53 protein-coding genes, 2 pseudogenes and 1 riboswitch (1 of these 56 only partly in view) are annotated in these 53,945 nt (G+C 64.5%); of the genes and pseudogenes, 18 read left to right on the top strand and 37 right to left on the bottom strand.

From position 1 onward, the window contains the following. From ACLKOZ_RS19575 to ACLKOZ_RS19550, 6 genes are all read left to right on the top strand, one after another. Positions 1 to 1,770: transketolase-like TK C-terminal-containing protein (locus ACLKOZ_RS19575; protein ID WP_436477554.1), on the top strand; the 1,770-nt coding region annotated here is incomplete at its 5' end. Positions 1,771 to 1,958: 188 nt separating this feature from the next. Then, positions 1,959 to 3,203 (top strand): PucR family transcriptional regulator, encoded by a 1,245-nt coding sequence (locus tag ACLKOZ_RS19570; protein ID WP_436477552.1) that lies wholly within the window; start codon positions 1,959 to 1,961, stop codon positions 3,201 to 3,203. Positions 3,204 to 3,291: 88 nt separating this feature from the next. Beyond that, the gene (locus ACLKOZ_RS19565) at positions 3,292 to 4,221 is read left to right on the top strand and encodes an ACP S-malonyltransferase (protein ID WP_436477550.1); all 930 of its coding nucleotides are present in this window, start codon (positions 3,292 to 3,294) and stop codon (positions 4,219 to 4,221) included. Continuing rightward, a complete protein-coding gene (locus tag ACLKOZ_RS19560) occupies positions 4,218 to 5,279 on the top strand; it encodes a beta-ketoacyl-ACP synthase III (protein WP_337348887.1) in 1,062 nt (353 codons plus the stop codon). The genes ACLKOZ_RS19565 and ACLKOZ_RS19560 overlap by 4 nt, the downstream gene beginning before the upstream one ends. A gap of 81 nt (positions 5,280 to 5,360) precedes the next feature. Further along, positions 5,361 to 5,606, top strand: coding sequence for an acyl carrier protein (locus ACLKOZ_RS19555; protein WP_009359314.1), 246 nt, complete (start codon positions 5,361 to 5,363; stop codon positions 5,604 to 5,606). A gap of 161 nt (positions 5,607 to 5,767) precedes the next feature. Next, positions 5,768 to 7,003: a beta-ketoacyl-[acyl-carrier-protein] synthase family protein gene (locus tag ACLKOZ_RS19550; protein ID WP_436477547.1), complete on the top strand. Its 1,236-nt coding sequence runs from the start codon at positions 5,768 to 5,770 to the stop codon at positions 7,001 to 7,003. 101 nt (positions 7,004 to 7,104) lie between these two features. Here the strand turns inward: ACLKOZ_RS19550 and ACLKOZ_RS19545 are convergent, their stop codons facing one another. The 17 genes from ACLKOZ_RS19545 to ACLKOZ_RS19465 all read right to left on the bottom strand — a co-directional run bounded on the left by ACLKOZ_RS19545 (position 7,105) and on the right by ACLKOZ_RS19465 (position 20,403). After that, positions 7,105 to 7,608, bottom strand: coding sequence for a DUF3145 domain-containing protein (locus ACLKOZ_RS19545; protein ID WP_436477545.1), 504 nt, complete (start codon positions 7,606 to 7,608; stop codon positions 7,105 to 7,107). A 282-nt stretch (positions 7,609 to 7,890) separates the two neighbouring features. Then, positions 7,891 to 8,817, bottom strand: a complete 927-nt coding sequence (locus ACLKOZ_RS19540; RefSeq protein ID WP_436477543.1) for a tyrosine recombinase XerC — start codon at positions 8,815 to 8,817, stop codon at positions 7,891 to 7,893. Positions 8,818 to 8,867: 50 nt separating this feature from the next. Further along, complete coding sequence (dprA, locus tag ACLKOZ_RS19535; protein WP_436477541.1) at positions 8,868 to 10,052, bottom strand: DNA-processing protein DprA; 1,185 nt, start codon at positions 10,050 to 10,052, stop codon at positions 8,868 to 8,870. 10 nt (positions 10,053 to 10,062) lie between these two features. After that, positions 10,063 to 11,607: a YifB family Mg chelatase-like AAA ATPase gene (locus tag ACLKOZ_RS19530; RefSeq protein WP_436477539.1), complete on the bottom strand. Its 1,545-nt coding sequence runs from the start codon at positions 11,605 to 11,607 to the stop codon at positions 10,063 to 10,065. Next, a complete protein-coding gene (locus tag ACLKOZ_RS19525) occupies positions 11,608 to 11,964 on the bottom strand; it encodes a YraN family protein (RefSeq protein WP_436477537.1) in 357 nt (118 codons plus the stop codon). A 146-nt stretch (positions 11,965 to 12,110) separates the two neighbouring features. Then, positions 12,111 to 12,437, bottom strand: coding sequence for a DUF2469 domain-containing protein (locus ACLKOZ_RS19520; RefSeq protein WP_056335405.1), 327 nt, complete (start codon positions 12,435 to 12,437; stop codon positions 12,111 to 12,113). Positions 12,438 to 12,491: 54 nt separating this feature from the next. Next, the gene (locus tag ACLKOZ_RS19515) at positions 12,492 to 13,229 is read right to left on the bottom strand and encodes a ribonuclease HII (protein ID WP_436477535.1); all 738 of its coding nucleotides are present in this window, start codon (positions 13,227 to 13,229) and stop codon (positions 12,492 to 12,494) included. 2 nt (positions 13,230 to 13,231) lie between these two features. After that, positions 13,232 to 14,095: a signal peptidase I gene (gene lepB / locus ACLKOZ_RS19510; RefSeq protein WP_436477533.1), complete on the bottom strand. Its 864-nt coding sequence runs from the start codon at positions 14,093 to 14,095 to the stop codon at positions 13,232 to 13,234. Beyond that, positions 14,096 to 14,773 carry a signal peptidase I gene (lepB, locus tag ACLKOZ_RS19505; protein ID WP_436477531.1) on the bottom strand — a complete coding sequence of 226 codons (678 nt, stop codon included), beginning with the start codon at positions 14,771 to 14,773 and terminating at the stop codon, positions 14,096 to 14,098. Between the two features lie 84 nt (positions 14,774 to 14,857). Then, the gene (gene rplS, locus ACLKOZ_RS19500) at positions 14,858 to 15,217 is read right to left on the bottom strand and encodes a 50S ribosomal protein L19 (RefSeq protein WP_337348897.1); all 360 of its coding nucleotides are present in this window, start codon (positions 15,215 to 15,217) and stop codon (positions 14,858 to 14,860) included. A gap of 249 nt (positions 15,218 to 15,466) precedes the next feature. Beyond that, entirely contained in the window at positions 15,467 to 16,267 is an 801-nt protein-coding gene (gene trmD / locus ACLKOZ_RS19495; protein ID WP_436477528.1) for a tRNA (guanosine(37)-N1)-methyltransferase TrmD, read from the bottom strand. Beyond that, positions 16,268 to 16,813, bottom strand: a complete 546-nt coding sequence (rimM, locus tag ACLKOZ_RS19490) for a ribosome maturation factor RimM (protein WP_337348899.1) — start codon at positions 16,811 to 16,813, stop codon at positions 16,268 to 16,270. It abuts the gene before it with no gap. Between the two features lie 108 nt (positions 16,814 to 16,921). Then, positions 16,922 to 17,164, bottom strand: coding sequence for an RNA-binding protein (locus ACLKOZ_RS19485; RefSeq protein WP_066292169.1), 243 nt, complete (start codon positions 17,162 to 17,164; stop codon positions 16,922 to 16,924). A 1-nt stretch (position 17,165) separates the two neighbouring features. Beyond that, a complete protein-coding gene (gene rpsP / locus ACLKOZ_RS19480) occupies positions 17,166 to 17,579 on the bottom strand; it encodes a 30S ribosomal protein S16 (RefSeq protein WP_337348900.1) in 414 nt (137 codons plus the stop codon). 204 nt (positions 17,580 to 17,783) lie between these two features. After that, entirely contained in the window at positions 17,784 to 18,221 is a 438-nt protein-coding gene (locus ACLKOZ_RS19475; protein ID WP_436477564.1) for a hypothetical protein, read from the bottom strand. A gap of 117 nt (positions 18,222 to 18,338) precedes the next feature. Continuing rightward, positions 18,339 to 19,214 (bottom strand): VOC family protein, encoded by an 876-nt coding sequence (locus ACLKOZ_RS19470; RefSeq protein ID WP_337352115.1) that lies wholly within the window; start codon positions 19,212 to 19,214, stop codon positions 18,339 to 18,341. Positions 19,215 to 19,320: 106 nt separating this feature from the next. Then, positions 19,321 to 20,403, bottom strand: coding sequence for an amidohydrolase family protein (locus ACLKOZ_RS19465; RefSeq protein ID WP_436477525.1), 1,083 nt, complete (start codon positions 20,401 to 20,403; stop codon positions 19,321 to 19,323). A gap of 75 nt (positions 20,404 to 20,478) precedes the next feature. After that, positions 20,479 to 20,586: riboswitch (TPP riboswitch) on the top strand. On the opposite strand from ACLKOZ_RS19465, the gene thiC reads away from it, so the two are divergent. Then, a complete protein-coding gene (thiC, locus tag ACLKOZ_RS19460) occupies positions 20,581 to 22,392 on the top strand; it encodes a phosphomethylpyrimidine synthase ThiC (protein ID WP_436477523.1) in 1,812 nt (603 codons plus the stop codon). It overlaps the preceding riboswitch by 6 nt. 4 nt (positions 22,393 to 22,396) lie before the next feature. Here the strand turns inward: thiC and ACLKOZ_RS19455 are convergent, their stop codons facing one another. Together ACLKOZ_RS19455 and ffh are read right to left on the bottom strand one after the other, a co-directional pair. Next, positions 22,397 to 23,131, bottom strand: a complete 735-nt coding sequence (locus ACLKOZ_RS19455) for an alpha/beta fold hydrolase (protein ID WP_436477521.1) — start codon at positions 23,129 to 23,131, stop codon at positions 22,397 to 22,399. A 103-nt stretch (positions 23,132 to 23,234) separates the two neighbouring features. Then, positions 23,235 to 24,818, bottom strand: a complete 1,584-nt coding sequence (gene ffh / locus ACLKOZ_RS19450) for a signal recognition particle protein (RefSeq protein ID WP_337348904.1) — start codon at positions 24,816 to 24,818, stop codon at positions 23,235 to 23,237. 143 nt (positions 24,819 to 24,961) lie between these two features. Between ffh and ACLKOZ_RS19445 the strand changes: the two genes are divergently transcribed. Further along, positions 24,962 to 26,365, top strand: a complete 1,404-nt coding sequence (locus ACLKOZ_RS19445; protein ID WP_436477518.1) for a glucose-6-phosphate dehydrogenase — start codon at positions 24,962 to 24,964, stop codon at positions 26,363 to 26,365. An 88-nt stretch (positions 26,366 to 26,453) separates the two neighbouring features. Here the strand turns inward: ACLKOZ_RS19445 and ACLKOZ_RS19440 are convergent, their stop codons facing one another. Both ACLKOZ_RS19440 and ACLKOZ_RS19435 read right to left on the bottom strand, forming a co-directional pair. Continuing rightward, positions 26,454 to 26,792, bottom strand: coding sequence for a P-II family nitrogen regulator (locus ACLKOZ_RS19440; RefSeq protein ID WP_015937412.1), 339 nt, complete (start codon positions 26,790 to 26,792; stop codon positions 26,454 to 26,456). Beyond that, positions 26,789 to 28,147, bottom strand: coding sequence for an ammonium transporter (locus tag ACLKOZ_RS19435; RefSeq protein WP_337352120.1), 1,359 nt, complete (start codon positions 28,145 to 28,147; stop codon positions 26,789 to 26,791). Before ACLKOZ_RS19435 ends, ACLKOZ_RS19440 begins: the two co-directional genes overlap by 4 nt. 319 nt (positions 28,148 to 28,466) lie before the next feature. On the opposite strand from ACLKOZ_RS19435, the gene ACLKOZ_RS19430 reads away from it, so the two are divergent. Then, positions 28,467 to 29,615, top strand: coding sequence for an MFS transporter (locus ACLKOZ_RS19430; RefSeq protein WP_436477562.1), 1,149 nt, complete (start codon positions 28,467 to 28,469; stop codon positions 29,613 to 29,615). A gap of 60 nt (positions 29,616 to 29,675) precedes the next feature. Here the strand turns inward: ACLKOZ_RS19430 and ftsY are convergent, their stop codons facing one another. The 7 genes and pseudogenes from ftsY to ACLKOZ_RS19395 all read right to left on the bottom strand — a co-directional run bounded on the left by ftsY (position 29,676) and on the right by ACLKOZ_RS19395 (position 37,555). Beyond that, complete coding sequence (gene ftsY / locus ACLKOZ_RS19425; protein ID WP_337352121.1) at positions 29,676 to 30,887, bottom strand: signal recognition particle-docking protein FtsY; 1,212 nt, start codon at positions 30,885 to 30,887, stop codon at positions 29,676 to 29,678. A gap of 64 nt (positions 30,888 to 30,951) precedes the next feature. Then, the gene (gene smc, locus ACLKOZ_RS19420; protein ID WP_436477515.1) at positions 30,952 to 34,542 is read right to left on the bottom strand and encodes a chromosome segregation protein SMC; all 3,591 of its coding nucleotides are present in this window, start codon (positions 34,540 to 34,542) and stop codon (positions 30,952 to 30,954) included. 140 nt (positions 34,543 to 34,682) lie between these two features. Beyond that, positions 34,683 to 34,850 (bottom strand): annotated as a pseudogene (locus ACLKOZ_RS19415) (bifunctional DNA-formamidopyrimidine glycosylase/DNA-(apurinic or apyrimidinic site) lyase); the annotation flags it as partial. 386 nt (positions 34,851 to 35,236) lie between these two features. Then, entirely contained in the window at positions 35,237 to 35,554 is a 318-nt protein-coding gene (locus ACLKOZ_RS19410) for a DUF3040 domain-containing protein (RefSeq protein WP_436477513.1), read from the bottom strand. After that, complete coding sequence (locus ACLKOZ_RS19405) at positions 35,538 to 35,849, bottom strand: hypothetical protein (protein ID WP_436477511.1); 312 nt, start codon at positions 35,847 to 35,849, stop codon at positions 35,538 to 35,540. The genes ACLKOZ_RS19410 and ACLKOZ_RS19405 overlap by 17 nt, the downstream gene beginning before the upstream one ends. A 28-nt stretch (positions 35,850 to 35,877) precedes the next feature. Beyond that, on the bottom strand, positions 35,878 to 36,531 hold the full coding sequence (locus ACLKOZ_RS19400; protein ID WP_436477510.1) for a response regulator: 654 nt from the start codon (positions 36,529 to 36,531) through the stop codon (positions 35,878 to 35,880). A 4-nt stretch (positions 36,532 to 36,535) separates the two neighbouring features. Continuing rightward, on the bottom strand, positions 36,536 to 37,555 hold the full coding sequence (locus ACLKOZ_RS19395) for a HAMP domain-containing sensor histidine kinase (RefSeq protein ID WP_347894638.1): 1,020 nt from the start codon (positions 37,553 to 37,555) through the stop codon (positions 36,536 to 36,538). Positions 37,556 to 37,725: 170 nt separating this feature from the next. Between ACLKOZ_RS19395 and ACLKOZ_RS19390 the strand changes: the two genes are divergently transcribed. The 7 genes from ACLKOZ_RS19390 to ACLKOZ_RS19360 all read left to right on the top strand — a co-directional run bounded on the left by ACLKOZ_RS19390 (position 37,726) and on the right by ACLKOZ_RS19360 (position 44,834). Further along, complete coding sequence (locus ACLKOZ_RS19390) at positions 37,726 to 37,998, top strand: hypothetical protein (protein ID WP_347894640.1); 273 nt, start codon at positions 37,726 to 37,728, stop codon at positions 37,996 to 37,998. Positions 37,999 to 38,118: 120 nt separating this feature from the next. Next, positions 38,119 to 39,600 (top strand): DUF1538 domain-containing protein, encoded by a 1,482-nt coding sequence (locus tag ACLKOZ_RS19385; RefSeq protein ID WP_347894642.1) that lies wholly within the window; start codon positions 38,119 to 38,121, stop codon positions 39,598 to 39,600. Then, positions 39,597 to 39,947, top strand: coding sequence for a P-II family nitrogen regulator (locus ACLKOZ_RS19380; protein ID WP_436477507.1), 351 nt, complete (start codon positions 39,597 to 39,599; stop codon positions 39,945 to 39,947). The genes ACLKOZ_RS19385 and ACLKOZ_RS19380 overlap by 4 nt, the downstream gene beginning before the upstream one ends. 33 nt (positions 39,948 to 39,980) lie before the next feature. Beyond that, positions 39,981 to 40,370, top strand: a complete 390-nt coding sequence (locus ACLKOZ_RS19375) for a CBS domain-containing protein (protein ID WP_214861468.1) — start codon at positions 39,981 to 39,983, stop codon at positions 40,368 to 40,370. Between the two features lie 74 nt (positions 40,371 to 40,444). Next, entirely contained in the window at positions 40,445 to 41,776 is a 1,332-nt protein-coding gene (gene nhaA, locus ACLKOZ_RS19370) for a Na+/H+ antiporter NhaA (protein ID WP_436477504.1), read from the top strand. A gap of 350 nt (positions 41,777 to 42,126) precedes the next feature. After that, positions 42,127 to 43,386, top strand: coding sequence for a hypothetical protein (locus ACLKOZ_RS19365; protein WP_436477503.1), 1,260 nt, complete (start codon positions 42,127 to 42,129; stop codon positions 43,384 to 43,386). 830 nt (positions 43,387 to 44,216) lie between these two features. Further along, positions 44,217 to 44,834, top strand: a complete 618-nt coding sequence (locus ACLKOZ_RS19360) for a phospholipase D-like domain-containing protein (protein ID WP_436477501.1) — start codon at positions 44,217 to 44,219, stop codon at positions 44,832 to 44,834. Positions 44,835 to 44,891: 57 nt separating this feature from the next. Here ACLKOZ_RS19360 and ACLKOZ_RS19355 read toward each other — a convergent pair whose 3' ends face one another. The 4 genes and pseudogenes from ACLKOZ_RS19355 to ACLKOZ_RS19340 all read right to left on the bottom strand — a co-directional run bounded on the left by ACLKOZ_RS19355 (position 44,892) and on the right by ACLKOZ_RS19340 (position 48,372). Continuing rightward, the gene (locus ACLKOZ_RS19355) at positions 44,892 to 46,544 is read right to left on the bottom strand and encodes a DUF6119 family protein (protein WP_436477500.1); all 1,653 of its coding nucleotides are present in this window, start codon (positions 46,542 to 46,544) and stop codon (positions 44,892 to 44,894) included. 27 nt (positions 46,545 to 46,571) lie between these two features. After that, positions 46,572 to 47,360 carry an ImmA/IrrE family metallo-endopeptidase gene (locus tag ACLKOZ_RS19350; protein WP_436477560.1) on the bottom strand — a complete coding sequence of 263 codons (789 nt, stop codon included), beginning with the start codon at positions 47,358 to 47,360 and terminating at the stop codon, positions 46,572 to 46,574. Between the two features lie 99 nt (positions 47,361 to 47,459). After that, positions 47,460 to 47,684, bottom strand: a pseudogene (locus tag ACLKOZ_RS19345) (helix-turn-helix domain-containing protein); the annotation flags it as partial. Beyond that, positions 47,677 to 48,372 (bottom strand): hypothetical protein, encoded by a 696-nt coding sequence (locus ACLKOZ_RS19340; protein WP_436477498.1) that lies wholly within the window; start codon positions 48,370 to 48,372, stop codon positions 47,677 to 47,679. The pseudogene ACLKOZ_RS19345 and the gene ACLKOZ_RS19340, both read right to left, overlap by 8 nt. Before the next feature lie 325 nt (positions 48,373 to 48,697). Here ACLKOZ_RS19340 and ACLKOZ_RS19335 point away from each other — a divergent pair, with 325 nt between their 5' ends. Further along, a complete protein-coding gene (locus ACLKOZ_RS19335) occupies positions 48,698 to 49,435 on the top strand; it encodes a hypothetical protein (RefSeq protein ID WP_436477496.1) in 738 nt (245 codons plus the stop codon). Between the two features lie 634 nt (positions 49,436 to 50,069). Here ACLKOZ_RS19335 and mutM read toward each other — a convergent pair. From mutM to coaD, 5 genes are all read right to left on the bottom strand, one after another. Next, positions 50,070 to 50,996, bottom strand: coding sequence for a bifunctional DNA-formamidopyrimidine glycosylase/DNA-(apurinic or apyrimidinic site) lyase (mutM, locus tag ACLKOZ_RS19330; RefSeq protein ID WP_436477494.1), 927 nt, complete (start codon positions 50,994 to 50,996; stop codon positions 50,070 to 50,072). Between the two features lie 8 nt (positions 50,997 to 51,004). Further along, the gene (gene rnc, locus ACLKOZ_RS19325; RefSeq protein WP_337348910.1) at positions 51,005 to 51,733 is read right to left on the bottom strand and encodes a ribonuclease III; all 729 of its coding nucleotides are present in this window, start codon (positions 51,731 to 51,733) and stop codon (positions 51,005 to 51,007) included. Positions 51,734 to 51,754: 21 nt separating this feature from the next. Beyond that, the gene (rpmF, locus tag ACLKOZ_RS19320; RefSeq protein ID WP_009356569.1) at positions 51,755 to 51,958 is read right to left on the bottom strand and encodes a 50S ribosomal protein L32; all 204 of its coding nucleotides are present in this window, start codon (positions 51,956 to 51,958) and stop codon (positions 51,755 to 51,757) included. A 36-nt stretch (positions 51,959 to 51,994) separates the two neighbouring features. Beyond that, positions 51,995 to 52,519, bottom strand: coding sequence for a YceD family protein (locus tag ACLKOZ_RS19315; RefSeq protein WP_337348911.1), 525 nt, complete (start codon positions 52,517 to 52,519; stop codon positions 51,995 to 51,997). A 123-nt stretch (positions 52,520 to 52,642) separates the two neighbouring features. Beyond that, positions 52,643 to 53,143, bottom strand: coding sequence for a pantetheine-phosphate adenylyltransferase (gene coaD / locus ACLKOZ_RS19310; protein WP_337348912.1), 501 nt, complete (start codon positions 53,141 to 53,143; stop codon positions 52,643 to 52,645). Positions 53,144 to 53,186: 43 nt separating this feature from the next. Here coaD and ACLKOZ_RS19305 point away from each other — a divergent pair, with 43 nt between their 5' ends. Beyond that, positions 53,187 to 53,945, top strand: partial view of an aminotransferase class I/II-fold pyridoxal phosphate-dependent enzyme gene (locus ACLKOZ_RS19305; RefSeq protein WP_436477490.1) — the 5' portion only. 471 nt of this gene lie beyond the right edge of the window; only the first 759 of its 1,230 coding nucleotides appear in the window; its start codon is at positions 53,187 to 53,189; the stop codon falls past the right edge of the window.

Genomic DNA, 53,945 nt, shown 5'->3' with positions numbered 1-53,945 from the left:
GTGAAAATCATGAACGAAACCCCCGACGGGGACTACCAGACCTACAAGGCCGAATCCGGCGGGTTCGTCCGCGAACACTTCTTCGGCAAAGACCCGGCCACCAAGGACCTCGTCGCGGACCTCACCGATGACCAGATCTGGAACCTCAAACGCGGCGGCCACGACTACCGCAAGGTCTACGCCGCCTACAAGGCAGCCACCGAATTCAAGGGCAAACCCACCGTCATCCTCGCCAAAACCGTCAAGGGCTACGGACTCGGACCCCACTTCGAAGGACGCAACGCCACCCACCAGATGAAAAAACTCACCCTCGACGACTTGAAGAAGTTCAGGGATCATCTGCGGATTCCGGTCACGGACGAACAGCTCGAAAAGGACCCGTACCAGCCGCCGTATTTCCACCCGGGCACGGACGCGCCGGAAATCCAGTACATGATGGAACGCCGCGCCGCACTGGGCGGGTCTGTTCCGGAGCGCCGCTCCAAGCACGCTGACATCGCCCTTCCGGACGCCAAGTCCTACGACGTGGCAAAGCGCGGTTCGGGCAAGCAGCAGGCGGCCACCACCATGGCGTTTGTCCGGCTGCTCAAGGACCTCATGCGGGACAAGAACTTCGGCAAGCACATCGCCCCGATCATTCCCGATGAGGCACGGACCTTCGGCATGGACGCCTTCTTCCCGACGGCGAAGATCTACAACCCCAAGGGCCAGAACTACCTGTCCGTGGACCGGGACCTCGTCCTGGCCTACAAGGAATCCGCCCAGGGCCAGCTGATCCACCCCGGCATCAACGAAGCCGGCGCCGTCGCAGCCTTCACCGCCGCCGGCACCGCCTACGCCACCCACGGCGTGCCCCTGATCCCGGTCTATGTGTTCTACTCCATGTTCGGCTTCCAGCGCACCGGCGACGCCTTCTGGGCAGCAGCGGACCAAATGACCCGCGGCTTCATCATCGGCGCCACCGCAGGACGGACCACCCTCACCGGCGAAGGACTCCAGCACGCCGACGGCCACTCCCCCATCCTCGCCGCCACCAACCCCGCGGTGGTCACCTACGACCCCGCCTATGGCTACGAAATGGGCCACATCATCCGAGACGGCATCGAACGGATGTACGGACCGGACTCCACTGACCGGAACCTGATGTACTACCTGACGGTGTACAACGAACCGATCACCCAGCCGGCCGAACCCGAAGAGCTCGACGTCGAAGGTGTCCTCAAAGGCATCTACCTGCTGGCTCCGGCAAAGATCGACGGTCCCCGGACCCAGATCCTGGCCTCCGGTGTCTCGGTGCCGTGGGCGCTGGAAGCCCAGCGGCTCCTGGCCGAGGACTGGGGCGTTTCCGCCGACGTCTGGTCCGTCACGTCCTGGAACGAACTGCGCCGCGACGGCATGGCCGCCGAGGAAGAAGCGTTCCTGAACCCGGGCCAGCCCGCTCGCGTCCCGTTTGTCACCCAGCAGCTCGCTGGTGCCACCGGACCGATCGTGGCCGTTTCGGACTACATGAAGGCCGTCCCGGACCAGATCCGCCAGTTCCTGCCGAACGAGTTTGCCTCGCTCGGCGCGGACGGCTTCGGCTTCTCCGACACCCGCGCAGCAGCACGCCGCTTCTTCAAGAACGACATCCACTCCATCGTGGTCCGTTCCCTGGAGATGCTGGCGCGCCGCGGCGAAGTGGACGCACAGGCACCGGCGAAGGCAATCGAAAAGTACCGCCTGCACAACGTCAACGCCGGTTCCACAGGCAACGCGGGGGGCGACTCCTGATCCGCCCGCAGCTGACCCACAGCCAGCTGCAATGAACGACGACGGCGACCCTCACCGCAAGGCGAGGGTCGCCGTCGTCGTTCCCGGGCCAGCCGTTTACCCGACGGACAAACCTGTGACGCACCACCACGTCGGTTGTAGCCTTTGCACAAATGGAGCTTGCGGGGCAGGCACCGTATGCTCAAAGGATGCCAGAGCCAACTCCCCCGCCCGTGAAGCGCAAGCCGACCTCGCGCAGCATGACTCCGGAGAAATCCGAAACCCTGAAAAAGCTCCGGGCGAGCGTGGGCCAACTGTCCACCACCACCCTGCGGCAGCTCGAAAAGTCACTGCCGTGGTACAGCCGGCTCAGCTCTGACGAACGGTCCGCGCTGGGCATGGTGGCCCAAAACGGCATCGCTGCCTTTGTCACCTGGTACGAGCGACCCAGTTCGCCGTCCTGGATCCTCTCCGACGTCTTTGGTACCGCCCCGACCGAACTCACGCGCTCCATCAGCCTCCAGAAGGCGCTCCAACTCATCCGGATCGTGGTTGAAGTAGTTGAGGACCAGGTCCCCGTGATTGCGCCCGAGGCCGACCAGCCATCGCTCCGCGAGGCCGTGCTCCGGTATTCGCGCGAAGTTGCCTTCGCCGCCGCTGATGTCTACGCACGGGCGGCTGAATCCCGCGGATCGTGGGACACCCGGCTTGAGGCGCTGATCGTGGACGCCATCCTGCGCGGCGAAAACACCGACGCACTGCGCTCACGCATCGCTGCCCTGGGCTGGAAGGCCCAGGAACGGTTTACGGTGATGGTGGGCAATTCTCCGTCAGAACCGAGTGCCAGCTATGTCAGCGAACTGCGACGGCTGGCTGGCCGCTACGCCGAGGACGCCTTGGTGGGAATCCAGGGCGACCGCCTGATTTTGATTCTTGGCGGCGTACAGGACCGCGAAACGGCCTACCTCAAGCTCAGCGAGATGTTTGCCCCGGGACCCGTGGTCTACGGCCCGGAGGCGAGTTCGCTCCTGGAAGCCAGCGGGTCCGCGCAGTCCGCCTTTGCCGGCCTCACGGCAGCCAAGGCGTGGCCTTCGGCTCCGCGGCCCGTAGCCGCCGACGATCTGCTGCCTGAACGCGTCATCTCCGGCGACGACGCGGCGCGCCGGTCACTGGTCAAGAATATCTACCGCCCCCTCGTGGCGGCCTCCAATGGCCTGGTGGAGACGCTGGGTACGTACCTGGAGCTGGGCCACTCGCTTGAGGCGACCGCCCGGGAACTGTTTGTCCATGCGAACACGGTCAGGTACCGGCTGAAGCGCGTCTGTGATGTCACAGGCTGGGATCCACTCCTTCCCCGCGAGGCGTTTGTGCTTCAGGCTGCGTTGGTTGTGGGCCGCCTCGCGGCGCCCCCCAAAGCACCGACCGAGCGTCATCCGGCGCGGAATCAGACCTGAGGCGTTGTAGACTTCCTACAACCTGACCCCGTGAGCTTGGTGCAGAGAAACACCGCTGAATCACACAGTAATTTGGAAAGCTGGATACGTGCTTGCAATAGTCTGCCCTGGACAGGGCTCACAGACCCCGGGTTTTCTGGCCCCCTGGCTGGAACTGCCTTCGGTAGCAGGCCAGCTGGCCTCCCTAAGCGAAATCGCAGGCATCGACCTGACAGCCCACGGGACTACCTCGGATGAGGAAACCATCAAGGACACCGCCGTAGCGCAGCCGCTTATTGTTGCGGCCGGCCTGGTGGCGGCGAAGTCCCTCTTCGACGTCGAACTCAGCTCCCTCCCGGTGATCCTCGCCGGCCACTCGGTCGGCGAAATCACCGCATCCGCCCTGGCCGGAATCCTCACCGAACAGGAAGCCATGACTTTCGTCCGGGAGCGCGCCAACAGCATGGCCGCCGCCGCGGCAGTCACTCCCACCGGCATGAGCGCTGTGATAGGCGGGGACCCTGCAGAGGTCCGGGCCGCGATTGAAGCGTCCGGCGCCACTGCAGCCAACGTCAACGGCGCGGGCCAGACTGTGGCCGCCGGGACCTTCGACCAGCTCAAGGCGCTGGCAGAGAACCCACCCGCCAAGACCCGCATTATTCCCCTCAAGGTGGCCGGGGCGTTCCACACCTCGCACATGGCCCCCGCGGTAAGCGCCCTTGAGGCGCTCAAACCGACCCTGAAGCCGCAGGATCCCCGGGTTCCGTTGCTCTCCAACTTCGACGGCAAGGACGTAACCGGCGGCGTGGCCGGCGTCGACAGCCTGATTGCCCAAGTCTCCCGTCCGGTCCGCTGGGACCTTTGCATGGATACGATGGTGCAGCGGGGCGTCACCGGAGTCATTGAACTGGCTCCTGCAGGCACGCTTGCGGGCCTCGCCAAACGCGGCATGCCCGGAGTCAAGACGGTTGCCGTCAAGACGCCGGATGACCTCTCAGCCGCACTGGCACTCTTCGCAGAATTGGAGGGCAACGCATGAGCGTTCCCACGCTTAAGCAGGCGCCCGTCCAGGAGAACACGCGCATCCTGGGAATCGGCGCTTACCGACCGGACATCATTGTCACCAACGACGACGTCTGCCAGTGGATTGATTCCTCGGACGAATGGATCCGGCAGCGCACCGGCATCGTCACGCGCCACCGCGCTCCGGCCGATGTCAGCGTCATCGACATGGCTGAAGGGGCGGCGCAGGAGGCCCTCAAGCAGGCCGGTATCGAAGCCTCCCAGCTCGGCGCAGTCATCGTCTCCACCGTGACCCACCCCTACGCCACTCCGTCGGCGGCTGCCAGCCTGGCTGACCGGCTGGGCGCCACGCCGGCTCCGGCCTTTGATATCTCAGCAGCCTGCGCCGGCTACTGCTACGGCATTGCCCAGGGCGATGCCCTGGTGCGGTCCGGCGCCGCCAAATACGTCCTGGTCGTGGGTGCGGAGAAGCTCTCCGACGTCATCGACAACCACGAGCGCACTATTTCTTTCCTGCTCGGCGACGGTGCCGGCGCGGTAGTGATCGGTCCGTCCGACACACCCGGGATTGGTCCGTCCGTCTGGGGTTCAGATGGCAGCAAGTGGGACGCCATTGGCATGACGCGGTCCATGCTCGATGTCCGGGCCCTGAGCCAGGCAGCCCGCCAGTCGGACGAGTCCGGTGACTTCGCGCTGCTGGAAGAGGCCCAGGACCTGTGGCCGACGTTGCGCCAGGATGGGCAGACCGTGTTCCGCTGGGCTGTGTGGGAAATGGCGAAGGTGGCGCAGCAGGCCCTGGAGGCTGCCGGTGTGCAGGCCGAGGACCTCGTGGCGTTCATCCCGCACCAGGCAAACATGCGGATCATCGACGAAATGGTCAAAAAGCTCAAGCTTCCCGAAACCGTCACCGTGGCCCGGGACATTGCCGACGCCGGCAACACCTCGGCTGCGTCCATCCCCTTGGCCACGCACCGGTTGCTCCAGGAAAACCCAGGGCTCAGCGGCGGTCTTGCGCTGCAGATTGGCTTCGGAGCCGGGCTCGTCTTCGGCGCCCAGGTAATCGTCCTTCCGTAGGAACGCCCCACCCAGGCAGCATCCGCTGTCTGAACCGTTTCCGGCAGCCCCTGCCGGCAATAACAAGAAAAGGAGCCATCAATGGCTAGCAACGAAGAGATCCTGGCCGGCTTGGCTGAAATCGTCAACGAAGAGACCGGCCTCGCGCCCGAGGCTGTGGAGCTGGACAAGTCCTTCACCGAGGACCTGGACATCGACTCCATCTCCATGATGACCATTGTGGTCAACGCCGAAGAGAAGTTCGGCGTGCGCATCCCGGACGAAGAGGTCAAGAACCTCAAGACCGTCGGCGACGCCGTCAGCTTCATCGCCGGCGCGCAGGCCTAGCCACAACGCCAGCCGCTTGCGGCTTGGCTGGACTGCCGGACCGGGAACTCCGGACCGGCAGTCCAGCCGCATCAAACCGGCAGCCACCTGCCCTACATCCCACACGCGGGACCCCGCCGGAGAAACCGGAGCCGGGCTGCCCACCGACAGAGAGTGATCCCATGACACGCAAAGTAGTCATTACCGGTCTGGGTGCCACCACGCCCATCGGCGGCGACGTACCCACTATGTGGAACAACGCGCTTAAGGGGGTCTCTGGTGCCCGCACCCTGGAGGACGACTGGGTTGCCAAGTATGAACTTCCCGTCCACTTCGCTGCCCGCTGCAGTACCCCTGCCCTCAACGTCCTCAGCCGCGTCGAAGCAAAGCGCATGGACCCTTCCACCCAGTTCGGCGTCATCGCCTCCCGGGAGGCCTGGGCCGACTCCGGTATCACCGAAATCGACCACGACCGCCTTGCCGTTGCCTTCGCTACAGGGATCGGCGGCGTCTGGACCCTGCTCGACGCCTGGGACACCCTGAAGGAAAAAGGCCCGCGACGGGTCCTTCCGATGACCGTTCCCATGCTGATGCCCAACGGTGTCGCGGCAGCCGTCAGCCTTGACCTTGGTGCCCGTGCTGGTGCCCACACCCCTGTTTCTGCTTGTGCTTCGGGCACAGAAGCCCTCCACCTTGGCCTTGACCTGATCCGGTCCGGCAAGGCTGATGTGGTGATGTGTGGCGGCGCCGAGGCTGCCATCCACCCCATGCCGCTGGCGGCGTTCGCCTCCATGCAGGCACTGTCCCGCCGGAATGAGGACCCCCAGGGCGCCTCCCGTCCGTATGACCTCGGCCGCGACGGCTTTGTGATGGGCGAAGGCGCCGGCGCGCTGGTCCTCGAAGCCGAAGAGCACGCTTTGGCACGTGGCGCACGCATCTACGGCGAGCTCGCAGGCACGTCGGTAACCGCCGACGCGTACCACATCACGGCTCCGGACCCCGAGGGCCTGGGCGCTACCCGCGCGCTGAAGGCAGCCATGTTTGACGGCCGCATCCAGGCCGAGGATGTTGTGCATGTCAACGCCCACGCGACGTCGACGCCCGTGGGCGACAAGCCGGAGTACACGGCTCTCCGTGCCGCCCTGGGCAACCACATCGACAATGTGGCAGTCTCAGCGACCAAGTCGCAGATGGGCCACCTCCTGGGAGCCTCCGGCGCCGTGGAGGCTGTCCTGACCGTGCTCGCCGTCTACGAACGCAAGGCACCGGTGACCATCAACCTCGAAAACCAGGACCCGGAAATCCCGCTCGACGTAGTCACGTCCGCGCGTGACCTCCCGGCCGGGAACATTGTGGCATTGAGCAACTCCTTTGGCTTCGGCGGCCACAATGCCGTGATCGCAGTACGCAGCGTCTAGCATCTCCCTAGTGAAAAACAAGGGCCCCGCCGGTTGGCGGGGCCCTTGTTTTGCTATGGAAACGGTTTTGATGCCCGACGGCGGTAACACCTTTCGGGGCGTCAGCCCACTTGGTGGAGCCAGCGCACAGGGGCGCCTTCGGCGGCGTGCCTGAAGGGCTCCAACTCTTCGTCCCATGCCTCGCCAAGGGCCAAGGACAGCTCGTGGTAAACCGCGGAGGGATCACCCGCGCCTGACTCGTAGGCGTACCGGATCCGGTCCTCTGAGACCATGATGTTGCCGTGAACATCGGTCGTGGCGTGGAAGATCCCCAGTTCGGGCGTATGTGACCAGCGGCCACCGTCGACACCTTGGCTTGGCTCCTCGGTGACCTCATAACGGAGATGGGCCCAGCCGCGCAGTGAGGAGGCCAGCTTCGATCCGGTCCCGGGAGTGCCGGTCCAGGAGAGCTCGGCCCGAAACATTCCGGGCGCAGCAGGCTGAGGGGTCCACTCAAGATCCGTTCGCTTGTCCACGACGGATCCAATGGCCCACTCCACGTGCGGGCACAGAGCGGTAGGGGCCGAGTGTACGAACAACACACCGCGGGTCATTGCAACAGACATTCCATCCTCCATAGCTGTAGGTACGTCTTCCCCAACGACCTCTGCCTGGATGAAATGCGCTGTGCCGTGTTCCTGCCGGCTGCGGTTATCCCTGCCTGAATATGTAACTGTGTCCGGACTTGCCATTACGCACGAAGCACTGAGCTTCAAGCGAGACTTGAAAGTTGCCGGACTTGACTCTTATTGTGCCGCACGCCGCCTAATTACGCCACTGCAATTCCTTGGGGCCTTCCTCTGCGTCATTTCCAGCCAAACCAAGGGCGCCACTGGCCGACGGCATACTCAGGCCCGGGGATGTGCCTGCTGGTAACTCTTGCGGAGCCTGTCAACGGAGACGTGGGTGTAGACCTGCGTGGTGGCGAGGCTGCTGTGCCCCAGGATCTCCTGAACGGCCCGCAGATCCGCACCGCCGTCCAGAAGATGAGTAGCCGCCGAATGTCGGAGGGCATGGGGACCCGTGGCCGATGTGTCGCCCAAAGCTTCGAAGAGATCCTTTACCACTGCCCTTACCTGCCGCTGGTCCACCCGGTTGCCCCTTGATCCCAGGAACAACGCGGCTCCGCTCTGGTCCTGGGCCAGCCGCGGCCGGCCCCTGCGGAGCCAGTCATCCATGGCGACCGCGGCGGGAACTCCATAGGGAACGGTTCTTTCCTTGTTTCCCTTGCCGATGACACGGAGCGTTCGGCGGTCCGGGTTGAGGTCGTCGACGTCCATGCCGGCCAGTTCACCCACACGAATGCCGGTAGCGTAAAGGAGTTCCACCATGGCCCGGTTGCGCACGGCGAGCGGCGCTCCTTCCTGGGCAGCCTCCTCAAGCTTGGCCAGCAGCCTCGTTATCTGCTGGGCCTGCAGGACACCGGGTAGGGACTTTTCCTTTTTCGGGGCCTTCAACCGAAGCGAGGGATCCTCGTTGATGAGTTCTTCCCGGAGTGCCCAGGCAGTGAAAGACCGCGCCGTAGCCGATCTCCGGGCGAGTGTGGAGCGGGCGGCCCCCGCCTCGCTCTGGACACCAAGCCACCGCCGCAGGGTGCCAAGTTCAAGGCCGGGCAGGTCCGTAACGCCTTCGGACGCGCTGTATGCCAGCATGCTCCGGACGTCAGCAAGGTAGGCACGGACGGTGTGCTCGGACCTGGCCCGCTCCCCCGCCAAATATTTGCCGAAGGCTTCGGCTGCCCGCGCAAGGGCCGGCGGCAATTCCTGAATCTCCACATGCTTACTCTCCCAGCATTTGTTCGCAGATAAAGGCCGGACACAGCAATCTAGGCTGACCCTTTGGCACGCTTCCACCCGCCCCGTTCAGAAAGGGCCAGTCCGAGGAGCCCCAGTCTTCCCAGCCCGGCCCGCACTGATTCCTGGCTGAGCCCTGCAACGGAACATAGTTTGTCCACAGAAGTTGCGGACCTGAGCGGCAAGGCGTCAAGAAGGATCAGGTCTTCAAGGGTCAGGCCGTCGTGCTCTGCTGCGCGTCCCGTCCGGGCTTCCGGAACGGCTTCGCCGCTCGGTGAGGCTAGCTCGGCTATCTCACCGGCATCTGTGACGCAGACGGCCCCGCCGTCCCGGAGCAGTCGGTGGCACCCCGCCGAATTGGCACTATGAACGGATCCCGGGACCGCGCCGACAGCCCTGCACAGGGTTTCTGCGTGATGGGCTGTATTCAGGGCCCCTGACCGCCAGCGTGCTTCAACCACCACCGTCACGGCGGAAAGTGCAGCGATAAGCCGGTTGCGCTGAAGGAACCTGTACCGGGTTGGGGCGGACCCCGGGGGAACCTCGGCCAGGACGGCTCCCTGGTTACAGACCGCCCGGAGCAGGTCCTCATTCCCGGAAGGATAAAACCGATCCACACCGCCAGCCATCACGGCGATGGTGGGTACAGCGCCGGTTCCCCCGGCAAGGGCGGCACGATGGGCGTGGGCATCGATGCCGTAGGCCCCGCCGGACACAACCGTAAAGCCACGCTGGGCCAACGAGTATGCGAGGTCGCCCGTGACGGACGCGCCGTAACTGGTGCTGTCCCGTGAGCCCACGAGCGCCACGCACCGGGAAACATCCGGGAGCGGCTGTTCCAGACCGCGCCACCACAGGCACATGGGCTCCTGGAGTCCGAGCTCCGCCAACTGCGCGGGCCACAAGTCATCGGACGGGACAATCAGCCGGCCTCCGAGGCGGGCCATAGTGGCCAAATCCCGCTCGGGTGCAAGGTCCGGAATCCTGGGGGCCCAGCGTTTCAGGGCCGCCCCCATCCCAGCCCAGCTGGTTCCTGCTCCGTTGTCCGCCAGCAACGCCGTGATTTCCTGTTCCAGTGCCGGTCCGGCGGCCAGTTGGCCAGTAGCTATCCGCAGCGCGTCGGTGGCTCCAGCTGCTTTGACCAGCGCGAGTCCTGCCGCATCCTGCGGCTCCATCAGCCGCGACAATGAGGCGCGCGTTATCCGTTCGTTGTCCATGGCCAGTTCCTTATGCCACTGCCGAGGCAGCCTGCCGCAGGCCCAGGGCCTGTCCAATGTCATTGAGGTCCGGCCTGTCACGATGGGCAAGATCGGCCAGAGTCCATGCGAGCCGCAGCACCCTGTCATAGCCTCTCGCCGTCAGGACGCCGCGCTCCAGGGAGTTGTCCAGGATGCGGGTCGATGACGCCGGGAGTCGGAGCTCGCCTCGCAGGATCCGGCCAGGAACCTGCGAATTGGTTTCCAGGCCAAGGGGGTGCAGCCGTTCGGACTGCCTGCGGCGGGCGGCACGCACGCGCTGCGCCACCGCAGCGGTGTCCTCTTCCCTGCCGCACTGGCCGAAGTCCGCCAAGGAGACACGCTCCACCTGCAGCTGGATGTCCACCCGGTCCAGCAGGGGTCCAGACATCCTGGCAAGGTAGCGGCGCCGCATCATGGGGGTGCACGTGCAGTCCAGGCCTTTACCCGAGGCCTTTCCGCAGGGACATGGATTGGCGGCCAGGACCAACTGGAACCTGGCAGGATACGCGGCTGTCCCGGCGGAGCGATGGATCACGAGCTCCCCGCTCTCCAGCGGCTGCCGAAGGGCATCAAGGACCCGGCGTTCGTACTCAGGGGCTTCGTCAAGGAACAAAACGCCACGGTGGGCCCGTGATGCGGCTCCTGGCCGCGGCAGTCCTGATCCGCCTCCGATGATTGCGGCCGCAGTGGCGGAATGATGCGGGTTCTCAAACGGTGGCCTGCGGAGGAGCTGTACGGCAGAGGAAGGCAACCCGCAGAGTGAATGAATGGCGGTGACTTCCATGGCCTCGTTGTCGGCGAGGTCCGGGAGCAGCCCTGGCAGCCGCTCCGCCAGCATGGTCTTTCCGGCGCCCGGCGGTCCGGTAAGCAGCAGATGGTGCGCACCGGCGGCGGCCACTTCAAGCGCCCTTCTGGCGTCACCCTGCCCTGAGACGTCGGCCATGTCGGGCACGGCTTCGTAGCCTGCTTCCGTCCCGTTGGGATCCGGAGCGTCGTCGGGTTCGAAGTCCAGCACCAGTTCCTGCGGGTCGGCGCCGCAGTCCAGTGCCAGTCTGGCAAGGGTCCGATAGCCTCTGACGTTGGCACCGGGTACCAGCGCGGCCTCGGCCAGGTTTGCCTGAGCCACGACGATGTCGGGGTATCCGGCCTGCACCGCAGCCATCACTGCCGGAAGGATGCCCCGCACCGGCCGTAACCGGCCGTCCAGCCCTAGTTCGGCTATGAAGACAGTGCGCTCGGTTGGTTTGATGTCGTTCGCGGCACGCAGGACTGCCATGGTGACTGCGAGGTCGAAGCCTGAACCACGCTTGGGAAGCGAAGCCGGGATCAGGTTAGCTGTGATTTTTCTCCGGCTCAGCGGAATCCCGGAATTCTTGGTGGCCGAGCGTATGCGCTCCTTCGCCTCGTTGAGGGCAGCATCAGGCAGGCCAAGAAGGATAAAAGCGGGGAGGCTCTGTCCGATGTCGGCTTCGACCTCGACGATGTACCCGTTCAACCCTACGAGGGCAACCGAGTAGGTGCGGCCCAAAGCCATTTACACCACTCCCCTGAGGTGTTCCACGACGGGCTCGCCAACGCCGTCGTCCAGCACGGCGATGACATCGACTCTCCGCAGCGGCATCCGAACGTCGCTCTCGCGGCACCAGGCTGCACCCAGGCGGTGGAGCCGCGCCAGCTTGGCTTCCCCCACAGCCTCAAAGGGATGGCCGTAGTCGAGCGAGCGGCGTGTCTTCACTTCGGCGATCACCAGGGCGTCCCGGTCCAGGGCGACAATGTCGATTTCGCCCTCGGTGCAGCGCCAGTTCCGTTCCACCACCAGCATGCCCAGCGATTCAAGATAAACGGCGGCGAGTTCCTCGCCACGCCTGCCTAACAGGTCTTTGGATTTCATTGCTACCTCCGCAAACCAGCCTGCAGGAGCAGGACCGCGGAGGACAGGGACCTATTGGCCTATGTGGGCAACCCGGCCGGCTACCGGGGGTGTTGAGGACAAGTGGCGATCAGGCAGGGCGTCTGGCAGGCCGAGAAGCGGGGGCGTCAGTTGCCAAGGTCAACGTCCTTGGGCAACGCCAGTTCTTCGTTGCGGGGAAGCTCCTCGACGTTGACGTCCTTGAAGGTCAGCACCCGGACGCTTTTGACGAACCGGGCTGAGCGATAGACGTCCCATACCCAGGCGTCCTGCAGTGTCAGGTCAAAGTAGACTTCGCCGTCGGCGCTGCGGGCCTGGAGATCAACGTGGTTAGCCAGGTAGAAACGCCGTTCGGTCTCGACAACGTAGCTGAACAGCCCGACGACATCGCGGTATTCACGGTAGAGCTGAAGCTCCATGTCGGTTTCATAGTTTTCAAGATCCTCGGCACTCATGCTTCCATCTTGCACCATTGAGCGCGGCGCTGGCGTCACAGCGAAGGGCAGGCGTCAGAGTTCTCCGCCAAGCAGCCGCCAGCTCACGCGGTGATAAGGCGTGGGGCCTGCGGCACGGAGGACATCGCGGTGCAGGGACGTGGCGTAGCCTTTGTTGATGTCCCAGCCGAAATCCGGAAATTCGGCGTGCAGTTGGCGCATTTGCTGATCACGTTCGACCTTGGCTATCACGCTGGCGGCGGCCACGCTCAGGCACTGCATGTCTGCCTTCACGCGGGTATGGACGGGCGCGGCGCAGGCGGCGTCGCTCGGGGCCTCATCAAACAGTGAGGGCTGCTCAGCCGGTGAGAGCCAGTTGTGGCTGCCGTCCAGGAGCACGATGTCGGGGGTGATTCCTGTGGCCAGGACGTCCATCCAGGCGCGGGTACCTGCCAACCGGAGCGCGGCGATGATGCCCAGCGCGTCGATCTCCGCCGCCGAGGCGTGCCCTACCGCCGAAGCCACGCTCCACTTGCGGACCAACGGTTCCAGGCGTTCCCGTTCTGCGGGGCTGAGCAGCTTGCTGTCCCGCACACCCGCGAGCGGCTTTTGGGCAAGGAGGTCGACGACGGCGATTCCCACGCTCACGGGCCCGGCCAGGGCGCCGCGCCCCACTTCGTCCACGCCGGCCAGGTACCGGGCACCGAGGGCTTTGAAGGTGCGTTCGTGGCGCAGGGTGGGGGCCTTGGAACGTGGCCCGGTGGCAGGCCGCGCAGCAGCCTTGGCTGGAGCGACGGGTATTGCTGCGGACATCCTCAGCCTCCGGCGGGCACGTTCTTGAAGACGTCCGGGTAGTTGTCGAGGACGCTGATGCGATTCAACGGCCACGCGATGACGGCCGCCTTGCCTTCGATGTCAGCGAGGTTGACGAAGCCGCCGTTGGCTTCCATGTGGGCCCGTGAATCGGCCGAGTGGTTGCGGTTGTCGCCCATGACCCATACCTTTCCTTCCGGAACAACGACATCGAAGTTACGGATCTCCGGGATTTCGGCGGCGTTGACGTAGCTCTCGTCTACCGGGGCTCCGTTGATGGTCAGTTTACCGCCGGCGTCGCAGCAGATCACGTGGTCGCCGGGCAGTCCGATGACGCGCTTGACGAGATGCTGCTCCGAGTCGTCCGGCAGCAGGCCCACAAATGTCAGGCCGTCCTGAACCCAGGTGAACGGCCCCTCAGTCTTCTCCGGGGCGGCAGCCAGCCAGCCCTGGGTGTCCCGGAAGACCACCACATCGCCATGCGAGAGGGCGAAAGGTTCGGGAACCAGCAAGTTGACGAAAATACGGTCGTTGACGTCCAGGGTGCTGACCATGGATTCGGACGGAATGTAGAACGCGCGGAACAGGAAAGTCTTGATCAGGAATGAGAGCACCACAGCGATCACCACCACCGTGGCGATTTCCTTCAGCCAGACAAAGAGGGGGCCCGGCGCCGAAGGCTCCGCCCGGGGAGCAGAAGAGTGCTTCCCGGCGGCCGGGCTGGCGGGGGCGCCTCCCTCGGCTTTAGCCGGCGCGGATTCCGGAACGGCTGCAGCGGCGTCCGGTTCGGCAGCAGCACGGGCGGCGGGGGCTTCAGGGCCACCGTCATGGCCAGGATCGGGGATCCGGGCGTGGTTCTCGGGCATCTACTGTCCGTCCTCTGTTGTTGGTCCTGCCTGCTGCGGCCGTGCTACTGCAGCAAATCTATCAAGCGGCCAGATTATCTGGACGGGCCGGCCGATCACCCTGTCCAGCGGCACCATTCCGCCGCCCGGGGCACCAAGCAGGCTGCGGGAGTCGGCGGACAGGGACCGGTGGTCCCCGAGCAGCCACAGCCGCCCTTCCGGCACTTCGGCGGTGAAGGCCTGCCGGCTGGCCACATCCCCCGGGAAGAGATACGGTTCGTCCAATGGCGCACCGTTCACGGTGATCTTTCCGTCGGTGTCACAGCACACCACAGTATCTCCGGGAACGCCGATCACCCTCTTGACGTAGGTAGTGTCGCTTCCGACGAGCCCCATCCATTGGGCGGCGGCCGCCGCCGCATCCGCCAGGGGCCCCTTCCCGCTGTTCAACGGGGCGAACGAGCCCCGTCCGTCAAAGACCACGACGTCACCACGGCGGACGGGTTCCGTCTGGAAGTCCGTCCTCGAGACCAGGATGCGGTCTCCGCCCTGCAAAAGCGGCTCCATGGATTCGGACGGTATGTAATAGACATCCAGCCACAGCGAGCGGATGAGTCCGCTGATGGCAACGGCGAGCAGGAGCGCCAGGAACGCAAAACGCCAGCCCATTCTTCTGGGCTGGCGTTTTGTCTGGTCCATGAATCCGTATCCTGGGGCGCTGTGGCGGTTGGCTCCGGCGCTGGCCTGGTACGGCTGTGGCCCTGCCTTGTAGGTCCGGGGGACTTACTTGGCGGTGGTGAAGTCGCGCTTTTCCTTGATCTTTGCGGCCTTGCCGCGCAGGGCGCGCATGTAGTACAGCTTGGCGCGACGGACGTCGCCCTTGCTGACGAGCTCGATCTTGTCGATGATCGGGGAGTGTACCGGGAAGGTACGCTCCACACCGACGCCGAAGGAGACCTTGCGGACCGTGAAGGTTTCGCGGATGCCGTCGCCCTGGCGGCCCAGGACGAAGCCCTGGAATACCTGGACACGGGAGTTCTTGCCTTCGATGATGTTCACGTGCACCTTGAGGGTGTCACCTGCGCGGAACGCAGGAACGTCGGTGCGCAGCGAGGCTGCATCTACGGAATCGAGAATATGCATAATTCCACTCCTGGTGAACGCCACAGGTCATTCACTTTGGGTCACGGCGGCCAAGCCCGGAGGCGCTTGCGCGAGCCGGAAATTGCCGTCGAAAGTTTTGTGGTCCGGTTCCGTCACTGATTGGCGGCACCGGGGTGTCCCGCTGTTGGTTGCGCTCCCCCTGTGGCAGGTGCGGACCCAGCAGACACAAGGACTAATTTTGCCACATCCGGCGGCTTACAGCCAATCGTCGCCGGCGGGGCGGCGCGGTCAGTTGGGCGCGTCAGGCCGCGGCCGAAGACGGCCGTCGACGACGTCGTACCCCAGGTCGGCGAGAGCGGTCCGGTCCGCGCGGGGTAACTTCCCGGCGTCGAAAGTTTCCAGGAGGTCAGGGCGGCGTTCAGCCGTCCGCCGAAACTGCTCATGGCGGCGCCACTGGGCGATCTTGCCGTGGTTGCCGCTCAGCAGCACTTCCGGCACTTCCCGGTCCCGCCAGACGGAGGGTTTGGTGTAAACGGGGTACTCGAGCAGCCCGTCCGAGTGGGACTCCTCCACCAGGGACTCGGGGTTCCCGACAACGCCGGGCAGCAGGCGGCCAATGGCCTCCACCATGGCCAGTACGGCCACTTCGCCGCCGTTAAGGACGTAGTCTCCCAGGCTCATGGGCCGCACGGTAAAATGTTCCTCCGCCCATTCGATGACGCGCTCGTCAATGCCCTCGTATCGTCCGCAGGCGAAGACAAGCTGATCCTCTTCGGCCAGTTCATGCGCCAGTGCCTGGCTGAAGCGCTCCCCCGCCGGCGAGGGGACGATCAGCACAGGCTTGGCTGATTTGTCTCCACCCGTTGCGGCCACGGAGGCCAGGGCCTGCGCCCAGGGTTCTGCCTTCATCACCATGCCGGCACCGCCGCCGTAGGGTGTGTCATCCACCGAGCGGTGCTTGTCCGTGGTGAAGTCGCGCAGGTCGTGGACGCGAAGGTCCAGCAGGCCGTCCTGGCGGGCCTTGCCGATGAGGGACAGCTCCAGGGGCGCCAGGTATTCCGGGAAGATGCTGACGACGTCGATTCTCATCTACGCGTTGTCCTCCGGCCCGGCCGCACCGGCGTCGTCGGTGTTGATGTCAAAGAGGCCATCCGGCGGCGTCAGCAGGACAAACCCCTCGGCGACGTTGACCTCGGGCACGATCTGTTCCACGAACGGGATCAGGATTTCCTTACCGTCCGGGGCTTCGACCACCAGCAGGTCCTGGACGGGCATGGTGTGCAGGGCTGCGATCTTGCCCACCACCTGCGAGCCGACCCGGGCCTCGAGTCCTACCAGTTCGTGCTCGTACCAGCCTTCGTCGTCGTCCTCGTCCAGCTCTTCGGTTTCGATGAACAGTTTGGCGCCGCGGAGGGTCTCGGCCTGGTTGCGGGTTTCGATTCCCTCGAAGGCAAGCAGGAGGATGTCCTTGTTCCAGCGCGCACTTTCAACAGTGAGCGGGCCGGCCGAGGCAGGTTCCACCACAAACTCGGTGCCGGGAACGAACCTGTCCGCCGGGGCGTCAGTCAGCACCTGGACCGTCACTTCCCCGCGGATTCCATGCGGTTTGCCGATTCGTGCCACCTGAAGCTGCATCTGGTCCTCTGTTCGTGGTTGTGCTGGGGTTAGGCGTTGTGGTGAAAGCACTCCGGCCCCTCCACCGTTGGTGGAAGGGCCGGAGCAAAACTGATGTTGCCGAGCGCTTTAGCGGCGGCGGTCGGTGTCGACGACGTCGACCCTTACCGGCTCGCCGTCAGCCAGTGCCGCCACAACGGTGCGCAGTGCGCGTGCCGTGCGGCCCTGGCGGCCGATCACCCGTCCGAGATCGTCCTGGTGAACGCGCACTTCGAGGGTGTCCCCGCGGCGGTTGTTCTTCGAGGTGACCTTGACGTCTTCCGGGGAATCAACGATTCCGCGGACCAGGTGTTCGAGCGCTTCAGCCAGCAATCTACTCAGCCTCGGTGGTCTCGGCTTCGGCTTCGGCCGGGGCGTCGGACTGCTTGGACTTCTTGGTGATCGCTTCCGGGATGATCACGGAACCCTTCTCCGGAGCAACGAAGGCAGCCTTCGGAGCTTTGGTCTTCAGGGTGCCTTCCTGGCCCGGGAGGCCCTTGAACTTCTGCCAGTCACCGGTGATCTTGAGGATCGCGGCAACCTGCTCGGACGGCTGGGCGCCGACGGACAGCCAGTACTGGGCACGCTCGGAGTCAACCTCGATGTATGAGGGCTCTTCGGTGGGGTGGTACTTGCCGATTTCTTCGATTGCACGGCCATCACGCTTGGTGCGTGAGTCCGCAACAACGATGCGGTAGTACGGTGCGCGCATCTTGCCAAAGCGCTTAAGGCGAATCTTTACGGCCACTTTTGTGGTCACTCCTGTTTCAGAAAAGGGGTGAACCCGGCGTTCTGCACCCGTGGGGCGGGCCATACTTGAGGGTTCGAAGGACAGGATCCAGACGCGGAGAGAGGGGCCACGCAGATCGAGTACCTGTTTATTGTGCCAGATCAGCGCCCGGATTTCGACTTGGGACCGATCCGCCGGACACCGGCGATGCTCCCACGTTGCTCAGGATGACCAGACGTACAGCCCGGTGCGGTCGGCATCCTCGATTCCACTGGCCAGCTCTGCCAGCTGCTGTACGTATTTCCTGGCTTCGGCCGCACCGAATGGCATGTCGTCCTGGGCCGCCCACTTTTCGGCGACGTCATCGAGTACATTGCCCTCCCCCTCGGTCTCATAGCTGAGCAGCTCAGCGAGCGCCCGGACCATGGCGGGCGGAACACCCAGCAGTGAATCGCTGGCCACATCCACCATGGCCAGTTCATAGTCCGCACCACCGGCATGGACGGCCGCGCCGGCGAGGTCCCCTAGCTGTTCAATTTCGAAGTCACTGATCCCGGGAATCCGAAGGCCGGGCGTGGAGGGGGAACCGCCGTCGTCCAGTATCCCGGCACGCTTCAGCGCGGCGTCGTGGGTTGAAACAAAGATTTCGGTGAAGCCCATGGGAATCGCCCTCATTCCGTCGACGGTGCGGCTCTGGCAGGCAGCTGCAGAGCTGCCCCGGCCGTTCGGAATCAGCCTAGTACACGGCTCCGCGCTCCCTGGGCCGCCGCACCCGGCTTAGCGCACAGCGACCCGGATGCTGTTTCGCCAAGGGTCCTCGAAGCGCAACTCGGCCCCCGTATGGTGGCTGGCAACCCCGGCGACCTTCAGCCGATCGGCAAGTGCGCCGACGTCATCTCCGGACGGCACCTCAATGAGCACCTCCCCCAGGCCGAGGGTATCTTTCCGGGGACCGGCGCCGCGGCTGTTCCAGACGTTCATGGCCATGTGGTGGTGGTAGCGCCCGGCTGACACAAAAAGCGCCTGGCCATGCCAGCCCGCCGTCTTCTCGAACCCCAACGTGCCGACATAGAAATCGTGGGCGGTGTGGACGTCGCCCACCTGGAGGTGGACGTGGCCCACCCCGGCCGCCGTCCGCTGCTGGCCCTCAACGGATTCCTGGGTCAGATGCTCCTGCAGGTAGCGCTGCGGAGGCAGTGCCAGGCTGTCCATGACCACGTCCGTTCCGTTCCAGGACCAGTTTTTGCGCGGCCGGTCCCAGTAGAGTTCGATGCCGTTGCCCTCCGGGTCGTTGAAATAGAAGGCTTCACTGACCAAGTGGTCCGCACTGCCCGTGAACGAGCGGGGCTCATATTGGGCCGCCGTAGCGACTGTGGCCGCCAGTGCCGCCTGGTCCTCAAAGAGCAGCGCCGTGTGGAACAGCCCGGCCTCGCCCCTGCCAGGAAGAGTCAGCCCGGGGGCGGCGGCCAGATGCACTAGCGGCTTTCCGAGCCGGCCCATGTAGAGGCCACCGTCCTGTTCGGCCACCACGTCCAGGCCCAGTGCGCGCTGGTAGTAGTCAGTCATGAGCTTCATGTCGCCGACCTTCAGCATCACCGTGCCCATGGTGAGCTCGGCAGGTAGAAGGTCCTGGCTGGTGGATTCTGCAGTCATCGAAAACTCCCGGTCCAACGGCCGCCGGATTTCGGAGGCCTCTACTCTTCTAAATTACTTGAAGCTTCAATTTATTCCCAGCTGTACGATGCGTGATCTTCGGCGGTCAGCGGATCACCTCGCCCCGCAACACGACGTGCCGAAGTGAGGCAACTGTGGCGGGGACGCGCCGCGGATCTTCCCTGCAGATCACCACGTCTGCGCTGGCACCCTCGGAGATCCCCTCAGCGCCGAGCCACGTCCGCGCACCCCAGCAGGCAGCATCCAGGGCCGCCGCAGGAGGGAGGCCCGCCCGGTGCAGCGACAGGATTTCGTCGGCGATCCGTCCGTGCCGGATGACGCTGCCGGCATCTGTCCCGGCATAGATCCGCACGCCTGCTTCGAAGGCTTCGTACACGCGCTCGTACCTGCGTTCCCACAGCGCGTGCATGTGCTCGGCGTACCGCGGGAATTTCGCTTCGGCCTGGCGGGCGATGTCCGGGAAGGTGTCGATGTTGATCAGCGTCGGAACGATGGGGACACCCTGGGCGGCGAGCCGGGGAACGTGCCGGGGCAGCAATCCGGTGGCGTGCTCGATGCAGTCGATGCCGGCGTCGAGCATCTGGTCAAGGGTGTCTTCGGCGAAGCAGTGCGCGGTCACCCGTGCGCCCTCGTCGTGGGCCGCCTGCACGGCATCGCGGACGACGGCGTCGGGAAACGACGGTGCGAGGTCTCCGGCGTCGCGGTCAATCCAGTCCCCCACGAGCTTGACCCAGCCATCACCGGCCCTCGCCTGCTTCCGCACGGCCTCCACCAGGCCGTCTGGCTCCACCTCGACGGCGAAATCCCGCAGGTAGCGCCGGGACCGGGCAATATGCCGCCCGGCGCGGATAAGCCTGGGCATGTCGTGACGCTGCTGCAGCCAACGCGTGTCGCTTGCCGCCCCGGCATCACGGACCAGGAGCGTGCCTGCGTCGCGGTCGGTGCGGGCCTGTTCTTCAGCCATCGCATCCGGGACGACGCCGCCGGGTCCCAGGCCAACGTGGCAGTGGGCATCAACGAACCCGGGAAGGACCCAGCCTCCCAGCACAGCATCGGGGGAAGTGGGGGGCCTGTGGAACGTGAGACGGCCGTCGACGGACCAGAGGCCCCGCCGTTCCTCATTCGGTCCGGTGAGCACTGTTCCGCTGAATTCGATGATTCCCGCCATCGGACCAGCCTAATCCGCGCAAGATGGTCAGCCTGTCAAGTCACATCCTCCCCACTTGGACCTGTGGTAGCTTCATCTAGACCACACGGGAGCCCTTGCAGGGGCTGAGATCAGGCTGACGCAGCCTGCGACCGTTGAACCTGTCCGGGTAATGCCGGCGAAGGAAGTGAGTATTCATTGAGTACACCAGAAACACGGCTGATTGCTGCCCAAAATGAGACTGCCAAGGGGAAAGCCGGCACTGAGACCCAGTCGCTGAAATCCCATTCGTTGGCGTTCATCAGTGACGAGGCCACCGGAATCCGGGTTCCGGTAACGGAAATTGCGCTGGAACCATCGCCCAACGGCGAGGCGAACGGCCCTTTCCGGACGTACCGCACCGCCGGCCCTGGGAGTGATCCGGTGGTGGGCCTGGACCCGTTCCGCTCGGAATGGATCGCGGCCCGTGGCGACACCGAGCCCTACAGCGGCCGGGAACGGAACCTGCTCGACGACGGCAAGTCGGCAGTACGCCGCGGCGCAGCCTCCGCAGAGTGGAAGGGAGCACAGCCGGTGCCCCGCCGCGCCGTCGACGGCCGGACAGTCACCCAGATGCACTACGCAAAGCAGGGTGTCATCACCCCGGAGATGCAGTTCGTTGCCCTCCGCGAAAACTGTGACGTGGAACTGGTCCGCAGCGAAGTGGCGGCAGGCCGCGCCATCATCCCCAACAACATCAACCACCCGGAATCCGAGCCGATGATCATCGGCAAGGCCTTCCTGGTCAAGATCAACGCCAATATCGGCAACTCGGCTGTGACAAGTTCCATCGCCCAGGAAGTGGACAAACTGCAGTGGGCAACCCAGTGGGGAGCCGACACCGTGATGGACCTGTCCACCGGCGATGACATCCACACCACGCGTGAGTGGATCATCCGCAACTCCCCCGTCCCCATCGGCACGGTGCCCATCTACCAGGCGCTGGAGAAGGTCAATGGCGAGGCCAACAAACTGACGTGGGAGATCTTCCGCGACACCGTGATTGAGCAGTGCGAGCAGGGCGTGGACTACATGACCATCCACGCCGGAGTGCTGCTGCGCTACGTGCCGCTGACGGCCAACCGTGTCACCGGCATCGTTTCCCGTGGCGGTTCCATCATGGCCGGCTGGTGCCTCGCGCATCACCAGGAGAACTTCCTGTACACCCACTTCGACGAGCTGTGCGAAATTTTCGCCAAGTACGACGTCGCTTTCTCCCTCGGCGACGGGCTGCGCCCGGGAGCGACGGCGGACGCCAACGATGCCGCCCAGTTCGCCGAGCTGGATACGCTGGCTGAACTGACGCAGCGCGCCTGGGAATTCGACGTGCAGGTGATGGTGGAAGGACCCGGCCACGTACCGTTCCACCTTGTCCGGGAGAATGTGGAACGCCAGCAGGAGCTCTGCAAGGGGGCCCCGTTCTACACCCTCGGACCGCTCGTCACGGACATAGCACCCGGCTACGACCACATCACCTCCGCCATCGGGGCCACCGAGATCGCCCGCTACGGCACCGCCATGCTCTGCTACGTCACGCCTAAGGAGCACCTCGGCCTGCCCAACAAGGACGATGTGAAGACGGGTGTGATCACCTACAAGATCGCGGCCCACGCCGCCGACCTGGCCAAGGGCCACCCTGGCGCCCACGAGCGGGACGACGCCCTGTCAAAGGCGCGGTTCGAGTTCCGCTGGCGGGACCAGTTCGCACTGTCCCTGGACCCGGTCACTGCGGAAGCCTTCCATGACGAAACCCTGCCTGCCGAGCCGGCCAAAACCGCCCACTTCTGTTCCATGTGCGGCCCCAAGTTCTGCTCCATGAGGATCAGCCAGGACATCCGGGATGAGTATGGCTCGGCTGAATCCCAGGCAGCCCTGGCGGAGATGGCGGCCGGGATGCGAGAAAAGAGCGTGGAGTTCCTCGCGGCAGGCGGGAAGGTTTACCTGCCTGACCTGGAGGTGCCTTCGCGCTAACGCGTCAGGAGGCCCGGGCTGACCGGCCGCGGCTGACGTCGCCCACGAACGCCCGGATGGCGTGATCGCCTTCCGCCGAATCCTGGGGCCGGTGCCCGCCCGCAGCAATGCGGTGCAGGGCACCGGTTTCGCGGAGGTATCCGGCGATCTCTTCATACAGCGGCTCCCAGCCGCCGGTCAGCACCAGCGTTGGCACACCCGGGACGATATGCAGCGGCGCCTCCCAGGCCGGGGCCTGCAGCCGGAGCCGCCGGGCGGAGCGTCGTTCCTCCTGGGTGGCGGGCTCCTGGAGGTCCGCAGCATAGACGCGGCGGACGAACTCCCGTTGGAAATCCTCGTCACCCAGCTGGTGGCGGACATCAAACAGCGGCTGCATGAGCTCCCGGTGCGCCGCCGTCGCCGGCAGTTCCGCGGTCAACGACAGGCAGGCCGGCTCCACGAGCGTCAGCGAATACACCAGGTCGGGGCGCTCGACGGCGGCCATCATGGCGGAGATCGCCCCTTGGGAATGCGCCACAACGTGGCCACCGGCGGCGCCCCTGCCGTCGTCGGCGAGGGATCTCAAAACGATGGCGGTGTCCTCCGCAAAGGAGGACTCGACCGGTTCAGCAACAGAGTCAAAGCCGTGGCGCCGGAGAAACAGGGCGTCGTAGGTCAGTGCCATGCCGTGCTGCCGGGGCCAGGCCGCTGAGCCGAAGCTTCCGGCGCCGTGCACGAACACTACCCGCTGCTTGAACATGACCCAACCCTATTCCACGGCTCCGACATCCCAACTGGGTAGCAGCAGGTGTCGTTTTGAGCGCTCATAACGACATCTGCTGCTACCCAGTTGGGCGATGCGATTACTTGCCGAGGAACTTGTCGAAGCCCTTGGGCAGGTTCAGCTGCGAAGGATCGAAGTCACCGGACTGCTGGCCAAACGCCGCACCCGTGGGGAGCGCCTTGGCCGCTCCGGCGCGCCGCGCCTCGGCGTCCTTGAGCTCCTGGGCTGCCTTGGCCGGGTTACCGGAGCGGGCCTTCTTCTTCGGGGCATTCTTGGCCCCCTTGCGTGCGCCGCCGCCTGGGCCGCCCATTCCCGGCATGCCTGGCATTCCCGGCATGCCGCCGCCCTGGGCCATCTTCTTCATCATCTTCTGGGCCTGGGCAAAACGTTCGAGCAGCCCATTGACTTCGGAGACGTGGACGCCCGAACCGCGGGCAATGCGGGCCCGGCGGGAGCCATTGATGATTTTGGGGGCAACGCGCTCGTGCGGGGTCATGGACCGGACGATTGCCTCGACGCGGTCGATTTCCCGCTCGTCGAACTGCTCGAGCTGCTGGCGGATGTTCTGCGCACCCGGCATCATCATGAGCATTTTCTTCATGGAGCCCATGTTGCGGATCTGCTGCATCTGGGCCAGGAAGTCGTCCAGGGTGAAGTCTTCCTGGTCGGCGAACTTCTTCGCCATCCGGGCTGCTTCGTCCTTGTCCCAGTTCTTTTCCGCCTGCTCGATGAGGGTCAGGACATCGCCCATATCCAGGATGCGGGAGGCCATCCGGTCCGGGTGGAAGAGCTCGAAGTCGTCCAGGCCTTCGCCGGTGGAGGCGAACATGACGGGCTTGCCGGTTACCGACGCAACAGAGAGGGCGGCACCACCGCGGGCGTCGCCGTCGAGCTTTGACAGCACGATACCGGTGAAATTAACGCCCTCGTCAAAGGCCATCGCCGTGTTCACGGCGTCCTGGCCGATCATGGAGTCGATCACGAACAGCACTTCGTTGGGAACGATGGCCCGGCGGATCTGCCGTGCCTGCTCCATCATGTCGGCGTCGACGCCGAGGCGGCCGGCGGTGTCCACGATCACTACGTCGTGGAGCTTCTGGCGAGCTTCTTCGACGCCGGCGCGGGCCACTGCTACGGGATCGCCCGCGGGGTGCTCCAGCTCATGGGTGGCCCCGGGGTGGGGTGCGTAAACCGGAACGCCGGCGCGCTTGCCCACCACCTGGAGCTGGGTGACGGCATTGGGCCGCTGGAGGTCGCAGGCCACCAGGATGGGGCTATGGCCCTGTGCCTTGAGCCATTTGGACAGCTTGCCGGCGAGGGTGGTCTTACCCGCGCCCTGGAGGCCGGCGAGCATGATGATCGTGGGGCCGGTCTTGGCCAGGCGGATCCGGCGGGTCTCGCCGCCCAGGATCTCAACCAGTTCCTCATTGACGATCTTGACGATCTGCTGGCTGGGATTCAGCGCGCCGGAGACCTCTTCGCCAAGGGCCCGCTCGCGGACGCGGGCGGTGAATTCGCGGACCACCGGAACGGCAACGTCTGCATCCAGCAGGGCACGGCGGATCTCCCGGACGGTGGCGTCGACATCAGCCTCGGTGAGGCGGCCCTTGCCACGAAGATTCTTGAAGGTTGCTGTCAACCGGTCAGAGAGTGAATTGAACACGCGCCGTGCACTTCTTTCAGTGGATGGACGGATGGCGGCCCTTCGGCACACCAGCGCCTCGGCTGTTGTTTCCAACTGCTTCGGCGACGGGACTCGACTATCTAGGGTACCAAGACAGACCTTCAAGATGGCATGCTGGCAAGGTGACGAGCCAAACGACTGTAAAAACCCTGCTCATTCTTGGCGCTTCCGGCGATCTCACAGGCCGCCTGCTGCTGCCCGGACTCGCCCGGCTCGTGGCGAAGGGCCGCGCCGAAGGGCTCAAACTCGTCGGGGCCGGCTCCGATGCCTGGACCGCGGAGCAGTGGCAGGCGCGGGTCCATGATGCCTTTGCCGCCGCCTCCGAGTCCGCTGACGCCGCAGGGCGCGAGGCTTTGTCGGCCATGGAGGCCGGAACGGCTTACCATCAGCTGGATGTCACAGCGGACGGGCCGCTCGCGTCCTTGCTGGCCTCGCTGGACGCACCGGCGGCCGTATATTTCGCCCTTCCGCCGCAGGTCAGCCAGCGGGCCTGCGAAACCCTCAGGCCGGGCCAGGTACCCGCCGGCACGCGGCTGGTCATGGAGAAGCCGTTCGGCTCCAGCGAGGAATCAGCCCGTTCCCTGAATCGGACGCTCACAGCACTGGTTCCGGAAGACCACATCCACCGCGTGGACCATTTCCTGGGCAAGGCGACGGTGCTTAACATTCTGGGTCTGCGCTTTGCCAACACCTTCCTGGAACCCGTCTGGAACCGCGATCACGTTGAGAAGGTGGAGATTATCTTTGACGAGGATCTCGCGCTGGAAGGGCGGGCGCGCTATTACGACACTGCCGGCGCCCTGCGCGACATGATCCAGAGCCACCTCCTGCACATCATGGCGGTGATGGCCCTCGAACCCCCGGCCACGATCGGCGAACGAGACCTTCGTGACGCCATCTCCACGGTGCTACGTGCCAGCAGCATCAAGGCACCGTACGCACAGTCCACTAGGCGGGCGAGATATTCCGCCGGGCTGCTTTCCGGGAAGCAGGTCCCGGACTATGCCAAGGAAACAGGGGTTGACCCTGGCCGGCAAACAGAGACGCTGGCGGAAGTCACGGTGGAGATCGACAACTGGCGCTGGCAGGGCGTCCCCTTCATCCTGCGCTCGGGCAAGGCGCTAGGCGTGAAGCGCAAGGAAGCTGTAGTCACGTTCCGCCCTGTACCCCATTTGCCCGCCGGCTTCACGGGGGTGGACGCGCCCAACCAGCTGCGGATCGGATTTGGACCGGACACCCTGGACCTGGACGTTGATGTGAACGGCCCCGGAGACATTTTCAGCCTGGACCGTGCCACCCTCCATGCCGGGCTGAACGCCTCCGAGCTGCTTCCCTACGGCGAAGTGTTGGAGGGAGTGCTCAACGGGGACCCCCTGCTGTCCGTCCGCGGCGACACCGCCGAGGACTGTTGGCGGATTGTTGAGCCGGTCCTCAAAGCCTGGTCGCGCGGCACGGCGCCAGTGGAGGAGTACGACGCCGGGTCCTCGGGTCCCGCAGGCTGGTCCGGGCCGGTGCAGGGGAAGTAAGAGGGCAAACGCCAGAGCGGGCAGGTAACCTTTCCAGGTTCCTGCCCGCTCTGCGCTTCTGAATGGTGCTGCTGACTGCCCGACGGGGCTAGATGGCGGCGACGCCGCGTTCGCCGGTGCGGACCCGGACCGCTTCGAATACATCCATGGTCCAGACCTTGCCGTCCCCCGCGCGTCCCGTATTGGAACTTGCGATGATGACGTCCAGGATGTCGTCGGCCTGCTCGTCCGTGGCCAGCACCTCGACCCTGATCTTCGGCAGGAGGTCCACGTTGTATTCAGCTCCCCGGTACACCTCCGTGTAGCCGCGTTGCCGGCCGTAGCCGCTTGCCGCGCTGACCGTCAGTCCCTGGACGCCATAGGCTTCCAGGCCTTCCCGGATGGCCTCGAGCTTCTCCGGCCTGACGATTGCTGTGATCAGTTTCATGCCCCCACGCTTTCCTTGCCTGTTGCTGATTCAGTCTTCTTGGAATCGGCGCTTGCGCCCTGTTCCGGTGCACCCTTGCCGGTGATCAGTTCATGAAGGGGCTGGAAGCTGCCACCGTGGCCGCCCACACCGAACTCGTAAGCGGTCTCAGCATGCAGGCTGAGGTCAACACCAACGACTTCCTGCTCATCCGAGACCCTGAAGCCCATCGTCTTGTGGATGGCAAACGCGATGATCGCGGTAAGGATTGCGGAGTAGGCGATGGCGATGCCGGCTGCTGCCAACTGCGCCCACATCTGGGTCATGCCGCCGCCGTAGAAGAGGCCGCCGCCCACGCCATCGGTGGGGAGGGCGATGAAGCCCAGTGCGACGGTGCCGATGATGCCCGAAACGAGGTGGACACCCACGACATCCAGGGAGTCATCGAAGCCCCAGCGGAACTTGAGTCCAACTGCAAGGGCGGAGGCGACGCCGGCCACGACGCCGAGGCCGAGGGCACCGACAGGGCTGACGTTGGCGCAGGCAGGGGTGATCGCAACCAGGCCGGCCACGACGCCCGAAGCGGCACCGAGGGACGTCGGGTGGCCGTCGCGGATGCGTTCAGTGATGAGCCAGCCGATCATGGCCGCGGCAGGTGCTGCGAGGGTGTTGACCCAGATCAGACCGCCCTGCTCAGCGCTGGAGGCCAGGCCTCCGTTGAAGCCGAACCAGCCGAACCACAGAATGGCAGCCCCGAGCATCACGAACGGAATGTTGTGCGGGCGGTGGTTCGGGTCCTTGCCGAATCCCCTGCGGTTGCCGATGATCAGGACGAGGATCAGCGCGGCCACACCGGCGTTGATGTGAACCACGGTGCCGCCGGCAAAGTCGATGGCCGGGCCGAGTGCCTGGCCGATTGCGCCTTCCTCACCGAAGAGGCCGCCGCCCCAGACCATATAGGCCAGCGGGCAGTAGACGAGGGTGACCCAAACGGGGACGAAGACTGACCAGGCGCCGAACTTGGCGCGGTCCGCGATGGCTCCGCTGATCAGGGCCACGGTAATAATGGCGAAGGTTGCTCCGTAGCCGACCAGGATGAGGCCTTCGGGCGCTTCCGCCGTGTTGACGCCTTCAAGGCCGAAGCTGGCGAAGGGGTTTCCGACAATCTGCATGAATCCCTCACCGCCAGTCATGGAGTAACCCCAGAGTACCCAGACAACACTGACGATGCCGATGGAGATGAAGCTCATCATCATCATGTTCAGTGCGGCCTTGGCGCGCGTCATGCCGCCGTAGAAAAATGCCAGGCCCGGTGTCATAAACAGCACGAGCGCTGCCGCCACCATGAGCCATACGTGACCTGCGGTAAGTTCCATGGTGCACGTCCTCTCTCAGATCGATACTGCGGATCTCTCCGCCTGCCAACGCCTTTTGCGTCCTATGAAGAGTCTGGTCCCGCTGTGTTTCGCCCACGGAGGATTTAGATTGCGCGTTTGTTACAACAACCTCTAGGAAGTAAATGGTGCATATCTGGCTTGTTACGGTTATGTTTCATCACTCTTGCAAGCAACCCTCATACGAAAGCGCAAGGACCCCGGCCCCATGACGTCCAGACCCCCTGTGAGCGGCGCCACGTCGCGGATTCCCGGCCTGCGGCGGTCGGGGCAGGACAAGCTGCCGCGCGACATCAAGGTGATGCTGGCCGCGGCGTTCCTGATTGCCCTCGGATTCGGGCTTGTTGCGCCTGTGTTGCCACAATTCGCCACAACCTTCGGCGTCGGAAACACCGAGGCTGCGGTGATCGTGGCAATCTTCGCCCTGATGCGCCTGGTCTTCGCTCCGGCCGGAGGCGCTCTGATTGGCCGATGGGGTGAACGGCCGGTCTACGTGGCGGGACTACTGATCGTGGCAGGGTCCACTGCGGCGTGCGCCTTTGCGCAGGGCTATTGGCAACTGCTGCTGTTCCGGGGGCTTGGCGGCATCGGCTCAGTCATGTTTACCGTGGCATCCATGGCACTGGTGATCCGCCTGGCACCTCCGGAAAGCCGCGGCCGGGTGTCCGGCGCCTACGCCTCGGCGTTCCTGGTGGGGAACGTCTGCGGCCCTATCGTCGGAGGCCTGCTCGCAGGCTTCGGGCTGCGGGTGCCCTTCCTCGCGTACGCCGCGGCCCTGGTTGTCGCGGCCGCCGTCGTCCAAACACAGCTCAGCCATGAGCGCAGGGAGGCCGGCCAGGGGCAGGCGCGGAATCCTGACATGCGCCTGGCAGACGCCCTCCGCGACGGCGTCTACCGGTCCTCGCTGGTGTCCAGTTTTGCGAACGGGTGGGCGACGTTCGGCGTCAGGATGGCAACGGTTCCGCTGTTTGCCGTCGCGGCCCTCGGTGCAGGCCCAGAGGCTGCAGGGCTTGCGCTGGCGGTATTTGCCGCGGGCAACGCAGCGGCCCTGACTTTCTCCGGCCGCCTGGCCGATTCCCTGGGGCGCAAACCCATGATGGTGACAGGCCTGCTCGTCACCGGCCTGGCCACTGCAGCCATTGGCTTGACGCATGAACTGGGCTGGTTCCTGGTGGCCTCCACGCTGGCTGGCATTGGTTCCGGGCTGCTGGGACCCGCGCAGCAGGCTGCGGTGGCCGACGTCATCGGAAACGGCCGCTCCGGGGGAAAGGTCCTGGCCATCTACCAGATGACGGCGGATATCGGCGCCATTGCGGGTCCAATCCTGGCCGGAGTGCTCGCCGACCGGCTGGGCTACGGCTGGGCTTTCGGCGTCACGGGTGCTGTCCTCGTCGTGGCCGCGGCAAGCTGGTCCGTAACGCGCGAACCGCTTAAACGCGTTGAGGGGTGAGATCCCGCCGCAATAGCCCGGGCTATGCGGCAGGATCTCACCCCTCAAGTGAAGTAGGAGTCAGTTCAGCAGGGCGTCGACAAATCCCTCGGCCTCGAAGGGGGCGAGGTCGTCCGCCCCCTCGCCAAGACCGATGAGCTTGACGGGAACACCGAGCGATTTCTGGATGGCGACGACAATCCCGCCCTTGGCGGTGCCGTCCAGCTTGGTCAGGACGATACCGGTGATGTTGACCACCTCGGAAAAGACGCGGGCCTGGTTGAGCCCGTTCTGGCCGGTGGTGGCATCCAGGACGAGCAGCACCTCGTCAACCTCGGCGAGCTTTTCAATGACGCGCTTGACCTTGCCGAGTTCGTCCATCAGGCCGACCTTGTTCTGCAGGCGGCCGGCGGTGTCGATCATGACGACGTCGACTTCCTGGTCGATGCCTGCCTTGACCGCCTCATAGGCGACAGACGCCGGATCCGCACCGTCGACGTCGGACTTCACCGTGGGAACTCCCACGCGCTGGCCCCAGGTGGCCAGCTGCTCCGCGGCCGCTGCACGGAAGGTGTCTGCTGCGCCCAAGAGCACGTCTTTGTCTTCCGCGACGAGCACGCGCGCGAGCTTGCCTACGGTGGTGGTTTTGCCCACGCCGTTGACGCCAACCACCATCACGACGGCGGGCTTGTCGGCGTGCCTGGTGGTGTTCAGGCTGCGGTCCATAGTGGGATCGACCAGTTTGATGAGTTCTTCGCGGAGCAGCGCCTTGACCTGATCGGGGGTCCGGGTGCCGAGGACCTTGACGCGTTCCCGCAGGGCATCCACGAGCTGCATGGTGGGTTCGGTTCCCAGGTCTGCCAGAAGGAGGGTTTCCTCAACTTCGTCCCAGACATCCTCGTCAATCTTATCGCTGGAGAGCAGTGCCAGCAGGCCCTTCCCCAGGATGTTGTTCGACCGGACAAGGCGCTCGCGCAGGCGGGTCAGGCGGCCAGCAACAGGAAGGGGGGTCTCGACCTGGATGGTTTCAAGGCCCGCCACGGTGTCGGGGACCTCAGTGGTTTCCAGCCCGTCAAGGTCGACGCCGGCGGGGGCCTTTCGGTCAGCAGGGACCGCAGGTGCGTCCTCAACGAGTGTTCCGCCGGTTCCTTTCAGCGTCTCGGGATCGTTGGCGTCGCGCGTCCCCGGGTACTGGGTGATGTTCTTCCGCGTCTTCAACAGGACCGGGATCAGCCCGCCAACAACCGCCAGGGCAGCAACAATGGACAGAATAATGGGAAGGATGTCATTCACTCCCCTAGCTTCTCACACGCGTTTGACCCCGATGTCACACACGTGTGGCCGGACATCGGGGCAGTTACACCTCGGCGCCCAGGCGCTGGCTGATGACGGTGGAGACGCCGTCGCCCCGCATCGTGACGCCGTACAGGGCATCAGCCACTTCCATGGTCCGCTTTTGGTGCGTGATCACGATCAGCTGGCTGGACTCGCGGAGTTCCTCGAAGATGGTGATGAGCCGGCCCAGGTTGGTGTCGTCGAGGGCGGCCTCCACCTCGTCCATCACGTAGAAGGGCGAGGGACGGGCCTTGAAGATCGCCACCAGCAGGGCCACAGCCGTCAGGGACCGTTCTCCGCCCGAAAGCAGGGATAGCCGCTTAATCTTCTTGCCGGCCGGGCGTGCCTCCACCTCGATGCCGGTGGTGAGCATGTCCGAGGGATCCGTCAGGACAAGACGGCCCTCGCCGCCGGGAAAGAGCCTGGCAAAGACGCGGATGAACTGCGCCTGGGTGTCTTCGAAGGCCTCAGCGAAGACACGTTGGACGCGGTCGTCCACTTCCTTGATGATATCCAGCAGGTCCTTGCGGCTGGATTTGAGGTCCTCCAGCTGGGTGCTGAGGAACTGGTGCCGTTCTTCCAGCGCCGCGAATTCCTCAAGAGCCAGCGGGTTGACCTTGCCGAGGGCGGACAGATCCCGTTCGGCCTTCCGGAGCCGCTTCTCCTGCTCCTCCCGGACGTAGGGTTTACCTTCAAGGACCGGGGCGCCGTTATCATCCACCGGCGCCCTGAGGGCGGCCCATTTGTCCTGGTTTTCGTCCGCCGGGACGGGCACAGGAACGTCCGGGCCGAAGTCCGCCACCAGCAGGTCCGGGGTGATGCCGAGTTCCTCGATGGAACGGGTTTCGAGGGCCTCGATCCGCGCCCGCTGCTGGGCCCGGGCCAGCTCGTCGCGGTGGACCGAGTCCGTCAGTTCCGCCAGTTCGCTGGTGAAGGCATCGTTGGCGGTCCTGATCTCCAGCAGGGCACGGTCCCGTTGCTCGCGGTTCTCCTCGGCGAGGTCGCGTTCCTGCCGGGCCTGCTCCACCGATACGTCGATATAGCGCAGGGCAAGCTCCACACCGGACTGCACCGCGGCCGCACGCCGGGCCTGGATACGGCGGCGGCGTGCCCGTTCGGCGGCTTCCTCGCGCGCCCTGCGTTCAGTGGCCGCGGCCCGCTCAAGCGACGCGGCCCGGTTGCGGGTGGCCATCAGTTGCTCTTCCGCGCTGCGGAGCGACAGCCGGGCTTCCATTTCCGCGGACCGTGCCTGAGACGCTGCCACGGCCAAGGCATCGCGTTGTTCGGTGGAGGGTTCCTCTTCGGCCGGTGCCTGCTGCGCGGCGGCCAGGCGTTCAGTGATGGCTGCGAGCGCTTGTTCCTCAATGGCCACGTTGGCCTCGGCTTTCGCGAGCGACGCTGCCAGCCTGTCGCTCTCCCCCACGGCGCTGCGCAGGACGGAGTTCAAGTGGCCCAGCCGCTCAGCGACAGCCGCAAGCCGGGCGTCTGATTCGTGCAGCCGGTCCAGGGCGGCCTCGGCCCGGACCTGGGCTTCGGCGCGCCGGGCTTGGGCGCCCGCCAGCGCGAACCGGTTCCGCTCCAGGTCGGCAGTGACCACACTAAGCCTGGTCTCGGCGTCGTCGACGGCGGCCTGGACCTCGAGCAGGGACGGCGCCTTCGCCGAGCCGCCGGTCACAGTCAGCGCAGTGAAGACGTCCCCGGCCCGGGTCACCGCCGTCAGCTCAGGCCGCTCAGCAACCAGTTGGCCGGCACCATTGAGGTCTTCAACCACCGCCACGCGGGCGAGGAGCGCCATCACGGCAGGGCGGCTGCCTTCCGCGGCGGATACGAGGTCAACGGCCCAGCGCGCACCCTCCGGCAGTGTCCCGGTGGCGGGAACCCCTGCGTCCGGCAGGGCAGGAACTGACGCGAGCAGCAGGGAGGCGCGCCCGCCGTCGTCATCCCTGAGGAACTGCACCACGGCGGCAGCCACGGCGGGGTCTTGGACCACAACCGCTTCGGAGGCGTCGCCGAGTGCCGCCGCTATCGCTGTCTCGTAGCCGGGGCTGATGGTGATGTCCGCAGCCAGGGTGCCCACGAGGCCGTCCAACCCGGAGTCGAGTGCGCGCGCCGTGCCGTCCTTGCGGTTGAGTCCGAGCTGGAGTGCATCCCGGCGGGCTACGAGTGCGTCGCGTTCGCGTACAGCCTCCCCCTCGGCCGCGGCCAGGCCGGCGATCTCTTCGTTCACCGCGTCCAGTTCGGCAGCGGCGTCCTCGTAGTCGGCGTCGAGGCTTTCCTCGCCTTCCTCGACCCCCGCCACCTGGGTCTCCAAAGCGGTGAACTCGGTCTGGGCCTTGCGACGGCGCTCCTGCCCGGCGGCGAGTGACTCGCGAAGCCTGCCAAGTTCAGCCTGGGCGGACTCCACCCTTGACCGTGCGGCGCCTACCTGGCCGGCAAGCCGCGCCAGGCCCTCCCGCCGGTCCGCGGCGGCGCGAAGGACGGCCGTCAGCCGTTTCTCCTCGGCGGCCGCGGCGGTTTCCGCGTCGGATTTGGCGGCCGTCGCTGCTTCCAGGGCATTGCGCCTGTCCAGGAGGTGGCGATCGAGTTCCGCCAGCTCGTCCCGGACTCGGGCAGCCTGCCGTTCGAGTTGTTCGGGATCCCTTCCCGAGTACGGTTCAGCGTCCACCGCGCCAAGCAACCGACCGCGTTCCTGGGCCAACGAACCGAGGGAGCGGAGGCGCTCCCTCGCTGCGGACAGCCGATACCAGGTATCGCGCGCAGCATTGAGCAGCGGTGTTGCTTCCGCGGCGAGCTGTTCCATGGCGGCCTGTTTCCTTCGCCCGGACTCCAGCTCCTGTTCCACCACGGCACGGCGTGCTTTCAGGGCTTCCTCATCCGCCACGTCCTGATCGAGGGTTGCCTGCTGGCGGACGAGGTCGTCTGCCAGGAGCCGAGCACGCGCGTCCCGGACGTCGAACTGGACGCGCTGGGCCCGGCGCGCGACGTCGGCCTGCTTGCCCAGCGGCGTGAGTTGCCGCCGGATTTCACCGGTGAGGTCGGTCAGGCGCTGGAGGTTGGCTTGCATGGCCTCGAGCTTGCGGACGGTCTTTTCCTTGCGGCGGCGGTGTTTCAGGATTCCGGCGGCCTCCTCAATGAAGCCGCGGCGGTCCTCAGGGGTGGCGTGGAGGACCTTGTCCAGCTGCCCCTGGCCCACGATGACGTGCATTTCCCGGCCGAGACCGGAGTCGGAAAGCAGTTCCTGGATATCGAGCAGGCGGCAGCTGGCACCGTTGATGGCGTACTCAGATCCCCCGGTACGGAAGAGCGTCCGCGAGATGGTGACCTCGCTGTACTCAATCGGCAACGCCCCGTCAGCGTTGTCAATGGTCAGGGAGACATGGGCCCGGCCCAGCGGAGGCCGCCCTGAGGTTCCCGCGAAGATGACGTCTTCCATTTTGCCGCCGCGCAGCGTCTTAGCCCCCTGTTCCCCCATGACCCAGGAGAGGGCGTCCACAACATTGGACTTTCCGGAACCGTTCGGTCCCACCACTGCCGTGACACCGGGTTCAAAATCGAAGGTCGTGGCGGACGCGAACGACTTGAACCCCCGGACAGTAAGGCTTTTGAGGTGCAAGGTGTTTCTGGTCTCCTGAGTGGCTGAAGCGGCTGCTTTGCTGTCCCCAAATCTACTGCGTCACTGCGGGTTTCCTCGGATTTGCGGCAGTTGTCCTGCCGTGATGCGGCCGGCTGAGACGTCTGGTTGCGGGCCCCGAGCTACCAGCGCCCGTTCCGCGGTCGCGGCTGGCACACCGGGCAAGTGTAGGACGACCGGTTCATGAACTGCTCGCGTCGGATCGGCGAATTAAGTCCGACGGCGGCACACCGCCCACAGGGCTGGCCTTCCCTCCCATAGGCATTCAGGGAGCGGTCAAAGTAGCCGGCCTAGGACAGTATGTAACGTTGACGTGGATCATGGTGTCCCAGTTCGTCCAAGGCTGGCGCGAGAGCCGTGAAATCAAGGGAGCTCGGACGTTCGGCGTGTTAGGGCCCGATAGAAGGGCCGACTATTCGACGAATGTTGAAGGTGACGAGTAAGGACGAGGCCTAGTTCACAAACCGGCAGGACAAAGGGCGACCTCTCCTATTCTGGGCGGTTACGACGTCGCTCGTGCTCTCCCTGGCCTTGGTCTGTCTGGCCGTAATGCTGTTCCGCCGCAAGGAACTGTAGATGTTCCTTTGCAGGAGTGATCAATACCTTCATCGGTAAGTCTCCTGTCAGGTGAGGTAGCGATGGTGAACGCCCAAACCCCGCGAGAAGCAGGCAGCGGTCAAAGGGGCCCGGGTCCGCCGTCCGCCCGGCGTTCTGGCTGCCGCCCGGTCACGTCCCGTATGCGGAGGCCGCTAAGGAACCAGCTGGCTCCTGCGACCATCAGCAGGAAGCCAGCGACGCCGATGACCGCAAGCTGTGTGATGATTCCGGCGATGACCAAGGCGAAGCCGGCCAGAACGGCCAGGACACCGTAGATAGTACGAGGGGAATCCGGGTTCCGGCCCGATTGCAGCTGCCGGTCCAGACCCGGGTCGGATAGGGCCAGTTCCTGTTCGAGCTTTTCAAGGCGCTTGCGCTCTTCATCTGACAGAGCCATGACCGCTTCCCGCCCTCCTGCGTTCAACCGTGAGCGGGAGGAATGCAATGTCCCGGCGCGTTCCGACAGGATCGGTCCAGGAGCCCAGGCCGAACAACCGGGCTGTACCGGCGGCGGGGCTGATGACGCCCAGGAGAATCCTCAGCGTGGTGGATTTGCCTGCACTGTAGGGGCCCAGAAAATCGTGGAGTTCACCGCCGGCGACTCTCGGGTAAGGGCTGCACGGTGCACGTGTCCTGCCGAAATCTTGGACAAGGCCGAGAGTTTCAACGACAGGTTGTGGTGGTGCAGTCATGAGCCGTCCGCTCCTCAGGTCGGACCGCTTATGGCTCGATGAGCCCGGTGCGGATGGCGAACCTTGTGAGGTCCAGCCGGTCGCGCAACCCGAGTTTCTGCAGGACGTTGGCCCGGTGGCGATCGACGGTCTTTATGCTGATCCTGAGGATGTCGGCGATCTCCTTGGCGGAGTTCCCCTCTGCGATGAGCTTCGTAATCTGCTCCTCGCGGGGCGTGAGGATACTGTCCGGCATCCGGTCGCCACGGCGGTCGCGCTCCAGATAGTCGCGGATGAGCGCGGTGACCGCGCCGGGGTAGAGGAACGACTCCCCGCGCATCGCTGCACGGCAGGCCTCGATGAGGTCGCGGTCGGCGACCGACTTGAGCACATAACCCGAGGCCCCGGCGCGAAGCGCCTCGAAGAAGTACTGCTCATTGTCGTACATCGACAGGATGAGGATCCGCACGTCGGGTGCGCTTCGCGCTATCTGCCGCGCCGCTTGGATGCCGGTCATCTGGGGCATGGCGATGTCGAGAACAGCGAGGTCCACCCCGCCCGCTGTCGCGGCGGTGACGGCCTCGGTGCCGTCGGCAGCCTCTGCCACGACGGTGAGGTCGGGTTCGGCGTCGAGGATCAGGCGAAGGCCGCGGCGGACCAGGGCGTGGTCGTCTGCGAGCAGGATGCGCGTGGGTCCGCCCATCGGATCAGCTCCCCGCCGCGACGCCGGGAACGACGAGGCAAACATCGGTCCCCCCGCTCTGCCGAGCGGCGACCGTCAGCTCGGCACCAATGAGCAGGGCACGTTCGCGCATCCCGCGGATGCCCGCGCCCTCGCGGAGGTCACCGCCCTGCCCGTCGTCGCGAATCCGCAGGGTCAGCCCCTTCGTCGTCGAGGTGAGCGCGAAATCGACTCGTGTTGCGTGCGCGTGCCGGGCGACATTGGTGAGCGCCTCCTGCGCGACGCGGTAAAGCACGAGCTCGACGTCCCCGCTGAGCTCGGGGAGGTCGTCATCGAGCTCCCAACTCACGGGGATCCCGCTCGAGCGCGAGAACTCCGAGCCCAGCGAACTCAGCGCGCTCCGCAGGCCGAGGTCCGCGAGCACGCCCGGGCGCAGACGCTGCGCCACCTGGCGGACCTCCTCCAGGCTCGCGCGGACCGCCTCCTGCGCGACGAGGCTCTCCTCGCGCAGATCGTCGGGAGACCGGTCGACGACCCGCTTGAGACTAAGGAGGGCGACGGTCAGGCTCTGGCCGATCTGGTCGTGCAGTTCCCGCGAGATCCGCTGACGTTCGCCCTCCTGCGCGGCCAGCGCGAGGGCGCTGCTCGCACTGTTCTCCGCCTCCAGCCGGTCAAGCATCTCATTGAAGGTGCGGATGAGATGCCCAAGGTCGCCGTTGCCGGCTTCGATCGCCCGGTCGCCACCGCGTCGCAGCAGGCCCACCCGGCGCATCACGGTCGTCAGCGCGTCGAGCGGCGCGAGGCTGGCCCGCACCAGGGCTGCGTTCGCGGCGAGGATGAGAGCCAGACCAATGAGGAGGACCGGTACCTCGGTGAGCAGGACGGGCGAGGACACCGTCGCCGGCGAGAGTGCCAATACGAGCGTGCCGATCGCGAAGAGCAGTCCGTTGATGATGAACAGTCGCCAGAACAGCAACTGTGCCGGTCCTTTCGGAGGCACGCCGAGTGCCGTTCCGGCGGCCCTGGTTTCGAGCGGAGTCCGCATGCGTACTAGCCTTGCGCGGCCCGCGTCCTTTGTCCATGAGGGCTGGCACCCACGGGCGGCGGAGTCCCGGGCCCACGGCGCACCGAAAATGGGTGTCAGCCCCAATGGCACCTCTTTACCCGCGAGGGGAGACTGGATTTATCCCTAGAACCGACGGAACGGAGGGCCCAATGGAGATCACCCACTCCACCGTGCCCGGCTCCGGCGTGCTGCACGACTGCCAGACCCGCGACGGCCAGCAATTCCGGATCCTCGTCGCGCGTCCCGGCGGACGCGAAATCTTCGTTTACGACCCGGCGGACCCTGATCGGGTCGTGGCAAGGATCGTGCTCGAGGAGGACGAGGCCGATCAGGTCGCCGAGCTCCTGCACAGCCAGCCGATCACCGATCGATTAGCCGAACTCGAACGCCGGGTCGCCCAGATCGCGGGGAGCGGGCGATGACGATTGTGGACCCGCGCGTGTCGTTGACTCACACCGGAGCCTCGGTTGGTAGATGCGAATGGGCTGGCCCGGCAGACTGAAAAGCCAGGTACTCGCAGGATCATTCCGGGAGAGGACCCGATGGAGCACCTCAGCCGATTTGCCCGCGAATTTCTTAAGGCGCTCAGGAACCTTCTCCCCATCGTTATCGTGGTTGTTCTGTTCCAACTGCTGGTGTTCCGTTCCATGCCCGATGATCCCTTGGAGCTGGTGGCGGGGCTCCTGATTGTGGCGGTGGGTATCGCCTTGTTCCTGTTTGGCCTGGACCTGAGTATCTTCCCGGTGGGTAAAAACCTGGCTAACCAGTTTGTCCGGCGCGGGGCGTTGGGGCTGCTGCTGCCGTTTGGGTTTGCCATTGGCTTTGCCGCCTCTATTGCGGAGCCGGCGGTGATCGCTGTCGCGCAGCAGGCCCAGCTGGTCAGCGAGGGCAGGATTAATGCGCTGGTGCTGCGCTTTGTTATCGCTGTGTCGGTGGGGCTTGTCCTGGTCCTGGGTGTCCTGCGGGTTTTGCGGGGCTGGGCGGTGTACAAGCTGCTGATCGCCGGTTACGCCGTGGCGCTGGGCCTCAGCTTCGTGGCCCCGGCCGAGATCATCGGCCTTGCCTACGATTCCGGCGGCGTTACGACGAACATCGTGAGCGTCCCGCTGATTGCCGCGATAGGCCTTGGCCTGGCCAACTCCATCCGGGGACGCAGCCTGCTGGCAGACGGCTTTGGTCTGGTGGCGCTGTGCGTGATGGTTCCCATGATCGGGGTCCAGCTGTATGGGATCTGGGTTTACACCTTCGGCGACGCCGGGGCGATTCCGGGCCCTTTACCGGGAGAGGACCCAGGTGACTGGGTGGTTGGCATGATCCTGGGCCTGGCTGAGATGGTCCGGGAGGTCCTGCCTATTGTGGCCGTTGTCCTCTTCTTCCAATGGGTCGCCCTGCGGCGCAGGCTGCCCCACCCGTTGCGGGTCGTGGTCGGGTTCATCATGGTCCTGGTGGGACTGTATGCCTTTGTCGTGGGACTCAAACTCGGGCTGTTCCCGCTCGGGACCCTGATGGCGGAGCAACTGATCGAGCAGGGAGCCCCGGCCCTGATCCTGCTCTTCGCGCTGCTGATTGGCTTTGCGGTCACCATGGCCGAGCCAGCCCTCGTGGCCATCGGAGAGCAGGCGCAGGAGGCGTCGCCGGGGAAGATCAGCGCGTTCGCGGTCAGGGTCATTGTCGCCGTGGGCGTCGCGCTCGGGATCGGTTTCGGCGTTTACCGGATTCTGGTGGGAGGGCCGTTCCACTACTTCATCATGGCCGCCTACGCGGTCGCTATTGTGCTGGTGTTTTTCGCCCCGAAGTACATCATTGCCTTGGCCTTTGACCTCGGTGGGGTGACGACGTCGGAGGTCACCGTGCCACTGGTCACCGCACTTGGCATCGGCCTGGCAACAGCGGTCGAAGGACGCGACCCGCTGATTGACGGCTTCGGACTTATTGCCTACGCGTCCATCTTCCCCGTGATATCCGTCATGGCGTATGCCATGGTGATGGAAAGATTTCCCCGGCTTCGGAAGGAAGCGCCGTGAAATTCACCGCCATCGTCGTTATAGCCCCCGACGAGCTTGAAGACAAGGTGATTGAACACGCCCAGCAGGCCGGGGCCACGGGTGTGACCATTTTGCCGGGCAAGGGCATCGGGGGCGAATCCAGGAAGACGTTCTTCGGATTGACCTTTGAAGGCACGCAGTCTGTACTGCTGATGGTGGTGGGAAAACACCTGACCGCGCCGATCCTCAAGGAACTGCACCAGGTTTTAGTCAAGGGAACCGAGTCACGCGGCCTGGCCTTCGCGATCCCGATCGAGCACCTGACCGGGATCGACATGCGCCAGGTGGTCAGGTTCGAGGAGCATCTGCGCCGCGAGGACACCTGAAGCCGGACCGGGCTCGTTACGAGGAGGAAAGAAATGCTCACTGTCAAAGATGTCATGGTCCCCGAGGTCGTCACGATCTCGCCATACAGCACGCTGCGGGAGGCGCTGTCCATGATGAAGGAACGCCAGGTGAAGAGCCTGGTGGTGGAGCGGCAGCACGCCCATGACGCCTACGGCATGCTGAGCTACAGGGAACTCCTGGACACGGTCGTGGCGCAGGAGGGAGATGTGGACCTCCTGAATGTCTATGACGCCGCCACGATCCCTGCGATCACCGTGAACGAGCAGCTGTCCGTCCGCCAGGCAGCGGCTCTGATGAGCCGTTATCACCTCAGCCGGCTCGTGGTGGTGGAGGGCAACCAGCTCGTCGGGCTGCTCGCCATGAATGACATCCTCGCCCGGCTCATGGAGGAACTAACCTGACATTCACCCGGCTGCGCTGACCACGACGTCGGCGAAGGACATTGTCTTGTCGGGACTACTCGAGGACGGACCGAATGGACCAGAACTCACCGGACTCCCGCCCCCGCTTCTTCCTGCTCGGAGGGGAAAGTTCTTCTGAGTTGCTGCGCATCGGTTCCATCCTGCGCAAAGAGACTGTCGGTGGCGCGCTGCTCGTGGCAGCTGCGATCATCGCGCTCATCTGGGCAAACTCCCCGCTCTCCGCCGGTTACTTCCAGCTGAGGGATATCCGGGTCGGATACGGGCCGTGGTATCTGGAGCTCAGCCTGGGCGAGTGGGCGTCGGACGGTCTGCTGGCCATCTTCTTTTTCCTCGTCGGCCTTGAACTTAAACGGGAGTTCCTGATCGGGGATCTGCGCGAGCCCAGCAAGTCTGTCGTGCCGGTTGCCGCTGCCGCCGGTGGGGTCGCTGTTCCCGCCATCATCTACTCCGTGATCAACCTGGCCAGTCCCGAAACGCTGAGGGGGTGGGCGATTCCGACGGCGACGGACATAGCCTTTGCCGTCGCTGTTCTGGCCCTGATCGGTTCGCACCTGCCGGGTGCGTTGCGGATTTTCCTCCTGACACTCGCAGTTGTTGATGACCTGATCGCAATTGGCATCATCGCGTTCTTCTACTCGCAGGACATTCGTCCGGAACCGCTGCTGCTGGTGCTGCTCGCCTTGGGTTCCTACACCTTTCTTGCACACAGGTACCGGCGGTTCTTCAGTACAGGGGCAGCGGCCTGGCTGATCCTGCTTCCCTTGGGCGCTGCCGCCTGGGTGCTGGTCCACAATTCAGGGATTCACGCGACTGTTGCAGGAGTCATGCTGGGCTTCGCTGTCCCGCTCGCTCACTCCAAGGGCGGACCGCAGCCGGGTGGGGGGTTGGTCGAGATCCTGGAGCACCGGCTCCGCCCCGTTTCAGCTGGTATCGCCGTGCCGGTGTTTGCCTTCTTTTCCGCCGGTGTACAGGTGGGCGGCAGGGACGGAATCGGCTCCTTGTTCTCGAACCCGGTGACCGTCGGGATCGTCATCGCCCTGGTCGTGGGCAAACCGGTCGGGATTCTCGGAACGGTCTGGCTCCTTACCAAGGCCACCAGGGTAAGACTGGACCGCTCCATCAAGTGGATCGATATTTTCGGGGTTTCGCTCCTCGGCGGGATCGGCTTCACCGTTTCCCTGCTGGTCGCGGAGCTCAGCTTCGGCCACGGCGGCGACTACAGTGACCAGGCGACGACAGGGGTCCTGGCGGCGTCCCTCATCGCCTCACTGCTGGCGGCCACGGTCCTGCTGCCCAGGAACCGGCACTACCGCCGGACCAACTCGCCCTGGCCTGCCAACGCAGTCAGCCCAGGCTCCGAAGAGTCTTCGCAATCGACGGCATGAACTCTCCGACGCAGCGCAGGTGTTTAGGTTCGTTGCCGCTTCCCAGACGGTCCTGGTCCGGTCTAGCAAACACCGTCGATGCGCTGCCAGAGACGTACAGGAATCTCGATCATCAGGGAGTCCATAGGTCCATGATCGTCGAGACACGTGGATAGCGGCGGTCGTCAGGAGCACTGTTGCTCCGCTCTCCCGGCCAAAATGAAGTCACTCAGGAAAACCGTCCTGGAGCTACGGGCGCGTGTCGATCGGAGCCCTATGCGGAACGGCAGCACTTTCCGAGATGTGGGCGTGGACGGCTACAGAGACGTCGTCAGCAAACGAGTGAACGCGACCGCCGTTAGGCTGAGACTATGATTTCCCGCTATCACCTCAAGTGCCCCGGCTGCGAGGAAGTGTTCATCGCGCGGCTGGGTGTAGAACCGACCAGCGGGACGCGCTTCTATCTCCCTTGTCCGCATTGCCGTCTGCCGATCCGAGGCTCCATGTCGGGCACTGAACTTGAAAACCACCGGATCGACATCGAATGCGACGTGTTGAACGGCTCCGACCCAGAGCTTCCCGGCACGCCCGTCGTGACCATCAACCCGTTCGTGCCGTCGCTCTACGAAGCCGACTCCTTTGCTCCGACCGGGGCCTTCCCAACGATGACCCTGGTTCAGATCCTCGGCGATGACGTCTTCACCAAGTTCGAGTCCGAACGGCATACTGCGCTCGAGGCAGGCCGGGCCATGTGGCCCCACGTCCGCATGTTGTTTCAGTACTACCTCCAGGGCAACACCCAGATGTTTTCTCGCATCGCGAAGCAGAAGTTCGGGCTTGACTGGGACCCGAGCACGAGCCATGAGCGGACGAGTGTCGCTTACCAGGCCCTTGGAACGGCCACGACGATGATCACGGGGAGCACTGGGACCACCAGCGAGAGAGTGATCGGCCGCTTCTCACGGAAGCACACCGCAGCGATGAACCGGCACAGGGACCACCTCCTGGCCTTTCGGCGTCGGGGTCAAGCGGCGGCCGCGCTGGAGCGAGATCTTTTCACTGAGCTCAACCGTTTCGTCGAGCAGCACGAGTCCTGGGAGATGGGGCTCCTCGGCAGATTCGTCGGGCCGGAAGAGAAGGTCGCCTTCGACGAACTGGTGCTCTACCGAGACGAGTTCTCGACGGTGAGGGACCTGTATCAACATGGATTCGAGCTAGCCTGCAAGTGCCTCTGGCCGCTCGTTGCGGCTCAGAACACGGTGAAGCGCGGCAGCCCCGATGACTTCGGCGAGGATCACCCCGATAGCGTGCCCGTGAAGGATCGCCCCAGGAGCCTCGAGAAGTATGACACGCTGTCCAATGCGCGCAAGATCGCGTACGTCACTCAGGTTCCGGGCTGGGAATCATTCGCGGATCTGCTCAATAACCGCCGCCGCAATACGATCGGCCACGCGACAGCGCACCACGACCTCCAGACTGGCCTTGTAGTCAGCGACCATGATCCCTCCGGGATGACGTATCTCGAGTTCCTCAGCGAGACCCTTGGCGTTTTCGAAGCGCTTTCGACGCTCGCTCAGGTATTCAGAGCCAGCCGCGTCGCTTCCTCGCCGGAGTTCGGTCTTTCGGACTGATTGAGTTCCTTCATGGACGCCAGCTCCGGAAGGGACGAACAGGAGAAGCTCGCGCGGTCACTGCCTGCATCCGTGCTGGCTGCACGACCCCCGCAGACTGGGACGTCGGGACGGATCAGGTGAGGAACGCGGCCTTCCATCAGGGACGTCATCTCGAAATGATGATTGCAACCGCGGAAAGCAAAGAGCAGGCGATCTTTCCGGCAGTCCTGCCGGTAGGATGTCGGCGAAGGCCCCAATGACCACGGCGATGCCGAAAGCGAGCACCGCACGCGTCTTGCCGCGTAACGTCCAACCCGCGAACCTGCTGACGGCGGCCACGATCCCGCCGACGAAGATTGCCCTGAAGGGGCCTAAAGTCGATCCGTAGAGGCCCCCAATGGCACCAAGGGGACGGCGACACCCAAACCGAAGGGGCCAACACCGAGCTGCTTTCGACGGTCGTGACCGATCGAGCCCATGGCCCCACTGCTCGCGCCGACGGCCGGAGCTTCACGACCAAGACTCCTAGAGGCCCTCCCGGCCTCCGCCCAAAGGCCGACAGGAGCTACACCTTCAAATTCGATGAGCCTCATTGATTCCCCGCGATCGTCGGAAATGTGAGAATGCGGTTAGCACTAATGGCCGCGGCCCGGACAGCAGACGACAGACGGCTGACCGCCGAACAACGAGGAGGGCGATTGTTCAGTCAACCAGCACCAGAAAATCCGGGCCAGCGGTCTCTTCATGATCTACGGCCAGATATTGACGAGCCGAGCGACTTCGAGTGGGACCAGCGCACCCGAGGAGCCTCCTCGTCTGGTCCTCGCGTGAATTCCCACTTCGGAGACGTGAAAGAACCTCTTGTCGATTTCATCCGCGGCTCCGAAGCCGTGGTCGGATGTGTTGCATGGCTGACCGATCTGGAGGTCCTGGACGAGCTCGCCAAGATCGACGGGGCCCTGGTCGTCCAGAAGGAAGACTTTCTCCGGCCCGACCTGGGCACCAAGGGTGACGACTGGAAAGACCGGTTGCACCACCGGTATGAAAACATTGACAACCCGTGGATGCGCTGGTGGTTCCCGGAACCCCTCAAGAGCATGTCGACGTTGAGGCTGAGCGGGATCGAAGGCGTTCGTTGCGTCGGCAACCACAATTCGGAGCGGAAGGCGGCCAGCCCGCGCATGCACCACAAATTCTTGGTCCGTCTCCGCCCGACGGCAGTTCCGGGTGACGTTGTGGAGGGCTTGGAGATGGCTGACTCCATCGCTCTCGAGGCCGAGAGCGTCTGGACGGGTTCCTTCAACTTCACCAGGAACGCCAGCTTCTCGTTCGAGAATGCCGTGGTGATCCACGACGCAGCCATCGCCCATTCGTACTTCGAGGAGTTCAGCCGCGTCGCTTCTTTGAGCGAGCCCCTTGACTGGACTTCAAGGTGGGTTGAACCTGAGTGGCGTCTGGGCACGTAGCAGGTAACGCACGATATCCTGCAGAGCCTTGCACGGCGCGACCCCCTAAGTCATGGTTCAGGCGCTGGCTCCTTCGATCGACACTACACGCACCGAAACACTTCGCTCTTCGAGCGACGCCGCCTGCCTGACCAAGTTAACCTTTGTGAAAGTGAAAAGGGTTTCCGCAGTCACCGGTTTCCCCTCACCCCGATGCATGGCCAGCACGACCCTCGAGGGCTTCGACCCCAGCCCATCAGCGTTACCGCCAAGGGCCTTGATTCTGCTTCGCAGCTTCTCCCTCGCCTGAGCATCGTTGCACAGAGCGTCCGCGGACACGAGCGCCTGGGCCAGGAGATGACTCGCGGCAGCGGACTTCTCGGTCTTCTTCACATGGATCAGCGTCGCGTCCGGAAGATATACGTCGCACGCTTCGATCCCTCGGCGGTGCAGGTCAGTGGTGATGAGCTTCCGATCGAGGCAGACCCCTCCCAGCGCGGCGGCCAGAGCCTTGTTGTACGCTTCCTCGTCATCGGCAACGTGCCATTCCGGGAAATCCAGATCATCTACCGGGCGATCGAAGAGCTCTTTGGTCATCCGGTTGATGTTCTCGACGTAGTCGTGGTGGATCTGATACCAGGAGCCGTCGTAGAGCGCGTAGGTCCGGCCGTCGAGATCGCCCTCGAACGCGACCCACCGCCTGAGAGGGATCGCCTGGCTGATCGGCTGCTCCCCTTCCGCGTCACGGCACAGCTGTATGGACGCGGAGTCCAGACGCGCCAGGCGCTTCCCGGCAGGAAGCTCATCCAGCGCTGCTCGTATCTCCGACCACTCTGGGTGCCCCGGACGAACACCATTCCGCCCGCGTGACCACAACCCAGTAGGGACCCACGAGTCCGGTGTGCCGTTCTCGTCCACCCTTTCGTGAGGCCACGCCAGTCCGACGTTACCGCCTGTGCCGTCAAGGGCGCTCGAAAGGAGCCCGTCTAGCCGCTCTCTCGTTTCAGGGTTCTTCACCGCCGCCAGCTGCTCGAGGATTTTGAGGGACGGGAGGGGGTCAGCCGCGAGCAGCTCCTCCAGCACATCCAGATCCGCGAGCACCTCCTCAGCAGTGAGGCCCAGCGGGACGTTGAGTGCGTCCGATCCCCGGATCTGTAGGGGTTCGCCGGCAGATCGGGAGAGGTTCGGCAAATCCGCGATCGCAACGATCCGGCTGACGGCCTCCCCGACATCACCGACGCCGAAGCCCAACAGACCATCGCCCTGCGGGATGGTTGCGCGCGACGTCCGCGAGCGCTCGTCCATCGTGGTGACTGTGAGGGAGCGCAGCTTACCGGGATCCGCTGCCCGGATCGCGATGCGCTGTCCAAACAGGTTGTCTATCCTGCTGGGCTCGAGCAGCTGGAAGCCCATCCCGTAGCTCAGTGCATAGGCGATGCCGCCTTCTGCCACTTGGTCCCCGCTCGGCCTCACCAACAGCACGCCCGCTGGCGTGACGCCGCCAATCTCGACGGTGTCTCCGGTGAGAGTCGTCACCGTCGAGCACCAATCCGCCCTGTCCTTGGACATGGCACCTGCTACGAGGTAGGCAGGTCGCTTTCCTACCTCGACGCTGTGGTGATCGAAGCCCTCCTGATCGAGGTACTTGCGGCGGATCGCATCCTCGAAGTCCGAGACTCCTGTCAAGCGGTAAATCGTGGTGCGTCTCCCCGACTGCTTTTTCTCGACCATCTTCACTCCCCTGTTGAATATGACGCCTTAGACGATTCGTAGAACCGGGCGCTGATCTGCCATTCCGAGCAGATCCCGCACCTGCGAGGTGCTGAGCTTCAAGACGTCAGCAAGCGCGGGTGTTCCGCCGCCGTGGTCTCCGGCCAGCTCGGCGGCCTTCCTCAGTAGTGTTGGAACCTCGCCTGCGTAGGAGCTGGTCGGGTCGGCATCGGGATCGTCGAGCACGGCCAGGCGCTGGTAGGCCCGGCGTGCTGAAGACTCTGTCGTGCGGCCACGTTCGACCATCCGGCGGATCAGCGAGTGCGGTGAGACACCCCAGGTCCTGCCGAGCCGGTCCAACGCTGCCAGGTCGAGCCGCTGTGGGAGCGCTGCATCCATCGAGGACGAGGGGGTAAGGAAAGCTGCCGCAAATTCGTCGGCCTCTTTCTCGATCGCCGCGCTGTGCTCACCGCAATCGGTGTGCAGCAGCAGGTGCCCGATCTCGTGTGCGATCGAAAAGCGGTGCCGGAAGACGTTTTCGCTCCGGCGAGGCGTCGTGATGATGAGGGGGCGATCCAGGATCACTACTGAGAACGCATCCACCGCATCGATCTCACCGAGTGGTCGCACCGTCACCACGATGCCATGGGACTCAGCCGTGGCGACGAGGTGCTTGACGGGTCCGTCGGGCAGTTCCCAGTGCCTGCGCAATACGACGGCAGCATCCGCCGGCGATGTCCCGGCTGGCACTACAGGAAGATCGGCCTCGGGAAGTTTCACATAGCGCTCAAGGGCAAACATCAGTTCCCACACCATCGCCGCCGTGGCCAGCGCCATTTGCCGATCGCCTACACGGGCGGACCTGAGGCTCCGAAAGTGGGCATTCATAGTATCGATACGCGCTAGAGGACGGCCGATTCCAAAGAAACCAGGACGAACGTTTAGGGCCCGGGCCAACCGGTCGAGTACGTCGGGGCGGGGTGAGTTGACTCCAGCTTCGTACTGCCCGATCGCGGCGGCTGATACCCCAATCTCTGTGGCAAGGTCTGTCTTACTCACTCCGGCACGAACTCGGGCCTGGGTAAGCCGTGCCGGTTCAAACCGTCCATGCGTCTGCCCGGGGCCGGGCAAGTCGAACAGACTCGGAGTGTTCTCACGCATCCGACTGCGCCGCCTCCTGCTCCCGCAGCTCGACGGCAGGCGCAACCGGCGCGCCACTGTCGAACGACTCGATGTCGAACGACTCGTCGGCGGCGTTGAGCTCCGGCTCCCAAATGGTTTCCTGCCCATGAAGCACGACCTCGCCGGTCGCATGGTTGAGTTCGGCGATCGCCCACTCGACCGACTGCAACTGACGGGGTGAAGACTGGACCATGACAAGCACCAACGGCATCGTGTCGCCGACCTCGCGTACGACACGTTCGAGCTCAGTCTCCTTGTCTGCAGCCTCAACCGGCTCAGGACCAGCCAACAAGGCCAGGTCGAACAACATCGGATCCAGAGGCTGTGCGCTGAACCCGCTCCTCTTCGTCGGACTCGACGCGAAGGAGGCAACTGCGTCAACGGCTTCAGGAACCCTCCACAGATAGACGAGGCAGTCATTGACCACGGGCAGCTTGTGACCGGCCGGGGCCAGCTTGTACGACTGGAAACCTTGCGCCGTCAGTGCTTCACGAGCGTCATCGAGCAGGTCCCGCCACTGGGTGCCAAACCCCATCCCGTACCGGGATTTCGAAATCTGGTGTGCCTCTGCGAAGCGGCCGTGGATAGATCGTGCGACCTCGACGAGCAGGTCACGAACTCCGGGAGCATGGAGTCCGAGTGCATCGGCGGGAGAGTTTGGAACCACGGCGGGGCCTCCTGTGCAGACATCGGGTGCCGCGGGCGCGGCCAGTTCGAAACTTCAGTATGGCACACGATTCGCGCATGAGTGCTTCAGGGAAAACGCGCGGCGTGTCGGAGCCTGCCTCCGTGGAATACGGGGCACTTGGTCGGGCAGTACCTCACTGCAGTCCAGTGGCAGACGAGTTACGCTGACTCGACCAAGGTCGCGCATCTGAAGATACGGAGCCATCTTGGCGGTGAGTCCTGCCTGCTTCATTTACGAGTGACACCGCCGTTCTTGTCGGACCTCCTGGTTAGCGTTAAGCCCGACTACACAATTAGGGGGACACATGTTTGACCGAGGCACCGACTACCCAACAGCCGTAGCGAGCTACGACGACGAGGGCGTCAGCGCGGCGATCGACTGGTGCGTCGAACACATGCAGACGGATGACACGCTGTCTGTCTGGACGGCACTCCAGTCGAACCTCAGCAACTGCGACGCCTTGGAGCGCCTCGTGCAGCGACACAGCAATGTGTCGCATATCACCGGTCGCGGTGGCGGGACTCCACAAGGTACCGGTCCGGTGCTGATGGCTTGGCCGGACATGGACGACATCGGGAAGCTGGTGCGCTACGGCCACGGGATCCGCGCCATCTGCATCATCACCTGGAACCCCGACGGGATCCGTCCTTGGGTCACAGCGATGAAGCCGGACATTCTCGGCGACGGCTCCGACTGGGAGAGCCTCTCCCCCGATCTGGACCCGATTGTTGTCGAGGCTCTGAAGAGCCTGACGCTTACGGTGAACCACAACAACACAATTTCGGCCGGCTTTGAGAAGGATCAGGTCGTCGGCGTACTCCTGGCACTGCGCGACGCCAGGATCCCGATGGACGCCGACGCCACGCAGGGCTGGGCCCTTGCTCACGGGTGGGCCGGCAAGAACCCGGAGCGGCTGGCGCAATACGTCCGGGACATCAACGGCGGGAAGCGCCCGCGAACCCGGCACGTGCTCCGCGCCGACTACGTCGACTATCTGCGGCAGAAGCTGGCATCGAGTGACGATCCAGACGCTGAGGATTAGGAATCGCAGTCGGGTAGTTTCACTACCCCATCTCCCGGACGAGCCACGGGCAGGAGCTCGGAAAGCGCTCTGTCTACCCGAAGAGCACTGCTCCGCATGATGAGAAATGCCCGCCATTACAGGGTACACATCACATCATTACTTAGGGGCATACTCCCGGGGGCGCGCGCATGTTGGGAAGACAAGGCGTGCGAACTATGCCGACGCCCCGTAGACGCAGGCATCCAGCACTCGATCGCCTAAGCCCCTGGAGCAAAGGGGGTAGGAAAGACGATCCCGTTGAGCGGTACCGAGGGTTGCCCTTGCAGCTCGGCCGGCGGGAAACGTACCCAACGCTCAGCTCACCTGGCACCACAGGAATTGGGCCGCGGCGAGGTCGTCTCCCGGCTGCCGTAAACCCGATCGGGTGGGGCCAGGCAGTCAGTCCCCCATGCCCGATGTTATCGGTCGAGCGGGTTCGGACGCCGTCCCGGGCAGGGCACTGGCGGCGATCGTCCGGGTTGGACACTTCAAGCTTTCTGCGAAGATTTTTCCTCGGCACGCCGTTACGACATTGATGCTCCAGCGGTGTCTAAGAGTGTTCAATCGGCTACCGGCGATCACTCAGATCCGACCATGGACACCCCGCTCAAAATCAGCGCGAACGCTGGCATTTCGGGCAAAAATGGGAAGACCTGTTCATGAAGGCCATGCGCTTAATCGGGGTTCCGCAGCGACGACAGGGCTCGCCCTCACGCCCATAAACTTCAAGGTCTCGGGCAAAGTAACCTGAGGCGCCGTTGACATTCACGTACAGCGAATCAAAGCTTGTCCCGCCGGCCGCCAGCGCGTCCAGCATGACCTCACGGGCGCAGTCCACGAGCCTGGCTGCGTCGGCCCGCCGCAGCTTGTCGGTGGGACGGGCGTAGTGCAGTTTGGCCCGCCACAGGGCCTCATCCGCGTAGATGTTGCCGATCCCCGAAACCAGTCCCTGGTCCAGCAGGGCGCGTTTCAGGCCGGTCCTGCGTTTGCGGAGCTTGGTGAAGAAAAGCTCAAAAGAAAACGCCGGGTCAAGGGGGTCGCGGGCAATGTGGGATGCCTCCTCGGCGATGAGCGGAACCGGGGATTCAGCGAGGCCCCCGGGGCCGCCGTCGTCCGTAGGAACCATGCCGGTGACGAACAGCCCGCCAAAAATCCGCTGATCCACAAAACGGAGCTGTTCCGGCGTGCCGTCGCGCGGACTGAGCCGGAGCCTGACTTTGAGGTGCTTTTCATCGGGTGTAGAAGTGTCCTGCATGAGGAGCTGACCGCTCATGCCCAGATGGGCCATCAGGGCGATGGCAGGCGTGGCCTGCGCAGAGCCAGTCATCGTTGCATCCAGCAACGGCATCCAGAGGAACTTGCCGCGGCGGACTACATCCGCCACTGTGGCGCCTTCCAGGTTGCCGACGAAGTCCTCCGTGCCCAGCGCATGGCGGCGGATGGATCGGGGGTCCAGCACGTCAACTGAGGTGATGCTGCGGCCGCGGACCCAACTCACCAGTCCGCGGCGGACTACTTCCACTTCCGGGAGTTCCGGCACAGGTCAGCCTAGACGGAGGCAGCGGAGCCCGCGGAGCCGTCCGCAGCCTCCGTGCGGGAAGCTCCGGAGAGCACGCGCCAGGCATCGGCGGCGGCCTCCTGCTCGGCTTCCTTCTTGGAATGGCCGGAACCCTTGCCATAGGCGTTGCCGCCGATCTCCAGAACGGCCGTAAACGTGCGGGCGTGATCCGGCCCGGCCCCTTCCACCGCGTAGTGGATGCTGCCGAGCTGCCTGCTGGCTGCCAATTCCTGGATACTGGTCTTCCAGTCCGTTCCGGCGCCGAGGGCGGCCGCGTCCTTAAGGAGTGGACCAATCAGGCGCATGACCAGTTGGCGCGCGGTCTCGATGTCGTTGGAGACGTAAGTGGCACCGATCAGTGCTTCCATGGTGTCCGCCAGGATGGAGGCCTTGTTCTTACCCTCCGTGAGCTTCTCGCCCTGGCCCAGGTAGATGTAGTCGCCAATGCCGAGGCTGCGGCCAATGCCGGCCAGGGCCCGTGTGCTGACGACGGCGGAGCGTCGTTTCGCCAGGTCCCCTTCCGGCAGCGACGGGTTGTCCCGGTACAGGGCATCCGTGACGGAGAAGCCCAGGATGGAGTCACCCAGGAATTCCAGCCGCTCGTTGGTAGGGATTCCGCCGTTTTCGTAGGCGTAGGAACGGTGCGTGAGAGCAAGACGAAGCGTCCCGGCGTCAATGGAGACACCGAGACGCTTCAGAAGCTCTTCAGTTGAAGACATCATCTCAGCCTGAATGGCCAATTAGACGTCTGCGACCTTGCGTCCCTTGTACTCAAGGAACAGCGCAGTGCCAGCCGAGTCGGTGACGACCTTTGCCTGGTGCGGCAGGCTGTAGGTGACCTGGCCGTTCTCTACGGTCTTCACCAGGTGGGGGGCAGTTGCCTTCCACTGGGAGCGGCGGGCGCGGGTATTCGAGCGAGACATTTTCCGCTTGGGAACAGCCACGGCTAACTCATTTCTCTCTAGACAAACACGTACAAATCAATTTTGCCGGTCAGGCTTAGCCATATCAGCTAGGGCAGCCCAGCGAGGATCCAAGACCTCGTGGTGGTGCCCCGGCTCGTCTTCCAGGCGAGCTCCGCATTCGGAACAAAGGCCCTGGCAGTCTTCCCGGCACACCGGCTGGAACGGCAGCATGGTTACAACTGCGTCCCGCAACACCGGTTCAAGATCGATTAGATCGTGCTCGACTCGACGTTGCTCTTCATCGTCTTCTTCATCCGAAAGCAGGACGCCTTCGTAGAAGAAAAGTTCTTGCACATTGACCTCAAGGTCATACGCAAGGGGATCCAGGCATCGGCCGCATTCGCCCGTTACTGCAGCGACTGCGGTTCCTGATACCAGAATTCCTTCGTGTACGGCCTCAAGCCTCAGATCCAGCTCGACATCCGAGCCTTCCTGAACGCCAATGAGCGCCACACCAAGATCACTTGGTGCGGGTACATGTTCCTTCAGTGTCCGCATGCTTCCCGGGCTGCGCCCGAGGTCCTTGACGTCGAACGCCAAGGGCGAACTAGCATCTCGCTTAATGAGAACTCCTGTTGAACATATGACCGACGTACCATCTTAGCCTGAAGACCCGTATGGACTCAAACCAGGCCACCGAAGGCCGCCGAGTACCGGACTAGCCTACCCTCTCGGCGGCTGATCGGACGAAGACTCGCCAGCCAGCAGCCTTTTTTGCACCGAGCGCGGCACATAGTCCGAAACGCTGCCGCCCAGGGACGCGACTTCCTTGATGAGTGTGGAGGACAGGTGCAGGTAATGGGCTTCCGCGGGCAGGAACACTGTTTCGACTCCGCTGAGCTGGCGGTTCATGGTGGCCATGGGGAGTTCGTAGTCAAAATCCGACGAGGACCGAAGTCCCTTCACAATCGCAGACACTCCACGCTGGCGGCAATACTCAGCCAACAACCCTTCACCGACGGGCTCAACCACAATCCCCTTCAAGGATGCAAGGGTCTCCCGAGCCATGTCGATCCGGTCCCCAAGACTGAACCGATACTTCTTCGCATAGTTGGTGGATACAGCCACGATGACCTCGTCAAAGAGGCCGGCCGCCCGGGCGATTACCTCGAGATGGCCGTTGTGGATGGGGTCAAAGGATCCTGGGCAGACAGCGCGTCTCATGCACCGAACCTACCGCATTCGGACGCCGGGATACCATGACTGAATGCATCCACCACGGGACCTTTTTCTACCCACCGCACCTGCTCCGTGGCAGCGCGCAGCCCTCGGGGCCAACCTGCTCGGACAGGACGGCCAGCTGGGGGTCACCATCTTTGAAGAGATGACCACGCTCGCCCTGCAGACCGGCGCGATAAACCTGGGCCAGGGGTTCCCGGACGAGGACGGGCCGGCAGAGATCCGGGCTGCCGCGCAGGCAGCCATCGGCGCCGGCGCAAACCAGTATGCTCCGGGGAAGGGCACCGTTGAACTTCGTGAGGCCGTCGCGGCCCACCAGGAACGGTTTTACGGCTTGGCCCCGGACCCTCAGACGGAGGTCATCGTCACGACGGGAGCCACCGAGGGTATTGCCGCTTCATTGCTGGCCCTGACCGGTCCGGGCGACGAGGTGCTGACGTTCGAGCCCTTCTATGACTCGTACGGCGCCATGATCGGGCTGTCCGGGGCCACCCACGTGACTGCTCCGTTGCTCGCCCCTGACTTCCTCCCGGATATGGCCGCCCTCGAAGCGGCCTTCAGCCACCGCACGCGTGTGGTGCTGCTCAACAATCCGCACAATCCCACGGGTGCCGTTTTCCCGCTGGAGGTGCTTCAGCGGGTCGTCGATCTTGCCACGAAGCATGACTGCCTGATCATCACCGATGAGGTGTACGAACACCTGACGTTTGGCGTGAGCCACATTCCGGTCGCCACACTGCCCGGGGCTGCGGAGCGGACGTTGACCATCTCCTCCGCAGGCAAGACC

Origin of the sequence: Arthrobacter sp. R4 (genome assembly GCF_051365025.1) — a bacterium.
Classification (GTDB): domain Bacteria; phylum Actinomycetota; class Actinomycetes; order Actinomycetales; family Micrococcaceae; genus Arthrobacter.
This window is presented reverse-complemented; position numbering and strand designations above follow the sequence as displayed.

Bases quoted from the DNA above. Each gene is read 5' to 3' on its own strand.
- ACLKOZ_RS19570 (WP_436477552.1), top strand. From the start codon at position 1,959: ATGCCAGAGCCAACTCCCCCGCCCGTGAAGCGCAAGCCGACCTCGCGC.
- ACLKOZ_RS19560 (WP_337348887.1), top strand. From the start codon at position 4,218: ATGAGCGTTCCCACGCTTAAGCAGGCGCCCGTCCAGGAGAACACGCGC.
- ACLKOZ_RS19555 (WP_009359314.1), top strand. From the start codon at position 5,361: ATGGCTAGCAACGAAGAGATCCTGGCCGGCTTGGCTGAAATCGTCAAC.
- ACLKOZ_RS19550 (WP_436477547.1), top strand. From the start codon at position 5,768: ATGACACGCAAAGTAGTCATTACCGGTCTGGGTGCCACCACGCCCATC.
- ACLKOZ_RS19545 (WP_436477545.1), bottom strand. From the start codon at position 7,608: ATGTCTGTTGCAATGACCCGCGGTGTGTTGTTCGTACACTCGGCCCCT.
- dprA (WP_436477541.1), bottom strand. From the start codon at position 10,052: ATGGACAACGAACGGATAACGCGCGCCTCATTGTCGCGGCTGATGGAG.
- ACLKOZ_RS19530 (WP_436477539.1), bottom strand. From the start codon at position 11,607: ATGGCTTTGGGCCGCACCTACTCGGTTGCCCTCGTAGGGTTGAACGGG.
- ACLKOZ_RS19525 (WP_436477537.1), bottom strand. From the start codon at position 11,964: ATGAAATCCAAAGACCTGTTAGGCAGGCGTGGCGAGGAACTCGCCGCC.
- ACLKOZ_RS19520 (WP_056335405.1), bottom strand. From the start codon at position 12,437: ATGAGTGCCGAGGATCTTGAAAACTATGAAACCGACATGGAGCTTCAG.
- ACLKOZ_RS19515 (WP_436477535.1), bottom strand. From the start codon at position 13,229: ATGTCCGCAGCAATACCCGTCGCTCCAGCCAAGGCTGCTGCGCGGCCT.
- lepB (WP_436477533.1), bottom strand. From the start codon at position 14,095: ATGCCCGAGAACCACGCCCGGATCCCCGATCCTGGCCATGACGGTGGC.
- lepB (WP_436477531.1), bottom strand. From the start codon at position 14,773: ATGGACCAGACAAAACGCCAGCCCAGAAGAATGGGCTGGCGTTTTGCG.
- rplS (WP_337348897.1), bottom strand. From the start codon at position 15,217: ATGCATATTCTCGATTCCGTAGATGCAGCCTCGCTGCGCACCGACGTT.
- trmD (WP_436477528.1), bottom strand. From the start codon at position 16,267: ATGAGAATCGACGTCGTCAGCATCTTCCCGGAATACCTGGCGCCCCTG.
- rimM (WP_337348899.1), bottom strand. From the start codon at position 16,813: ATGCAGCTTCAGGTGGCACGAATCGGCAAACCGCATGGAATCCGCGGG.
- ACLKOZ_RS19475 (WP_436477564.1), bottom strand. From the start codon at position 18,221: ATGGGCTTCACCGAAATCTTTGTTTCAACCCACGACGCCGCGCTGAAG.
- ACLKOZ_RS19470 (WP_337352115.1), bottom strand. From the start codon at position 19,214: ATGACTGCAGAATCCACCAGCCAGGACCTTCTACCTGCCGAGCTCACC.
- ACLKOZ_RS19465 (WP_436477525.1), bottom strand. From the start codon at position 20,403: ATGGCGGGAATCATCGAATTCAGCGGAACAGTGCTCACCGGACCGAAT.
- ACLKOZ_RS19455 (WP_436477521.1), bottom strand. From the start codon at position 23,131: ATGTTCAAGCAGCGGGTAGTGTTCGTGCACGGCGCCGGAAGCTTCGGC.
- ACLKOZ_RS19440 (WP_015937412.1), bottom strand. From the start codon at position 26,792: ATGAAACTGATCACAGCAATCGTCAGGCCGGAGAAGCTCGAGGCCATC.
- ACLKOZ_RS19435 (WP_337352120.1), bottom strand. From the start codon at position 28,147: ATGGAACTTACCGCAGGTCACGTATGGCTCATGGTGGCGGCAGCGCTC.
- ACLKOZ_RS19430 (WP_436477562.1), top strand. From the start codon at position 28,467: ATGCTGGCCGCGGCGTTCCTGATTGCCCTCGGATTCGGGCTTGTTGCG.
- ACLKOZ_RS19410 (WP_436477513.1), bottom strand. From the start codon at position 35,554: ATGGCTCTGTCAGATGAAGAGCGCAAGCGCCTTGAAAAGCTCGAACAG.
- ACLKOZ_RS19405 (WP_436477511.1), bottom strand. From the start codon at position 35,849: ATGACTGCACCACCACAACCTGTCGTTGAAACTCTCGGCCTTGTCCAA.
- ACLKOZ_RS19400 (WP_436477510.1), bottom strand. From the start codon at position 36,531: ATGGGCGGACCCACGCGCATCCTGCTCGCAGACGACCACGCCCTGGTC.
- ACLKOZ_RS19395 (WP_347894638.1), bottom strand. From the start codon at position 37,555: ATGCGGACTCCGCTCGAAACCAGGGCCGCCGGAACGGCACTCGGCGTG.
- ACLKOZ_RS19390 (WP_347894640.1), top strand. From the start codon at position 37,726: ATGGAGATCACCCACTCCACCGTGCCCGGCTCCGGCGTGCTGCACGAC.
- ACLKOZ_RS19385 (WP_347894642.1), top strand. From the start codon at position 38,119: ATGGAGCACCTCAGCCGATTTGCCCGCGAATTTCTTAAGGCGCTCAGG.
- ACLKOZ_RS19375 (WP_214861468.1), top strand. From the start codon at position 39,981: ATGCTCACTGTCAAAGATGTCATGGTCCCCGAGGTCGTCACGATCTCG.
- nhaA (WP_436477504.1), top strand. From the start codon at position 40,445: ATGGACCAGAACTCACCGGACTCCCGCCCCCGCTTCTTCCTGCTCGGA.
- ACLKOZ_RS19365 (WP_436477503.1), top strand. From the start codon at position 42,127: ATGATTTCCCGCTATCACCTCAAGTGCCCCGGCTGCGAGGAAGTGTTC.
- ACLKOZ_RS19355 (WP_436477500.1), bottom strand. From the start codon at position 46,544: ATGGTCGAGAAAAAGCAGTCGGGGAGACGCACCACGATTTACCGCTTG.
- ACLKOZ_RS19350 (WP_436477560.1), bottom strand. From the start codon at position 47,360: ATGGCGCTGGCCACGGCGGCGATGGTGTGGGAACTGATGTTTGCCCTT.
- ACLKOZ_RS19335 (WP_436477496.1), top strand. From the start codon at position 48,698: ATGTTTGACCGAGGCACCGACTACCCAACAGCCGTAGCGAGCTACGAC.
- rnc (WP_337348910.1), bottom strand. From the start codon at position 51,733: ATGTCTTCAACTGAAGAGCTTCTGAAGCGTCTCGGTGTCTCCATTGAC.
- coaD (WP_337348912.1), bottom strand. From the start codon at position 53,143: ATGAGACGCGCTGTCTGCCCAGGATCCTTTGACCCCATCCACAACGGC.